Source organism: Streptomyces sp. ISL-66 (assembly GCF_018614135.1).
GTDB lineage: Bacteria > Actinomycetota > Actinomycetes > Streptomycetales > Streptomycetaceae > Streptomyces.
Genome location: NZ_JAGGOW010000041.1, coordinates 1 through 55,986 on the forward strand (window position 1 = coordinate 1; position 55,986 = coordinate 55,986).

General features: G+C 71.9%; 53 protein-coding genes and 2 pseudogenes (1 of these 55 only partly in view). 29 read left to right on the plus strand and 26 right to left on the minus strand.

The window, feature by feature from the left end:
• The first annotated feature begins 250 nt into the window (after positions 1-250).
• The 4 genes and pseudogenes from J7E97_RS09565 (at position 251) to J7E97_RS09580 (ending at position 3,543) form a co-directional block, all read left to right on the plus strand.
• Positions 251-766: a GNAT family N-acetyltransferase gene (locus J7E97_RS09565; RefSeq protein ID WP_215024456.1), complete on the plus strand. Its 516-nt coding sequence runs from the start codon at positions 251-253 to the stop codon at positions 764-766.
• 182 nt (positions 767-948) lie between these two features.
• Positions 949-1,755 (plus strand): hypothetical protein, encoded by an 807-nt coding sequence (locus J7E97_RS09570; RefSeq protein ID WP_215024457.1) that lies wholly within the window; start codon positions 949-951, stop codon positions 1,753-1,755.
• Positions 1,756-1,925: 170 nt separating this feature from the next.
• Positions 1,926-2,956: pseudogene (locus J7E97_RS09575) on the plus strand (IS701 family transposase); the annotation flags it as partial.
• A gap of 170 nt (positions 2,957-3,126) precedes the next feature.
• On the plus strand, positions 3,127-3,543 hold the full coding sequence (locus J7E97_RS09580; RefSeq protein WP_215024458.1) for a nuclear transport factor 2 family protein: 417 nt from the start codon (positions 3,127-3,129) through the stop codon (positions 3,541-3,543).
• A 77-nt stretch (positions 3,544-3,620) separates the two neighbouring features.
• On the opposite strand, the gene J7E97_RS09585 is transcribed toward J7E97_RS09580, so the two are convergent.
• From J7E97_RS09585 to rpmB, 4 genes are all read right to left on the minus strand, one after another.
• Positions 3,621-4,076, minus strand: coding sequence for a hypothetical protein (locus J7E97_RS09585; protein WP_215024459.1), 456 nt, complete (start codon positions 4,074-4,076; stop codon positions 3,621-3,623).
• 119 nt (positions 4,077-4,195) lie between these two features.
• Positions 4,196-4,567 carry a hypothetical protein gene (locus tag J7E97_RS09590; protein ID WP_215024460.1) on the minus strand — a complete coding sequence of 124 codons (372 nt, stop codon included), beginning with the start codon at positions 4,565-4,567 and terminating at the stop codon, positions 4,196-4,198.
• Positions 4,568-4,860: 293 nt separating this feature from the next.
• Entirely contained in the window at positions 4,861-5,166 is a 306-nt protein-coding gene (rpsN, locus tag J7E97_RS09595) for a 30S ribosomal protein S14 (RefSeq protein WP_215024461.1), read from the minus strand.
• Positions 5,166-5,402 carry a 50S ribosomal protein L28 gene (gene rpmB, locus J7E97_RS09600; protein ID WP_215024462.1) on the minus strand — a complete coding sequence of 79 codons (237 nt, stop codon included), beginning with the start codon at positions 5,400-5,402 and terminating at the stop codon, positions 5,166-5,168. The genes rpsN and rpmB overlap by 1 nt, the downstream gene beginning before the upstream one ends.
• A 69-nt stretch (positions 5,403-5,471) precedes the next feature.
• On the opposite strand from rpmB, the gene rpmG reads away from it, so the two are divergent.
• The 3 genes from rpmG to J7E97_RS09615 are packed head-to-tail and all read left to right on the plus strand — an operon-like array spanning position 5,472 to position 7,051.
• Entirely contained in the window at positions 5,472-5,636 is a 165-nt protein-coding gene (rpmG, locus tag J7E97_RS09605; protein WP_030162346.1) for a 50S ribosomal protein L33, read from the plus strand.
• 27 nt (positions 5,637-5,663) lie between these two features.
• Positions 5,664-5,912, plus strand: coding sequence for a type B 50S ribosomal protein L31 (locus J7E97_RS09610; protein WP_215024463.1), 249 nt, complete (start codon positions 5,664-5,666; stop codon positions 5,910-5,912).
• The gene (locus J7E97_RS09615) at positions 5,909-7,051 is read left to right on the plus strand and encodes a GTP-binding protein (protein ID WP_215024464.1); all 1,143 of its coding nucleotides are present in this window, start codon (positions 5,909-5,911) and stop codon (positions 7,049-7,051) included. Before J7E97_RS09610 ends, J7E97_RS09615 begins: the two co-directional genes overlap by 4 nt.
• Positions 7,052-7,199: 148 nt before the next feature.
• Here J7E97_RS09615 and J7E97_RS09620 read toward each other — a convergent pair.
• A pseudogene (locus J7E97_RS09620) lies at positions 7,200-7,619 on the minus strand (NAD(P)-dependent oxidoreductase); the annotation flags it as partial.
• Positions 7,620-7,658: 39 nt separating this feature from the next.
• On the opposite strand from J7E97_RS09620, the gene J7E97_RS09625 reads away from it, so the two are divergent.
• From J7E97_RS09625 to J7E97_RS09635, 3 genes are all read left to right on the plus strand, one after another.
• Entirely contained in the window at positions 7,659-8,408 is a 750-nt protein-coding gene (locus J7E97_RS09625) for a glycoside hydrolase family 5 protein (protein ID WP_308346441.1), read from the plus strand.
• 517 nt (positions 8,409-8,925) lie between these two features.
• Positions 8,926-10,434, plus strand: a complete 1,509-nt coding sequence (locus J7E97_RS09630) for a cellulase family glycosylhydrolase (RefSeq protein ID WP_215024465.1) — start codon at positions 8,926-8,928, stop codon at positions 10,432-10,434.
• Positions 10,435-10,449: 15 nt separating this feature from the next.
• Positions 10,450-12,249 (plus strand): glycoside hydrolase family 6 protein, encoded by a 1,800-nt coding sequence (locus tag J7E97_RS09635; RefSeq protein ID WP_215024471.1) that lies wholly within the window; start codon positions 10,450-10,452, stop codon positions 12,247-12,249.
• Between the two features lie 180 nt (positions 12,250-12,429).
• Here J7E97_RS09635 and J7E97_RS09640 read toward each other — a convergent pair whose 3' ends face one another.
• A complete protein-coding gene (locus tag J7E97_RS09640; RefSeq protein ID WP_215024473.1) occupies positions 12,430-12,978 on the minus strand; it encodes an XRE family transcriptional regulator in 549 nt (182 codons plus the stop codon).
• Positions 12,979-13,031: 53 nt separating this feature from the next.
• Positions 13,032-14,159, minus strand: coding sequence for a LacI family DNA-binding transcriptional regulator (locus J7E97_RS09645; protein WP_308346442.1), 1,128 nt, complete (start codon positions 14,157-14,159; stop codon positions 13,032-13,034).
• Positions 14,160-14,605: 446 nt separating this feature from the next.
• Here J7E97_RS09645 and J7E97_RS09650 point away from each other — a divergent pair, with 446 nt between their 5' ends.
• The 5 genes from J7E97_RS09650 (at position 14,606) to J7E97_RS09670 (ending at position 20,997) form a co-directional block, all read left to right on the plus strand.
• Positions 14,606-15,955, plus strand: a complete 1,350-nt coding sequence (locus J7E97_RS09650; RefSeq protein ID WP_215024475.1) for an ABC transporter substrate-binding protein — start codon at positions 14,606-14,608, stop codon at positions 15,953-15,955.
• Between the two features lie 95 nt (positions 15,956-16,050).
• Positions 16,051-17,124, plus strand: a complete 1,074-nt coding sequence (locus tag J7E97_RS09655; protein WP_215024477.1) for a carbohydrate ABC transporter permease — start codon at positions 16,051-16,053, stop codon at positions 17,122-17,124.
• Between the two features lie 4 nt (positions 17,125-17,128).
• A complete protein-coding gene (locus J7E97_RS09660) occupies positions 17,129-18,022 on the plus strand; it encodes a carbohydrate ABC transporter permease (protein WP_215024478.1) in 894 nt (297 codons plus the stop codon).
• Between the two features lie 86 nt (positions 18,023-18,108).
• Positions 18,109-19,551, plus strand: a complete 1,443-nt coding sequence (locus J7E97_RS09665) for a GH1 family beta-glucosidase (protein ID WP_215024480.1) — start codon at positions 18,109-18,111, stop codon at positions 19,549-19,551.
• Between the two features lie 582 nt (positions 19,552-20,133).
• Positions 20,134-20,997, plus strand: coding sequence for a hypothetical protein (locus J7E97_RS09670; RefSeq protein WP_215024482.1), 864 nt, complete (start codon positions 20,134-20,136; stop codon positions 20,995-20,997).
• A 54-nt stretch (positions 20,998-21,051) separates the two neighbouring features.
• Here the strand turns inward: J7E97_RS09670 and J7E97_RS09675 are convergent, their stop codons facing one another.
• From J7E97_RS09675 to J7E97_RS09710, 8 genes are all read right to left on the minus strand, one after another.
• A complete protein-coding gene (locus J7E97_RS09675; RefSeq protein ID WP_215024484.1) occupies positions 21,052-22,980 on the minus strand; it encodes a DUF2264 domain-containing protein in 1,929 nt (642 codons plus the stop codon).
• Positions 22,981-23,164: 184 nt separating this feature from the next.
• The gene (locus tag J7E97_RS09680) at positions 23,165-23,476 is read right to left on the minus strand and encodes an SCO5918 family protein (protein WP_215024486.1); all 312 of its coding nucleotides are present in this window, start codon (positions 23,474-23,476) and stop codon (positions 23,165-23,167) included.
• Between the two features lie 51 nt (positions 23,477-23,527).
• Positions 23,528-23,917 carry a CBS domain-containing protein gene (locus tag J7E97_RS09685; RefSeq protein ID WP_251054168.1) on the minus strand — a complete coding sequence of 130 codons (390 nt, stop codon included), beginning with the start codon at positions 23,915-23,917 and terminating at the stop codon, positions 23,528-23,530.
• A gap of 61 nt (positions 23,918-23,978) precedes the next feature.
• A complete protein-coding gene (locus tag J7E97_RS09690) occupies positions 23,979-25,538 on the minus strand; it encodes a DEAD/DEAH box helicase (RefSeq protein WP_215024488.1) in 1,560 nt (519 codons plus the stop codon).
• 325 nt (positions 25,539-25,863) lie between these two features.
• Positions 25,864-26,067, minus strand: coding sequence for a cold-shock protein (locus J7E97_RS09695; protein WP_215024490.1), 204 nt, complete (start codon positions 26,065-26,067; stop codon positions 25,864-25,866).
• A 302-nt stretch (positions 26,068-26,369) separates the two neighbouring features.
• Positions 26,370-26,741: a MerR family transcriptional regulator gene (locus J7E97_RS09700; protein WP_215024492.1), complete on the minus strand. Its 372-nt coding sequence runs from the start codon at positions 26,739-26,741 to the stop codon at positions 26,370-26,372.
• 154 nt (positions 26,742-26,895) lie between these two features.
• Positions 26,896-27,690: a maleate cis-trans isomerase gene (locus J7E97_RS09705; RefSeq protein ID WP_215024494.1), complete on the minus strand. Its 795-nt coding sequence runs from the start codon at positions 27,688-27,690 to the stop codon at positions 26,896-26,898.
• A gap of 246 nt (positions 27,691-27,936) precedes the next feature.
• Complete coding sequence (locus tag J7E97_RS09710) at positions 27,937-28,512, minus strand: DinB family protein (RefSeq protein ID WP_215024496.1); 576 nt, start codon at positions 28,510-28,512, stop codon at positions 27,937-27,939.
• Between the two features lie 170 nt (positions 28,513-28,682).
• On the opposite strand from J7E97_RS09710, the gene J7E97_RS09715 reads away from it, so the two are divergent.
• The 6 genes from J7E97_RS09715 (at position 28,683) to thpR (ending at position 34,549) form a co-directional block, all read left to right on the plus strand.
• Positions 28,683-29,270, plus strand: a complete 588-nt coding sequence (locus J7E97_RS09715) for a flavodoxin family protein (RefSeq protein ID WP_215024498.1) — start codon at positions 28,683-28,685, stop codon at positions 29,268-29,270.
• Between the two features lie 107 nt (positions 29,271-29,377).
• Positions 29,378-29,878, plus strand: coding sequence for a VOC family protein (locus tag J7E97_RS09720; protein ID WP_215024500.1), 501 nt, complete (start codon positions 29,378-29,380; stop codon positions 29,876-29,878).
• Between the two features lie 144 nt (positions 29,879-30,022).
• Positions 30,023-32,014 (plus strand): sigma factor-like helix-turn-helix DNA-binding protein, encoded by a 1,992-nt coding sequence (locus J7E97_RS09725; RefSeq protein WP_215024502.1) that lies wholly within the window; start codon positions 30,023-30,025, stop codon positions 32,012-32,014.
• Positions 32,011-32,592 carry a TetR/AcrR family transcriptional regulator gene (locus tag J7E97_RS09730; protein ID WP_215024504.1) on the plus strand — a complete coding sequence of 194 codons (582 nt, stop codon included), beginning with the start codon at positions 32,011-32,013 and terminating at the stop codon, positions 32,590-32,592. The genes J7E97_RS09725 and J7E97_RS09730 overlap by 4 nt, the downstream gene beginning before the upstream one ends.
• Positions 32,593-32,638: 46 nt before the next feature.
• A complete protein-coding gene (locus tag J7E97_RS09735) occupies positions 32,639-33,820 on the plus strand; it encodes a GDSL-type esterase/lipase family protein (protein ID WP_215024506.1) in 1,182 nt (393 codons plus the stop codon).
• A gap of 105 nt (positions 33,821-33,925) precedes the next feature.
• Positions 33,926-34,549, plus strand: a complete 624-nt coding sequence (gene thpR / locus J7E97_RS09740; RefSeq protein ID WP_215024555.1) for an RNA 2',3'-cyclic phosphodiesterase — start codon at positions 33,926-33,928, stop codon at positions 34,547-34,549.
• Between the two features lie 3 nt (positions 34,550-34,552).
• Here thpR and J7E97_RS09745 read toward each other — a convergent pair whose 3' ends face one another.
• From J7E97_RS09745 to J7E97_RS09765, 5 genes are all read right to left on the minus strand, one after another.
• On the minus strand, positions 34,553-36,169 hold the full coding sequence (locus J7E97_RS09745) for a nitroreductase family protein (protein WP_215024508.1): 1,617 nt from the start codon (positions 36,167-36,169) through the stop codon (positions 34,553-34,555).
• Positions 36,170-36,219: 50 nt separating this feature from the next.
• Positions 36,220-38,676 (minus strand): TOMM precursor leader peptide-binding protein, encoded by a 2,457-nt coding sequence (locus J7E97_RS09750; RefSeq protein WP_215024510.1) that lies wholly within the window; start codon positions 38,674-38,676, stop codon positions 36,220-36,222.
• A gap of 76 nt (positions 38,677-38,752) precedes the next feature.
• Entirely contained in the window at positions 38,753-38,902 is a 150-nt protein-coding gene (locus tag J7E97_RS09755; protein WP_215024512.1) for a hypothetical protein, read from the minus strand.
• Between the two features lie 325 nt (positions 38,903-39,227).
• Positions 39,228-39,542, minus strand: coding sequence for a VanZ family protein (locus J7E97_RS09760; RefSeq protein WP_215024514.1), 315 nt, complete (start codon positions 39,540-39,542; stop codon positions 39,228-39,230).
• Positions 39,542-39,796: a hypothetical protein gene (locus J7E97_RS09765; protein WP_215024516.1), complete on the minus strand. Its 255-nt coding sequence runs from the start codon at positions 39,794-39,796 to the stop codon at positions 39,542-39,544. The genes J7E97_RS09760 and J7E97_RS09765 overlap by 1 nt, the downstream gene beginning before the upstream one ends.
• 312 nt (positions 39,797-40,108) lie before the next feature.
• Between J7E97_RS09765 and J7E97_RS09770 the strand changes: the two genes are divergently transcribed.
• Positions 40,109-40,618, plus strand: a complete 510-nt coding sequence (locus J7E97_RS09770; RefSeq protein ID WP_215024518.1) for a hypothetical protein — start codon at positions 40,109-40,111, stop codon at positions 40,616-40,618.
• 110 nt (positions 40,619-40,728) lie between these two features.
• Positions 40,729-41,688: a helix-turn-helix domain-containing protein gene (locus tag J7E97_RS09775; protein WP_215024520.1), complete on the plus strand. Its 960-nt coding sequence runs from the start codon at positions 40,729-40,731 to the stop codon at positions 41,686-41,688.
• A 40-nt stretch (positions 41,689-41,728) separates the two neighbouring features.
• On the opposite strand, the gene J7E97_RS09780 is transcribed toward J7E97_RS09775, so the two are convergent.
• On the minus strand, positions 41,729-42,994 hold the full coding sequence (locus tag J7E97_RS09780; protein WP_215024522.1) for an MFS transporter: 1,266 nt from the start codon (positions 42,992-42,994) through the stop codon (positions 41,729-41,731).
• A gap of 191 nt (positions 42,995-43,185) precedes the next feature.
• On the opposite strand from J7E97_RS09780, the gene J7E97_RS09785 reads away from it, so the two are divergent.
• Positions 43,186-43,866: a hypothetical protein gene (locus tag J7E97_RS09785; protein ID WP_215024524.1), complete on the plus strand. Its 681-nt coding sequence runs from the start codon at positions 43,186-43,188 to the stop codon at positions 43,864-43,866.
• 91 nt (positions 43,867-43,957) lie between these two features.
• On the opposite strand, the gene J7E97_RS09790 is transcribed toward J7E97_RS09785, so the two are convergent.
• Both J7E97_RS09790 and J7E97_RS09795 read right to left on the minus strand, forming a co-directional pair.
• Positions 43,958-44,491, minus strand: a complete 534-nt coding sequence (locus J7E97_RS09790; protein ID WP_215024526.1) for a rhodanese-like domain-containing protein — start codon at positions 44,489-44,491, stop codon at positions 43,958-43,960.
• Positions 44,492-44,821: 330 nt separating this feature from the next.
• Positions 44,822-45,601, minus strand: coding sequence for a VOC family protein (locus J7E97_RS09795; protein WP_215024528.1), 780 nt, complete (start codon positions 45,599-45,601; stop codon positions 44,822-44,824).
• A 463-nt stretch (positions 45,602-46,064) separates the two neighbouring features.
• Here J7E97_RS09795 and J7E97_RS09800 point away from each other — a divergent pair, with 463 nt between their 5' ends.
• The 3 genes from J7E97_RS09800 to J7E97_RS09810 are packed head-to-tail and all read left to right on the plus strand — an operon-like array spanning position 46,065 to position 49,851.
• Positions 46,065-47,414, plus strand: a complete 1,350-nt coding sequence (locus J7E97_RS09800) for a discoidin domain-containing protein (RefSeq protein WP_215024530.1) — start codon at positions 46,065-46,067, stop codon at positions 47,412-47,414.
• Positions 47,414-48,742, plus strand: a complete 1,329-nt coding sequence (locus J7E97_RS09805; RefSeq protein WP_215024531.1) for an MFS transporter — start codon at positions 47,414-47,416, stop codon at positions 48,740-48,742. The genes J7E97_RS09800 and J7E97_RS09805 overlap by 1 nt, the downstream gene beginning before the upstream one ends.
• Complete coding sequence (locus J7E97_RS09810; protein WP_251054164.1) at positions 48,739-49,851, plus strand: hypothetical protein; 1,113 nt, start codon at positions 48,739-48,741, stop codon at positions 49,849-49,851. The genes J7E97_RS09805 and J7E97_RS09810 overlap by 4 nt, the downstream gene beginning before the upstream one ends.
• A 63-nt stretch (positions 49,852-49,914) precedes the next feature.
• Here the strand turns inward: J7E97_RS09810 and J7E97_RS09815 are convergent, their stop codons facing one another.
• On the minus strand, positions 49,915-50,892 hold the full coding sequence (locus J7E97_RS09815; protein ID WP_215024533.1) for a helix-turn-helix domain-containing protein: 978 nt from the start codon (positions 50,890-50,892) through the stop codon (positions 49,915-49,917).
• Positions 50,893-51,183: 291 nt separating this feature from the next.
• Here J7E97_RS09815 and J7E97_RS09820 point away from each other — a divergent pair, with 291 nt between their 5' ends.
• Positions 51,184-52,389, plus strand: a complete 1,206-nt coding sequence (locus J7E97_RS09820) for a DUF4185 domain-containing protein (RefSeq protein WP_215024535.1) — start codon at positions 51,184-51,186, stop codon at positions 52,387-52,389.
• A gap of 176 nt (positions 52,390-52,565) precedes the next feature.
• Positions 52,566-53,537, plus strand: coding sequence for a hypothetical protein (locus J7E97_RS09825; RefSeq protein WP_308346446.1), 972 nt, complete (start codon positions 52,566-52,568; stop codon positions 53,535-53,537).
• Positions 53,538-53,540: 3 nt separating this feature from the next.
• Here J7E97_RS09825 and J7E97_RS09830 read toward each other — a convergent pair whose 3' ends face one another.
• Both J7E97_RS09830 and J7E97_RS09835 read right to left on the minus strand, forming a co-directional pair.
• Positions 53,541-54,620, minus strand: a complete 1,080-nt coding sequence (locus J7E97_RS09830; protein ID WP_215024539.1) for a helix-turn-helix domain-containing protein — start codon at positions 54,618-54,620, stop codon at positions 53,541-53,543.
• Positions 54,621-54,684: 64 nt separating this feature from the next.
• On the minus strand, positions 54,685-55,986 hold the 3' portion of the coding sequence (locus J7E97_RS09835; protein WP_215024541.1) for a cellulose binding domain-containing protein. Its footprint extends 216 nt past the window's final position; the window shows 1,302 of its 1,518 coding nt (coding positions 217-1,518); the start codon falls outside the window, past its right edge; it ends in the stop codon at positions 54,685-54,687.

Below are 55,986 nucleotides of genomic sequence, written 5' to 3' on the forward strand. Positions count from 1 at the left end.
CAGCACCGGCACACGCCAGCACGATGCGGGCCCGCAAGGCCACTGCCTGCGCAGATGACGCCCTGCGGACCCAGCGCTCCAACACCACACGCTCATCAGGCGACAACAACAACGGTTCCAACTTCGGACCTCGACGAGGCACCGGAACATCCGCAGAAGCAGTCATACACAAACTAACGACGGATCTCCGGCGCAGGACACTAGTACTCCAGCCGTAGATCGTGATGATCTAGATCGGTATCGTCGCCGTATGCCTGAACTGATCGCGCCCACCACCCGCCTACACTCCGCCTGGCTTCTGGCGCGTGACGAGTGGGGTCCCGGCTTTCACGAGGACGGATTCGGGCTGGGGCCGTCCGACGAGGTCGACTCGCCGGACGGGTTCGCGACCTGGGTGGCGCGGTTGACTGAGGAGTCGGGCCCGAAAGCGGTGGAGTCTGGGCGGGGTTGTACGTACCGCTGGATCGTCGAGTGCGACCGGGTGCACGGCGGGATCGCGCTGCGGCACGGGCTCAACGACTACGTGCTGCAGTTCGGCCACATTGGGTACGGCATCCGGCCGTCTTCACGTCGGCGTGGGCTGGCCACCTGGGCACTGGGCCGGATACTCGACGAGGCGCGGGCGCTCGGCCTGGACCAGGTACTGATCGTCTGCGAAGTCGACAACCCGGCCTCGGTGAAGACGATCGAGCACCACGGTGGAGTCTTCGAAGGCGTACGGGAGACCGAACATGGCCCCGTACGGCGCTACTGGATCAAGATCTAGTCCGCTATCTCGCCGGCGGGGGCTGACCCGAAGATCAGGTACGGCCACCACTGATCATCAGTGCGTGAAGACAGAAAATCATGTGGTGGCCGCAGGTCACAGCGTAATGCCTGCACTCTGGCAGGTGGCGTTCGATGGCCTGATGCGCCGCATTGTCAGTGCGGTGCGCTTCACTGTCCGCCATGGAGCTCACGCAAGCGGCCGTCAACGACCTATTGGCCCGACTCGGCCCGGGGGACGGCTATATGTACCTGCCCGGCGATCTGGACCCGCAGGACCTGACCGACCTACTCGCAGGCAGGTATGGCGTCCCGCGCACCCTCGTCCTCGATGGCTTCACCGATCCGACGGTCGACGATTCTAGGGGCGCGGCTCTCCTCGTCCCCTTCGAGGACCGCGCCGTGACGCTACGGGCGTGGGCGTACGGGGATCAGTGGGTCGGCACGGGGACGGCGCGGGACGCCGAAGGGACCGAGCGGTCGGTGCTGGTAATCGCTGGCAGAGAGGTGCCCGAGCCCTTGGGTGTCGCTCCGGACGAGGACGAGGACGAGAGCGAGGACATCGACTGGATGGAGCGGCTCAGACTGATCACCGGCTGGACACAGTCCGACCAGCGGCCGGACATGGACTGGGCGGAGATGGAGTCCCGCCTGGGCACCGCGCTGCCGAGCGACTACAAGCGCATGGTCGAGACGTTCGGCAAGGGCGCCTTCGACGGATTCCTGGACCTGAACCAGGAGCCGTGGACGGACCTCAGGGAGGACGGCCTGCTCATCTGGGCAGGCACGGAGCACGAGAACCTGTATTGTTGGAGGGCCGACGGCGACGACCCCGACCGCTGGCCTGTCGTGGTCCGGTCCTTCGACGGTGAGGACGTCCCCTTCGACTGCCAAGCCGCTGAGTTCGTCTGCCGCATCCTCATCGACCCGCACCACCCGTTCACGATGGCCCGCTTTTTCGACACTCACTGGTTCATGAACTACGGGTAGAGCGGCTGACCGAACCCTGCCGCCGAAGGCATCCACAGCGCGGTTGGCGGTGCCTTGGGGGAAACAGGACAGAAGCACTCGCCCGCCACGGCGGACTCGCCAGATCGTGATCTTGCTGGTGGGGTCGATGTGGGAACGCGTACGGCCACCGTTGATCATCGAACGGGGGGCTGGTGCTCGGACTGCTGTCGGACCTGCCGCGCAAGAACTGATGGTCGATCGCCGACTGGGCCGGGGAAGCGACTCCGCACGGCATGCAGCATCTGCTGTGCCGGGCCTCCTGGGACGCCGACGCGGTACGTGACGACGTCCGCGATTACGTGGTGGATCAGCTGCACGATGACCAAGCACTCCTCGTAGTCGACGAGACCGGCGACCTGAAGAAGGGCACCCACACCGTCGGTGTCCAGCGCCAGTACACCGGCACGCCGGGAGGATCGAAAACGCCCAGGTCGCGGTCTACCTTGCCTACGCGGGACTGCGCGGGCACGCGGCGGTAGATCGGGAGTTGCACATCCCGCGCTCGTGGACGCGTGACCGGGACCGCTGCCGGACCGCGGGTCTGGGCGAGGACACCGTCTTCGCGACCAAGCCGGAACTGGCCGCCCGCATGATCGGCCGGTTCCTGGACGCTGGGCACGGCGTGGGCTGGGTCGCCGGCGACGAGGTCTATGGCGGCAACCCGAAGTTGCGGTCCGCGCTGGAAGAACGCACGGTCGGCTACGTGCTCGCCATCGCCTGCTCAGCCGAGGTTGCAACCGGTGCGGGGAAGTTCCCCGCGGATGCCCTAGCCGCGAAGGTGCCAAAGCGGGCCTGGCAGAAGCTGTCGGCAGGGGCCGGCGCCAAGGGTTACCGCTTCTACGACTGGGCTGTTATCGACCTGGTCGAGCCCCGGCCCGGCAGTCACCAGCTGCTGGTCCGCCGCAACCGCACCACCGGTGAACTCGCCTACTACCGCTGCTTCTCGCCCACCCTGATGCCCCTGGCCACGCTGGTCCGCGTTGCTGGATCGCGGTGGCGGGTGGAAGAGACCTTCCCATCCGGAAAGGGCCTGGCCGGACTGGACGAGCACCAGGTCCGTCGCTTCACCTCATGGTCTCGCTGGGCCACCCTGGCCATGCTCGCCCACGCCTTCCTCGCCGTGGTTCGCGCCGACGAACACGTCCGCAGTCCCGCTCCGGACGAGCTGATCCCACTCACTTGGTCTTCTCGGGCGCCCGTCGGCGATTGACGGATATCTGTCGGTGATCTGTCGGTGATCTGTCGGCAGGTTCCGCGACCTTGAGATGAAGACGTGGTCGCCGGCGTCCCTGAGTGCGCTGGCCCGCCCGCGAGACCTGTGCAGGGCACCCGAAGCAAGGGAGAGTCGTCGTGGATCAGTCGCTTGTGGAGCGTATGCGGGAGTACCTGAACGCCGGTCTGGCGATGGACGTGGAAGCCCTGGATGCCCTGTACGACCCGGACTTCGAGAACATCCGGTGCGACGAGGCCGGCCAGGTGGTGACCTTGACGAAGGGCGAGTTCATGGCGCGCTTCCGCGCCCTGCGGGACCAGGGCCAGAGGGTGGGTGAGACGGTCGATGACGTCCGGTTCCTGGCCACCACGGTGTACGGCGACCAGGGATCGATCGTCATGCACCGACTCGAGGACGGGGTCCCGGCGCGCTACAACTTCGTCTGGCACCGGGAGGGCAGCCGTTGGGCCACTCTCGTGCGCGAGTTCACCTTCGAAAGGGACATCACCCCCCTGATCCAAATGGTGCAAGCCGCCCGCGGCGCATCCGCCTGACCAACGCGCCCCTTCCGTGAACCCGCGTCACTGGGAAACACCACGCTCCCACTGCCGCAAGCCCGTGGCCCTGGGCGTCAGTTGCGGGCGCTGCGAGCGAGCCAGGGGGTCAGCGTGACGGACGCGATCAGTTCCTGGTACGTCTCGTCACCGGGCACCGGCACGACGAGCCACTGGCCCGGAGGGAAGAACCGGCCCTTCGTGAAGGCCAGGCCGCCGTAGACGGACCGGAGAAAGGCAGGAACGGAGTCCTTGGGCACATCCTGGAACTCGACGCCGTCCACCGTGATCTTCGCGTCGTCCTCGGGGAAGATCCTGACGCTCACCTCCGGGGCACCGGCCAGTTCGACGAACGCCTCGTGTGGCAGCGAGCCGTCGGGATCCACCGTCACGAAGGCGCCGGCCGAGGTGCGGCGCGACGTCTGGTCCGCGCCGATGTCCTCGGTGACGGTCATCGTCAGGCGGTACTCGTCGGCGAGGGCGCGTACCGCGCTCACCGCGGCCTCTGTGGTCAACAGACGGGGATGATCCATGATCGGCATTCTGCCTCACGGAGGCGGACGGGGACCGGATAAAGGGGGGTTGCCAGCCCCCAGTGCAGGCGAGGCCCGCCTGGCGTGGCGCTCGCCGTGCTCTCGCTCTCGCCCTCGCGTCAGACGGCCGGGCGCCGGCCGGTGCCGAGAAACCGCGTGACGGAGGAGTCGAGGAGGTTGCCGAACTCCTCCGGGGAGGCGATCCGAGGACATTCGGTGACGAGCTCCTCGTCGGTCAGTGCGTCGAGGTCCGCCCAGCCGCCTCTGTACAGGACGAGTTGCAGCTCGCGCCAACCGTCGGCGCCCCGGATGCGTACGCCGATCGAACACGGGTCGGCAATGAGGGCCCGGTGGGTCTCCAGCCTCTGAGGCCAGGGCGCGGCCTGGTCCAGCCACGTGACCGGCCCCGGCTCGAGTCCGGACTCCGTCCAGGCGGGAAGGCGTGCGGTGATCTCGGCGACCGCCTGATCGAGGTCGATGACGTGGTCCATGGAGCGATCTTCGCTCAGCGGAGCCCGACCGCGAAGCGCGGATCGAGAACCTCGTCCCGAGGCCGGTCGGCCGCCGTCGGCCGCCGTCGGCCGGATCGCCCTGCCTCCACCTGACGAAGGGTCGTCGTCTGCCGCCAACCGCTCGATCGCGTCGGCCGCCCGGGCCTTCCCGGCCGGGAACGGCAGCTTCTCCCGCCACACCATCCGCGAGACGTCGGCGTGCGGGCCCACGTCCCGCCGGGGACGTGGGCCCGCACTCTCGACGGATACCCCGGTTCGCCTGGTTTCAGCCGCTACCAGGACGACTTGGTGACTCCCGGGAGGAATCCGGCGTGTGCCTGCTCCCGCATCCGGACGCGTGAGAGTCCGAACTTGCGGAGGTGTCCGCGGGGTCGGCCGTCCACGGCGTCCCGGTTGCGGATCCGGGTCGCGCTGGCGTCGCGGGGCTGTGCTCGCAGCTCCGCGGATGCGGCGCGGCGCTCGGCCTCCGTCGAGGAGGGCCGTCGCGCGGTCTCCTTGAGTTCGGCGCGCCGGGCGGCGTACCGCTCGACGATCGCCTTGCGCTTCTCGTTCTGCGCGATCTTGCTCTTCTTCGCCATCAGACCTTCACTCCACGGGCGCGGATCCGGGCCACGGCCGCCTCGACGCCGATCAGGTCGACGGTCTTGATCGCCTTCGCGCTCAGGGTCAGGCGGACGTGGCGGCCCTCGCCGGCCAGCCAGTAGCGCTTGCGCTGGATGTTGGGGTCGAAGCGGCGGGCGGTGCGCCGGTGCGAGTGGGAGATGGCGTTGCCGAAGCCCGGCTTGGCGCCGGTCAGTTGGCAGTGGGCGGACAAGGTGTTACCTGCCTCTCTCTGAGCCGAAACTGTTATTGGAAATGATTTCCATTCCCGTATAGTAGCGGCATGGCACGCAACGAAGTACGCCCGATCGTCAAGCTCCGCTCCACCGCGGGCACCGGATACACCTACGTCACCCGCAAGAACCGCCGGAACGACCCGGACCGCATGGTGCTCCGCAAGTTCGACCCGGTGGTGCGTCGGCACGTCGACTTCCGTGAAGAACGCTGACCCGCTCCCCTGCCTGAAGGACACCCCATGAAGCACGGAATCCACCCCGCCTACGGCCCCGTCGTCTTCCGCGACAAGGCCGCCGACTTCGCCTTCCTCACCCGGTCCACGGCAACCAGCCAGAAGACCGTCGACTGGGAGGACGGCAACACCTACCCCGTCATCGACGTCGAGATCTCCTCCCAGAGCCACCCCTTCTACACGGGCACCGCCCGCGTCCTGGACACCGCCGGCCGCGTCGAGCGCTTCGAGCGCCGCTACGGGAGCAAGCCGTGACCCTGCCCGTCGTCATCGTCGGAGGGCTCCACTCCGACGCCCGCAAAGAGGTCGTGGACCGGCTGCTGCGCACCGTGCCCGGAAGCGTCGCCCTCCACCACGACCTGGCCACCGCGCCGACGGGCACGGTGCGGCGCCTGGTGCGCGACGCTTCCGGCGAGCTGTCCCGCGGCGAGACTCCCCTCTTGAACGACTGTGCCTGCTGCGCACTGCGCGAGGACCTGGTCCCCGAGCTGGAACGGCTGGCCGACGGCGGCCTGACCCGGCTCGCGGTGGTCGAGCTGTGGGACTCCGTCGAGCCCAAGGCGATGGCCGAGGTCGTGGTCGCTCACGGAGCCGGCGTACTCGATCTCACGGGCGTGATCACGGCGGTCGACCCGGCTCTGGTGCTCCCCTACCTGGTCAACGGCGACGACCTGGCGGAAACGGGCCTCGCCGCGGCCGCCGCCGACCGGCGGACGGTCGGGGACACCTGGGCGCGGCAGTTGGAGTACGCCTCCGTACTGGCCCTCGTCGACGGGGAGGGTGCGGACGCGCAGGACCGGGCCCTCCTGGCCCAGCTCCATCCGACCGCCCGTCAGGTGTCCGCCGCATCCGGCGCGCTCGCGCAGCTGACCTTCGCCGGTTTCGACGTGGAAGCGGCCGCCGCCGCCCAGCACCCGGCATGCGCCCTGCTGCCGCAGGAAGCCGACGAAGCGGGGGTCGCCACCTTCGTCTGGCGCCGCCACCGCCCCTTCCACCCCGAACGCCTCTACGCGGCCTTGGAGGACCTCTGCTGCGCCGCAGCCCGCAGCCGCGGCCGCTTCTGGCTCGCCGACCGCCCCGACACCCTGCTGGCCTGGGACGCGGCGGGCGGCGCCCTGTGCGTCGAGAACGCCGGCCCGTGGCTCGCCTCGCTGCCGGACGCCGCCTGGGAGATGGTGCCGCCGGTGCGCAGGGCGGCGGCCTCGCTGGACTGGCACCCCGAGCACGGCGACTGCTGCCAGCACCTCGTCTTCACCTCACCCGGCCTCGACCGGCACGGCCTGACCCGGCTCCTCGAGTCCTGCCTGCTCACCGATGACGAATACACGGCGGGGCGGGCGGCCTGGAAGGCACTTCCCGCCGCCTTCGACGTACTCCTCGACCCCGTCTCCTGACCACCGGGGCCGGCCCGGCACGGGTACGGCCCCGTCGATCGACACCACAACCACGAAGTAGGGGCTCGGGCCGGCCGTCCCGGTAGCCCGTGACGAGGAGCCGGTGGTACGCGGGGGCGGCCTACGGGTGTCCGGGACGGCTCCCGCGTCACACCGAGCGGTGCGGGTCCGCGCGGGTGAAGGAGCCTCCGACGTAGCGGGCGTCCGGGTGGTCCGGGTCGAGGGGGCCGTGGGTGGCGAGGAGGGCCTCGGCGTAGGCCTCGGCGTCGTCCTGCGGGTCGTAGCCGAGGGCCCGCGCGGAGGCGAGGTCCCACCAGGCACGGGTGTTGGCGCTGATGCCGTTGACGACGGTGTGGCCCACGTCGGGCGCGGTGAGGGCGGCGTGCACGAGGCGGGCGCAGTCGGCCGGGCTCAGCCAGGTGGCGAGCATGCGGACCGAGCGCGGCTCGGCGAAGCAGGAGCCGATGCGCAGGGAGACGGTCTCCACCCCGTACTTGTCGGCGTAGAGCGAGGCCAGGTTCTCGCCGAAGGCCTTGGAGAGCCCGTAGTACGTGTCCGGGCGGGCCGGGACCGTGCTGTCGATCCGGGCCCCACCGCGTCCACGTACGTGCAGGAGGACGGCTACGAGACCGACCCGCAGAAGTTCACCGACCTCGTCCACTCGCTCATCGAGCAGGCGACGGTCCGGGGCATGTACGTGATCGTCGACTGGCACATGCTCGACCCCGGCGACCCGAACTACAACCTGGCCAAGGCCAAGACGTTCTTCACCGCGATCGCCGGTCGCCACAAGGGCAAGAACAACCTCTTCTACGAGATCGCCAACGAGCCGAACGGCGTGAGCTGGGCCAAGGTCAAGACCTACGCCGAACAGATCATCCCGGTCATCCGGAACATCGACCCCAACACGCCCGTCCTCGTCGGCACCCGCGCCTGGTCCTCGTTCGGGGTGTCCGACGGCGCCGACGAGAGCGAGGTGGTGGACAACCAGGTCAACGCGTCCAACATCATGTACACGTTCCACTTCTACGCCTACTCGCACCGCGAGGAGTACCTGAACACCCTCTCGCGCGCCGCCGACCGGATCCCCGTGTTCGTCACCGAGTTCGGCACCCAGAACTACGCGGGCGAGGGCAGCAACGACTTCACCATGTCGCAGAAGTACCTCGACCTGATGGCGGCCAAGAAGATCAGCTGGACCAACTGGAACTTCTCCGACGACGACCGCACCGGAGCGGTCTTCAAGCCGGGCACCTGTGACGGCAACGGCCCGTGGACCGGCACGAGTTCCCTCAAGCCGGCCGGCGTCTGGATGCGCGACCGCGTCCGCTCCGCCGACGACTTCCCCACTGCCTGAGACGTGTGATCCGCCCGGGCAGCACCCCGGCACCCGACTCCCCCGGCCCCCCGCGTCCGCTCACCGGAACCACGAGCGGGCACGGGGGGCCGCTCCCGTTGCGCCCGCACACCGCCTGTACGGGGCCGTCCTGTCGATCGGCTCCGTCTGGGCCCGGTGCTGGGCGGCGTACTCACTGAGGCCGACCTGTTCGGGCTGGGCTGGGCGGGCCGGGACATCCGAGCGTCTGGTGTGGGGGGGGGCGTTCCGGCATGTCGATGGTTCTCCTCGCGACTCGGTGAAACGGGGCGTCGAAGGGCAATGAGCACAAGCTCTGAACCAGTGGGAGCGCTCCCACTGTGCAGACGGGACGCAACGGCGTCAAGATGCATGAAGAGTCGAAGACCTTCAGCGACCAAATTCGTCAACTGCTCTTTTGCTCGGAGTCAGTTGCCGCTACGGTCTGGCCCCAACCAGTGGGAGCGATTCCGTCAGTCGGCGCGCCGCCAGGGCGTGCCCTCGCTGCAAGGACTCGCTCATGCGACATCCCCCACGTCCGTTCGCGCTGCTCACAGGGGCAGCGCTGGCGATGGCGAGCTGCGCCTTCGCCGTTATGGGTACGGCCCCAGGAGCCGCGGCCGTACCTGTCTGCACCGTGACGTACTCGGTCGTCGGCCAGTGGGCCGGCGGATTCCAGGGTGCGGTCACCGTTACCAACAACGGTTCCGCGCTCGATGGTTGGAGCCTCGGCTTCTCCTTCCCGGCAGCCCAGACGGTGAGCCAGGGCTGGGGCGCCAAGTGGTCCCAGACCGGTCCGTCCGTCACGGCCGCGAACGAGAGCTGGAACGCCGCGCTCGGCACCGGTGCGAGCGTGACGACCGGTTTCATCGCCTCGTGGTCGGGTGCGAACACGGCGCCCAGCGCCTTCACGCTCAACGGCACCCGCTGCAACACCGACCCGGGGCCGGACCCGACACCCACACCCACCCCTACGCCGACACCCACCGGCCCGACCGATCCCCCCGATCCCGCCTCCGGGGCGCCCGAGTTGAGCGTCACCGGCAACCGCCTCACCGACCAGAAAGGCGCCACCCGCCGCCTCCTCGGCGTCAACCGCTCCGGGGGCGAGTTCATGTGCGTCCAGGGCAACGGCATCTTCGACGGCCCCGTCGACGACGCCTCGGTGCGCGCCATCGCCGACTGGAAGGCCAACACCGTCCGCATTCCGCTCAACGAGGAGTGCTGGCTCGGCCTCGACAACATCAAGCCCGAGTACCGGGGCGCTCCGTACGTCGACGCCGTCAAGGGGCTGGTCGCCCGGGTCCTCGCGCACGGCATGACCCCGGTCGTCGAACTGCATTGGTCCTACGGCCAGTACACCGGCAACTCCTCGGGGTGCGCCGACGTCCACGCCTCCTGCCAGAAGCCGATGCCGGACGCCCAGTACGCGCCGGCGTTCTGGACCTCGGTGGCGAACACCTTCAAGGGAGACCGCCGGATCGCCTTCGACCTGTTCAACGAGCCCTATCCGGACCGGGCGACATCCACCACCGCACAGGCGTGGACCTGCTGGCGCGACGGTGGCGCCTGCCCGGGCATCGGCTACGAGGTCGCCGGCATGCAGGACCTGGTGGACGCCGTCCGTACGACCGGGGCGCGCAATCTCCTCCTCGTCCCGGGCATCGCGTACTCCAACGACCTGAGCCAGTGGCTCACCCACTCCCCCACCGACCCGACGGGCAATCTGGCCGCGGCCTGGCACGTCTACAACTTCAACACGTGTGCCACTGAATCGTGTTGGGACTCCACACTCGCCCCGGTCGCGGCCCGGGTCCCCCTGGTCGCGGGCGAGATCGGCGAGAACACCTGCGGACACGCGTTCATCGACCGCGTCATGGCGTGGTCGGACGCCCGCTCCCTCTCGTATCTCGGCTGGACCTGGAACACCTGGAACTGCTCCTCGGGACCTGCCCTGATCACCTCGTACGACGGCACACCCACCGCATTCGGCATCGGGCTGCGCGACCACCTGCGCGCCCTGAACTGAAAGGTATCCCTCGAAATGAGCCGCACAACCAGCACCACCGCGGGCACGACCCCGCGTACGACCTCCCGCAGGACCGGCCGCACCGCCCTTCTGGCGGCCATCGGGCTGATCACTGCGAGCGGCGCCACCGCCACCGCGATGGCCTCCACCACGGGAGCTGCCGCCGCGGGCTGCAAGGTCGAGTACCACATCGCCAACCAGTGGAACACCGGGTTCGGCGCCAATGTGATCGTCACCAACACCGGTGACCCGGTGTCCGCTTGGACCGTCGAATGGTCCTACGCGGGCGACCAGCGGGTCACCCAGGGCTGGAACGCCGAGATCACCCAGTCCGGGGCCGCCGTGAGCGCCAAGAGCCTCTCCTACAACGGGAACCTGACCACGGGCGGTTCGACGTCCTTCGGGTTCAACGCCTCGTACAGCGGCACGAATTCGGTTCCCGCGACCTTCAAGCTCAACGGCGTCACGTGCAACGGCGCCGGGCCGACCCAGCCGCCGACCACTCCCCCGACGACACCTCCCACCACACCTCCCACCACACCGCCGACGACCCCGCCGTCCGGCAACAAGGCCGACAACCCGTACGCCGGCGCCAAGGTGTACGTGAACCCCGAGTGGTCCGCCAAGGCCGCCGCCGAGCCGGGCGGCGCCAAGGTGGCGAACCAGCCCACCGCCGTCTGGCTGGACCGGACCGCCGCCATCCAGGGCGTGAACGGCGGCATGGGCCTGCGCGACCACCTCAACGCGGCCCTGACACAGAAGGGTGCCGGCGAGCTCGTCGTCCAGCTGGTGATCTACAACCTGCCGGGCCGGGACTGCTCCGCCCTGGCCTCCAACGGCGAGCTGGGCCCCACGGAGATCGACAAGTACAAGACGCAGTACATCGACCCGATCGCAGCGATCCTGGCCGACCCCAAGTACGCGGGTCTGCGGATCGTCACCACGGTCGAGATCGACTCGCTGCCGAACCTGGTCACCAACGTCTCCGGGCGCCCGACGGCCACCGCCAACTGCGACGTGATGAAGACCAACGGCAACTACATCAAGGGCGTCGGCTACGCGCTCAACAAGCTCGGCTCGATCGCCAACGTCTACAACTACGTGGACGCGGGCCACCACGGCTGGCTGGGCTGGGACGACAACTTCGGCGCCTCCGCGGAGATGTTCAAGCAGGCTGCCACCGCCGAGGGGTCCACGCTCGCCAAGGTCCACGGGTTCATCGTGAACACGGCCAACTACAGCGCACTGAAGGAGGACCACTTCCGGATCGAGGACTCCGTCAACGGCACCTCCGTACGCCAGTCGAAGTGGGTGGACTGGAACCGGTACACGGACGAGGTCTCGTACGCCCAGGCCATGCGGTCCAAGCTGGTCTCCCTGGGCTTCGACACGAACATCGGCATGCTGGTCGACACCTCCCGCAACGGCTGGGGCGGCACGGCCCGGCCGACCGGACCCGGCGCGCTGACGAGCGTGGACACGTACGTCAACGGCGGCCGCTACGACCGGCGCATCCACCTCGGCAACTGGTGCAACCAGTCGGGCGCAGGCCTCGGCGAGCGGCCGACGGCGGCTCCGGCGGCGGGGATCGACGCGTACGTGTGGGTCAAGCCGCCGGGCGAGTCGGACGGGGCGAGCAAGGAGATCCCGAACGACGAGGGGAAGGGCTTCGACCGGATGTGCGACCCGACGTACACGGGTAACGCGCGCAACGGCAACAGCATGTCAGGGGCGCTTGCGAACGCACCGCTCGCCGGCCAGTGGTTCTCGGCGCAGTTCCAGGAGCTCATGAAGAACGCCCACCCGGCACTGTGACGCACGGCCGCTGAGCCGACGTCCCGCTCGTGGGCCGGAGCCGTACGGAACCTCCGGGTTCCGTACGGCTCCGCACGCTGCGGCCGGACCACAGCGCGAGCGGCCACCGGCTCAGACGTCGATCGGTGACCGACTCAGGCCCCGATCGGTGACCGGCTCAAGCCTCGATCGGTGACCGGCTCAGGCCTCGCCGCCGCGTTGGTGGCCGCGGCGGGCGTCGCGGTCGAAGATGCCCAGGATGTCGCAGGGTCCGCCCTCGGCGCCGATGGCGTGCGGCAGCATCGTGGGGAACTCCGCCGCCTGGTTCGTCTCCACGCGGATGCGCCGGTTGCCCAGCAGCAGGACCGCGGTGCCGGACAGGACGACGAGCCATTCGCGACCGGGATGGGCCCGCATGCTCGACGGGCTGTCGGGCGGGGGGTTCGTCAGGCGTTGACGCACGACGCTCATGCCGGGGTCCGACCTTATGGGCCAGCGCATGCGCCCGCGCGCCGCGTCGATCGTCGGGCTGGTGATGACGTCCTCGGTGGCGGTCTCGACGAGCTGGTCCAGGGAGGTGTCCAGGGCCCGCGCCAAAGTGACCAGCTGGTCCAGGGCCAGGCGGCGCTGGCCGTTCTCGATGCGGCTGAGCGTGGACTGGCTGACCTGGGCGCGGGAGGCCAGCTCCTCGAGGGACCACCCCTGCGCCAGGCGCAGGGCCCGGATCCGTTTGCGTACCAGGCTGTCCATCTCGCCACCGTCTTGCGTCACAAGCAACACCCTATGCCCTCAGGGCAAGGCGTTCAGGAGGAATCCCGCACGATCAGCTCCGTGGGCAGCACCCGGCGGGGCTCCTCGGGCCTCGCCGCCGCTCCCGCCGTCGCCTCCTCGGCCGCTCCCGCCGTCGCCCCCATCGCCGCTCCCCTCGTCGCTTCCGCCGACGCTGTCGCCGCGGCACCTGCCCCCGAGGCCTCCGCGATCTTCTGGAGCAGCAGCCGGGTCATCGTGCGGCCCATCTCCTCGATCGGCTGACGCACGCTCGTCAGGGGCGGATCCATCAGCCGGGCCACTGCGGAGTCGTCGACCCCGACGAGGGCGACGTCCTCGGGGACCCGGCGCCCCGTCTCGCGCAGCACGCCGCGCGCGCCGGCCGCCATCACGTCCGAAGCGGCGAAGACCGCGTCCAGGCCGGGATCGCGCTCCAGGAGTTCGCGCATCGCCAGCCGGCCGCCCTCCTCGGTGAAGTCCGCGGTGGCCACGAGGGATTCGTCGGGCGGGATTCCGGCCTCGGCGAGCCCCGCACGGTAGCCGCCCAGGCGCGCGCGGGCCACGTACATGTCGAGCGGCCCGCTGATGGTCGCGATCCGGCACCGGCCCCGGCCCACGAGGTGGGCGACGGCCGCCCGGCCCGCGCCGATGTTGTCGGAGTCCACGTAGGCGACGCGTTCGGCTTCCGAGCGCCGCCCGTTCATGACGACGGGCAACCCGAGGCGCGTGATCCGGTCGGGCAGCGGATCGTCGCCGTGTACGGATGCCAGCAGTACGCCGTCGACCCGCTGGGCGGCGAGGTACTGCTCCAGCCGCTCCCGCTCGGACCCGGTCCGCACCAAGGTGAGCAGCAACTGCTTGTCGGCGTCGGCGAGCTCGGCGCTCACCCCGCGGATCAGGTCGAGGAAGTACGGCTCCGCGAACAGCCGGGCCTCGGTCTCCGGAATGACGAGGGCCACCGCGTCGGTCCGGTTGCCGGCCAGCGCCCTGGCCGCCTGATTGGGTACGTACCCCAGCTCGGCGACGGCACGGACGACGGCCTCCCTGGCCTGCTCGCTCACCCGCGGCGAGCCGTTGATCACCCGCGAGACCGTGCCGCGGCCGACGCCGGCCAGGGCCGCGACCTCTTCCAGCGTGGGCCTGCCGTTCCGCCGTCCGCTCACGACCTCCAACTCCCTCCCGCCTCCTCACGTTCCACGCCGGACCACGCCGGACCGGGCCGGGCCCCACTCATCGCGCAGGGCAGAATCCACCCCCTCCCCCGGACCGCGCGGCAGACGGTACGCGGCGGGTCCCGAGCGCTTGGGAGCGCTCCCACACTAGCCGCGATCTCCGTCGGGTGCCACGGGTCTCACCCCTGGCGCGACGGAACTCCCGGCCGGTCGGAGCACGGTGGCCACCGAACGGCTCCTCGCGACCAATCCGCGCCCATCCCTTGACACCCGCACCCGCCAGGCAGCAATCTTCCGGCAACGACGTGGGAGCGCTCCCACTCAGGGATGCGACAACGCCCTTCACATCAGGTCCGGGCCGGACCCTCGCCGAGCCGCGAACAGCCCGCCGGACCGCCGGGCGCACAACGAGCACCACCTTGGACGAGGAGAGTGGAATGCGCACTTCCAGCAGCAGACACGGACGCCGCCCCGCGATCACCACGGTCGCCGCGGCCCTCGCCGTCATGACCGGTGCGGCCTTGCTCACCGGTTGCGGCGACACCGGCGACAGCGACGACGGCGCGGCCGGCGGCGAGAAGATCACGCTGCGGATCGGGACCTTCGGTTCCTTCGGCTACGACAACACCACCGGGGCCAAGCTCTACGCCGAGTACGAGAAGGACCACCCCAACATCAAGATCGAAGAGTCGAACGTCGCCGACGGCCAGAAGTACTGGGACACGCTCAAGCTGCGCCTCTCCCGCGACAGCGGTCTCGCGGACATCCAGGCCCTCGAAGTGGGCTACATCGCGGAAGCGACCGGGCCCGCCCTGGCGGACAAGTGGGCCGACCTCGGCAAGACGGGCGGCGCGGACCTCGGCGCGTTCCTCGACTGGAAGGTCAAGCAGGCCACGACGGGCGACGGCAAGGTCATCGGCCTCGGCACGGACATCGGCCCGATGGCCATCTGCTACAACAAGGACCTCTTCGCCAAGGCCGGGCTGCCGACCGACCGCGCCCAGGTCGCCGAACTCTGGGCCGGCGACTGGGCGAAGTTCATCCAGACCGGCGAGACGTACAAGAAGAGCGCCCCCGAGGGAACCTCCTTCCACGACTCCGCGAGCGGCCTGTTCAACGCCGTGGTCTCCAGCGAGCCGGTCCAGTACGCCAACACGAAGGGCGAGCTGGACTACGAGAACAGCCCCGGCGTGAAGAAGGCGTGGGACACCGCCATGGCGGCGGCGAAGGGCGAACTGACCGCGAAGTTGCGCCAGTTCGACGAGAAGGGCAGCTGGAACGCGGCCTTCAAGAACTCGAAGTTCGCCACCGTCGCCTGTCCGAGCTGGATGACGGGCATCATCAAGGAGCAGGCGGGCGCCGAGAACCAGGGGAAGTGGGACATCGCCGCGCCGCCGGTGGCCGGGAACTGGGGCGGCTCCTTCCTCGCCGTTCCGAAGTCGGGCCAGCACGCCAAGGAGGCGGCCGAGCTGGCCGCCTGGCTCACCGCTCCGGCGCAGCACTCCAAGGTCTTCGGCGTGAACGGCAACATCCCGTCCTCCAAGGACACGCTGTCCTCCCCGGCGGTGCAGGACGCCAAGCTGCCGTACTTCGGCGACACCCCGGTCGGCAAGATCTACTCGCAGGCCGCTGCCGGCATCTCACCCGCCCCGATCAGCCGGTGGGACGGCCAGGTGAAGACCTTCCTCACCGACAACGGCATCCTCGACATCGAGCAGCGCGGCACCGACCCGGTGAAGGCCTGGGAGAACGTCAAGAAGCTGGTCGACGACAAGATCGACCAGTAGCGGGGGCCGCGCGACGGCCCGCCGCCCGCGAGCGGCGGGCCGTCGCCGTCCGCACCACCGCACCACCGCACGGCATCCACCTGGAAGGACGCCCCGTGGCCACCTCCGTACGGGCGACCGGCGGCGGCTCCCCGCCGCCCGCGCCGCCGCCCGCCGCCGACCCCGGCTCCCGTAAGCACCCCTCCGGTCCGGGCAGATGGCGCAGCACGCTCTACCGCCTGGACCTGAAGGCGGTCCCCTACGTCTTCGTCGCCCCCTTCTTCCTCACCTTCGCCGCCTTCGGGCTCTTCCCCCTGATCTACACGGGCTGGCTCTCGCTCCACCGGGTCGAGCTCGGCGGCAGCGCGCAGTGGAAGGGGATGGAGAACTACAGCTCGCTGGCGACCAGCGAGTTCTTCTGGAACGCGCTCGCCAACACCTTCAGCATCGGTGTGATGTCGACGGTTCCGCAGCTGCTGATGGCCCTCGGCCTGGCGCACCTGCTCAACTACAAGCTCCGCGGCCGCGGGTTCTTCCGCGTCGCGGTCCTGGCCCCGTACGCCACCTCGATCGCGGCGGCGACGCTCGTCTTCGCCCAGCTGTTCAACACCGACTACGGCCTGATCAACACGGCCCTGGGCTGGGTCGGCTTCGAGCCGGTCGCCTGGGAGTCCTCCAAGTGGCCCGCGCAGATCGCCATTTCGACGATCGTCACCTGGCGCTGGACGGGGTACAACGCGCTCATCTACCTGGCGGCGATGCAGTCCGTCCCTCAGGACCTCTACGAGGCCGCGGCGCTGGACGGGGCTTCGCGCCTGCGCCAGTTCCTCAGCGTCACCATCCCCTCGATCCGGCCGACGATCCTCTTCACCGTCGTCGTCTCCACGATCGGTGCCACCCAGCTCTTCGGCGAGCCGATGCTCTTCGGCGGCAGCGTCGGCATCAGCGGTGGCAGCGGGAACCAGTTCCAGACGCTGAGCCTGCTCATGTACGAGAAGGGGTGGGTGACCGGTGCGCTGGGCCAGGCCTCCGCCATCGCCTGGGTCATGCTGCTGCTCCTGCTGCTCATCGGCGGCGTCCAGGCGCTGGTCTCCCGGTCGCAGCGCAAGCGCGGCGCCAACCGCGACCGCGACCGCCGCGGCAGCACCCGTAGCAGCCACAGCCGTACTCGCAAGCAGCCGGGGAGCTGACCTCATGGCCCGCACACTCGACCCGACCGCCGCCGCGGCTCCGCGTGCCCGGCGTCTTCGCCCGGCGCCCGGCCGCCAGCACCACGCGGGACCGCTGACGTACGTCCTGCTGGGTATCGCTGCCCTCTTCTCCCTCTTCCCGCTGTACTGGAACCTCGTCGCCGCCTCCCACTCGGGCGAGCGCGTGGTCGAGGCCCCGGCCCCGCTCCTGCCCGGTCCACGGCTCTTCGACAACCTCTCCTTCGCCTGGAACCAGGTCGACATGGGCGAGGCGCTGGTCAACACGACGGTCGTGGCCGGGCTCGTGGCCCTTTCCACCGTCCTGTTCTCCACCCTGGCCGGCTTCGCCTTCGCCAAACTGGCCTTCAAGGGCCGGGGCGCGCTGCTGGCCCTCGTGGTGGCGACCATGACGATCCCGCCCCAGCTGAGCGTGATCCCGCTCTACCAGATCATCACCGACCTCGGCTGGGTCGATCAGCTCCAGTCGGTCATCCTGCCCTCCCTGGTCGCCGCCTTCGGCGTGTTCTTCATGCGCCAGTACCTCATCGAGGCACTCCCCGTGGAGCTGGTCGAGGCGGCCCGGATGGACGGCGCCCACAGCCTGCGCATCATCTGGCACGTGGTGTTCCCGGTGGCCCGGCCCGCGATGGCGGTCCTGGGGATGCTCGTCTTCGTCCAGGCCTGGAACGATTTCTTCTGGCCGTTCATCGCGCTGACCCCCGACGGCAGTCCGACCCTCCAGGTGGCCCTGGCCGGCCTCGGCGCGGGCAACCACACCGTCGACCAGGCCGTCGTCCTGACCGGGGCGCTCATATCCACCCTGCCCCTGCTCCTGGTCTTCGCCGTGCTCGGCAAGCACATCGTGGGCGGCATCACCGCCGGCGCCGTCAAGAACTGACGGGACCGAAGGGCTCGTCGGGCGCACCGCCCGGCACCACACCATCCGGCACCACACCACCCCTCTCGCGTTGGGAGCGCTCTCTTATGACCGCGTCCGAGACCCGTCCACTCACCGCCGTCCGCTCTTTCCCGCCCGGCTTCCTGTGGGGCACGGCCACCGCCGCGTACCAGATCGAGGGCGCCGCCCGTGAGGACGGCCGGACGCCATCCATCTGGGACACCTTCTCGCACACCCCGGGCAAGGTCTTCGAAGGCCACACCGGCGACGTGGCGGTGGACCACTACCACCGGTTCCGCGAGGACGTCCGGCTGATGTCCGAACTCGGGCTGGGCGCCTACCGGTTCTCCGTCTCCTGGTCCCGGGTGCAGCCGACGGGCCGGGGCCCGGCCATCCAGCGGGGGCTGGACTTCTACCGCCGGCTCGTCGACGAGCTGCTCTCCAATGGCATCGAGCCCGCCCTCACCCTCTACCACTGGGACCTGCCCCAGGATCTGGAGGACGCGGGCGGCTGGCCGGAGCGCTCCACCGCCGAGCGCTTCGCCGAGTACGCGGGGCTCGTCGCGGAGGCGCTCGGAGACCGTGTGCAGCGTTGGACCACGCTCAACGAGCCCTGGTGCAGCGCGTTCCTCGGCTACGGCTCGGGGGTCCACGCACCGGGCCGCACCGATCCGGTCGCCGCCCTGCGCGCGGCCCACCACCTCAACCTCGGTCACGGCCTCGCCGTACAGGCCTTGCGGTCCGCGCTGCCCGGGGGCGCTCAGCTCGCGGTCTCCCTCAACCTCCACGAGGTCCGCCCGCTGACCGCCTCGCCGGAGGACCTGGAGGCGGCCCGCCGGATCGACGCCGTCGGCAACCGGATCTGGCTGGGGCCGATGCTCGAAGGCGCGTACCCGGCGGACCTGTTCACGGACACCGCGCACCTGACGGACTGGTCCTTCGTCCAGGACGGGGACACGGCCACGAGCCACCAGCCCCTGGACCTGCTCGCCGTCAACTACTACACCCCGACGGTCGTCTCGAGCGTGCCGCAGGGTGTGCAGGGCCCGCAGGATGACGGACACGGCAACAGCGAGCATTCGCCCTGGCCCGGCGCGGACGGCATCGCCTTCCACCAGGCGCCGGGCGAACGCACCGCGATGGGCTGGCCGGTGGACGCGAGCGGACTGTACGACCTGCTGACCCGGACGGCCGACCGGTATCCCGGCCTGCCGCTGGTCATCAGCGAGAACGGCGCGGCGTACGAGGACGAGGTCGGCCCTGACGGCACGGTCCACGACCCGGAGCGCGCCGCGTACATCCATGCCCACCTCGATGCCGTGCACCGGGCGATCGCCGCCGGGGTGGACGTGCGCGGCTACTTCCTCTGGTCGCTGCTCGACAACTTCGAGTGGTCGTACGGGTACGCCAAGCGCTTCGGTGCGATCCACGTCGACTACGGGACCCTGGAGCGCACGCCCAAGTCGAGCGCGCGCTGGTACGGGCACGTGGCGCGGACGGGTGAGCTGCGCGCACCCGGCGACGCGTAGCACTGCGCCTTGCGCGACGCCCCCGCCCCCGTCCGGTTCACGCGTCCGGTTCGTCGGCCGGCGCGCCGCCCACCTGCTCTTCGCCCGGACGTACGGATCACCGGGATCGAGACCCGGGTCGAGTCGCTCCGCGAGCCGTGGTCCGGCTCGCGGAGCGGCCGTCGTCGCGCCCAGAGGTGATCAGCGGCTGGGCCGTCCCCTTCGGATCTCGTCGGCCATGAGCCCCGCCGTCCGTCGCAGCCCCGCGACGATCTCGCACATGGCGTCCCACTCACACAGCACTCCGGGCGCCGGAGGTGACGAGCTCCTCGGCCATCACCTGAAGATCCATGGCGGACCCCTTCCCGTGGATCACCCACGGTAGCCAGCTCCCCGCCCGCTCGCTCGTAGCTCACCGGCGCGCCGCCAACCACCTCGCAGACGGCCGGATCTGCCTCATGGGCCGTCCCCCGCTGTCCGAACGCCGTGGCCGGAGCGGGAAGAACGAAGCGTACGGATCCCAACGGAGGGGAACTATCACCGCCTGATGGTGAGTACCATCCGGCAGCAACACACCGCAAGGTACGAAGAGAGCGAGCAACCATGGCCGACGAGTCGGACACCACACCCATCCACAGCCTGTACGCGCAGCGGTTCGCCGCTGATCTCGAGATCAACCGCAAGGAGCAGGAGAGCCTCTCCGTTCAGATCACGGAGCTCGAGGCGCGCCTGAAGCAGCTGAAGTCCGACGAGAGTTGGCTCAGCGGCATGCAGGGAACTCTGGCCCCGACGGACGGGACCGCGCCCCGGTCCCCCGCAGCGGCGCCCGCGGCCGACTCCGCAACCGTACCCGCGCCCAAGGCCGTTCGCGGAGCCGTGCCCAAGCCGCGTCAGGCGAAGAAGGCGGCCGCCGGGACCTCGCGCACCAAGAAGGCGGCGCCGGCCAAGAAGGCCGCCACCGCCAACGCGGCCGGCACCGAGGCGAAGGCGCAGGTGGCCGAGGTGCAGGTGGCGAGGGCCCAGGTGACGAAGGCCCAGGCCGCCAAGGCAGAGCCGGCCAAGGCACAGGTGGCGAAGGCCAAGCCCGCCCCGCGCAAGACTGCCTCCACGACGGCCGCGACGGCAACGGCGGCCGAGAAGGCCGAGAAGGGCGCCCCGGTGGCAGCCGGCAGGACCGAGCCGCCGCTGCGCGAGCTCATCCTGACCCTGCTGGTCGGCGCCGCCGAACCCCGCCTGGTCAACGAGATCACCACCGAGCTGGCCCAGGCACACCCCGGCCGCCCGGCCTCCACCCAGGTGGTGCGCAACACCCTCGAGGCCCTCACCAAGAAGGGCGCCATCGAGAAGGAGCACAAGCAGGGCTCGGTGATGTACACCGCACCCGCCCCCGGCGGCACCCCTGTGCCCGAGGCGCCGACGCCCGCGCCCGCGGAAGTCGCCGACGAGAAGGCTGCAGTGAAGGTCTAGGCAGTCTCCGGGAGTTGCTCCCCGAGCCACCGGGTCCGGCGAACGGTACGGAACTCACCCCTCGCGCAGATGATCTACGCTGAGGGTTCCGAAGGTGATGCGGGTGTGCGATCCGTCGTCCGCCCACCGCACTTCGACGGACCCGTCGTCCACCGTCACCTCGGTGACCGCGGTGGCCGGCGGGGCCGGATCCGGTGCACCGGTGAGCACGGCCAGGGCCGCGTACAGGCCCGTTCCCTCCACCCGCGTCGTGAGCCGTGGTAGGCACGCCCATGCGGTGAAGGCGGTACCCGCGGGCGCCCGGGTCTCGTCCTGGGCGCCCCAGCCGTGCAGCGGGTGCAGCACGGACACGAGCGGTTCCTCCGGGCCGGTGGCCCAGCCGGTCTGTTCCACCAGTGCTCCGTCCGGCGCGCCCTGGACCCGGTGTACGCGCAGTTCGTGGCGGCCCCTGACCACGGTGACGCTCTCCACGCGCAGTCCGGGGACCGTGGGGGTGCCGCTGGGGAAGACCGGTCGGTGCCAGGACGCCGCCCAGCCCCAGCCGTCCCCGTGTCCGGCCCCCAGGGGGTGGATGCGGCGCCGGACACTGCGGATGCCCGCCACCACCACGGCGAGGTGGTTGTCCGGTGTGTTGCCGCGCGCGGTGGGGCCGGTCCGGGTCGAGTAGGCCGCACGGCCGTAGAGGGGGTCGTCGTCCGCGGCCGCTTCCGCCTCGTCCGGCCCGACGTGGTCGCTTCCGTGGTTGTGCAGCCGTACGATCCCGTCGGCGCGGGTGCTCTGCACCAGCAGGCCCGGTACGGGCAGTGCGAGCACCCGGTCGGGGCCCTCGCTGGGCGCGGCCTCCTCCGTCGCGGTCCACAGGGGATGCGTCTGCGGAGCGAGCAGGCACACGAAGGCCTTGGACGCCCAGTACGGCGAGGCCGGTCCGGAGTACGCCTGGAGGGTCGGCGCGTGCGGACCGTGCCAGCCGAGGCTGAGCAGGCCGTCGGCGCCCACGGCGCCCCGGTCCAGGAAGTAGCGCAGCGATCCGCTCAGCAGCCGCCGTGACGTTCCGGGGGTGAGCGGGGTGTGACCGGTGACCGCGCCGAGGCCGACGGCTGACGCCGCGGCGAAGCGGTAGGTCAGGGAGCGTCCGAAGTGGACCGGCGCCCCGTCGGCGCCGAAGAGCAGGGAGAAACCGTCCAGGTGCGCGCGCAGCCGTTCGCCGTGCGGGGCGTGTGCGCCGACACAGTCCGCGAGGTGCGCGTCGAGTACGGGATACAGGTGCAGCGCCCAGCCGTTGTAGTGGTCGAAGGCCCGGCCGTCGCCGTCGGCGTACCAGCCCTGCCCGCGGTACCAGCCCTCCAGGAGGTCCGTCGCGCGGCGGCGGACCAGGGCCGTCCGCGCATCGCCCCGGCCCACGGATTCCAGGAACCCGGCCACGGTGAAGGGAAAGAGGTACCAGTTGTTGGGGGCGGGCACGTGGCGCAGCGCGCCCCGCAGCCACTCCTCGGCCCGGTCCTGTACGGCGCCGTCGAGACGGTCCCAGAGCCAGGGCCGGGTCAGCCGGAGCCCGAGGGCCACGGAGGCCGACTCGACCATCGGCTGGCCGTCTACGTGCACATCGCGGATGAGGGGCCAGGACTCCGCGTCGTCCCGGCCCGGCGTGCGGGTCCCCGCCGCCAGCCCGTCCGCGTACCGCTCCAGCCAGCCGTACGGGTCCTTGCCCCCGTCGCCCGCGACGCGGAACGCGGCGGCGAGGAAGGTACGCGCGTACCCTTCGAGCCCGTCCGAGCGCACTCCGGAGGCGGAGGGCCTTCCCGGCAGGTCGAGCAAGGCTCCGTGCGGGGTGGCCCACCGCCAGGCGGCGCGCAGGAGCCCGTCGGCGACCGCCTCCCAATGGGCACGGGTGTAGCCGGTGCACGGACTCAACTCCCGGTCCTCTACGGGCAGTTCGCGGAACCCAGGGGATCCGGGGAGCTCGGGGAATCCGGGAAGGATCATGGGAGGAATACTGGCCGAGCGGCCGGATCCGGTCAACAGGATCGCTCCCGGCCGCGGAAGGCGCCGGGCCTCGCGCGGTGGCCGGTGATCGCGCCGCGCGGGCGGGTACGCGACGAGGGCCCGGCCGGCGTGTGCCGGTCGGGCCCTCGGGGTGTTCGGGTGGCGGGTCGCGCCGGGCCTTCGGTCAGACGGTCACGGGGGTGCCGAGCATCGCGGAAGCCTGCTGCAACGGGCTGAGGGCGCGCGCGGGCGCGGCGACCTCGGGGATCCCGCGGCAGGTGAAGCCGAGCTGGGTCATGGCCCTGAGGACTTCGCCGACGCTGAAATCACGACGGTCCTGGCGGGTGACGACCTGGCCGACCTGCTTGACCGGGTACACGCGGCGGCCGATGATCACCGACTCGCCGATGACCTCCTCGGGCTTGATGCCCTTCATCGATTCCAGGACGCCGCTCTTGGTCAGATCGAACGGGAAACGGGCGATGACAACGCGCATGATGCCTCACAGGGAGAAAGAGGAGGGACGGATCCGCCGCGGTGAGGCGGCTCAGCGGGCAAGGGCGAGAACACCCATGGCGCTGCCTTGTTCATCGACGACGGGCAGGGCGTCGAGCCTGCGGTAGCGCATCGCGTGCTCGGCCTCGGCCATCGTGGTCGCCGAAGAGGCGACCGGGCCGTGGTCGCCCAGGACGTCGCGCAGCCGGACCCGGTCCGTGTACGCGGCGCCGTCGCCGACGGCCACGAGCTGGGCACGGGTGACCAGCCCGGTGCACAGGCCGTCCTCGTCACAGACGAGCAGATGTCCGGCGCGGGCGCTGGCCATGACGGCCAGGGCGACCTCGACGGTCATGTCGTCACAGACCTGGGGTCCGGCCGCGTCCATGGCGTCCGCAACCGTCCGGTCAGCAGGAGGAGCACTCGCCGAGCGGGGCTCCATGTGGATCAGCGTCACAACGTGCCTCCTGCACTGATGGGTCAGTTTCCTGAGCAAAGTGCTGTCAGGCCGCCGCGTTGAAGCCGGACTGCCGCACGCTGACGCGCCGGGCGGCCGAGGCGGGGCTGCGCCGGCCGCGAGAGGCCGCGCTGCGCTTGGGCCGCTCGCTCACCGGTGCGGTGATGACGACGGGGACGCCGGAGGGAGCCTGGGCTCCGGTGATCCGGTTGAGCGCCTCGTCGCCGGCCCGCACCTGGGTGGTCTCGGGCACGATGCCCGCGGCCGCCATGAGGCGGGTCATCTCGCGGCGCTGGTTGGGCGTGACCAGGGTGACGACCCTGCCGGACTCGCCGGCGCGGGCCGTACGGCCACCGCGGTGCAGGTAGTCCTTGTGGTCGGTCGGCGGGTCGACGTTGACGACGAGGTCGAGGTTGTCGACGTGGATGCCGCGTGCGGCGACGTTCGTGGCCACGAGCACGGTCACGTGCCCGGTCTTGAACTGGGCCAGCGTCCGGGTGCGCTGCGGCTGGGACTTCCCGCCGTGCAGCGCGGCGGCGCGGACTCCGCTGTTCAGCAGGTCCTGCGTCAGCCGGTCGACGGCGTGCTTGGTGTCCAGGAACATCATCACCCGGCCCTCGCGCGCCGCGATCTCCGTCGTCGTGCGGTGCTTGTCGGCGCCGTGGACGTGCAGGACGTGGTGCTCCATCGTGGTGACCGCGCCCGCGGACGGGTCGACCGAGTGCACGACCGGGTCGGTCAGGTAGCGACGCACCAGCAGGTCGACGTTGCGGTCCAGGGTGGCGGAGAACAGCATCCGCTGGCCCTCGGGGCGCACCTGGTCCAGGAGGGCGGTGACCTGGGGCATGAAGCCCATGTCGGCCATCTGGTCGGCCTCGTCCAGGACGGTGATGCCGACCTGGTTCAGCCGGCAGTCACCACGGTCGATGAGGTCCTTGAGGCGGCCCGGCGTGGCAACGACGACTTCGGCGCCGCCGCGCAGCGCGCCGGCCTGCTTGCCGATGGACATGCCGCCGACGACGGTGGTCAGGCGCAGCTTCACGGAGCGGGCGTACGGGGTGAGCGCGTCGGTCACCTGCTGTGCCAGCTCGCGCGTCGGTACGAGGATCAGGGCCAGCGGCTGGCGGGGCTCCGCGCGCTGTCCGGCGGTACGGGCCAGCAGGGCCAGGCCGAAGGCCAGGGTCTTGCCGGAACCGGTGCGCCCACGGCCGAGCGCGTCGCGGCCCGCCAGGGTGTTGGGCAGCGTGGCGCCCTGGATCGGGAAGGGGACGGTCACGCCCTGCGCGGTCAGCGCCGCGAGCAGCTGCTCGGGCATGTCGAGGTCGGCGAACGCCTCGACGGCCGGCAGCGCGGGAGTGATCGTCTTCGGCAGGGCGAACTCGCCCTGGATCGCTGCGGGCCGACGGCCGTAGCCGCCACCCGAACGGCTGGGACCACCCGAGCGGCTGGGACCACCCGAGCGGCTGGGACCGCCGGAACGGCTCTGGGCGGGCGCGCCGAAGCGGCCGCGGCCGGAACCGCCGCCGGAGCCGGAAGCGGAGCCGCCGAAGGCGGGGCCACCGGTGCGGCTTCGGGGAGAGCGGTCGTTCCTACGTGTGGGGTTCATTCAGAACCTTCCTTGATACGGCTCGTATCAAGGAATTCCCGCAGCAGAGAAGCCGCGCGGGTAATCACGAGAACGGGCCGAATAGAATGCGAAAGTGAATCCAGCCCGCGGAAACCCGGTCGGGGCGCAGGCGGCAAAATCAGTGACGTCCTTCGGATGTGGAATCCGGGACGTGGGCGGGGGAGGCTACGAAGAGCCCTGCGTCCCCGGGGTGAGCTTCGCGGGCGACGGTCGTCGCACAGGCGAAGCCAGTATGAAAAATGCCCGTAGCTGGGGCCCCCACCCCGAGGGATGCGGGCCCCAGCTACGAAGTCACGCGTCAGCGTCAGGCCGGAACGATGTTCTCGGCCGTCGGGCCCTTCTGGCCCTGCGCGATGTCGAAGGTGACCTTCTGGCCTTCCTGCAGCTCGCGGAAGCCCTGGGCGGCGATGTTCGAGAAGTGGGCGAACACGTCAGCGCCGCCACCATCCTGCTCGATGAAGCCGAAACCCTTGGCGGCGTTGAACCACTTCACGGTGCCAGATGCCATGTTTTATCTCCTTTGGGGCAGTACACCGACGTCCGCACTGTACGAATGCCGGGTCGCCGCGATGATGCCCCGCCCGGAAATGACCGGAAATACAAAAGTGCTTTCACCGGCCGCAAAGACTGGTGAAGGCACTTGAAGTTTTGGGAACCACAACTGCAACTGAGATCGACAGTAGCACGCCGAGGGGGGCCGCGTCCGATGGATAATTCCACTCTCTTTGACACGGTAAGAACCCTGACCGCGCGGCTCGCTAAACCCTCACTTCGCGGTCACAGATATTGATCCACCCGCAGCGCAGCTTTTCAGGCATCGGACGGACCGGACGCTTCGGCGTCTCCGGTCTCGCCGGTCTCTCCGGCGCCTTCCGCGGCCCGGCGGTATTCGGCGTTGAGGCGCTGGGCCTCTTCGAGCTGGTCCTCGAGGATGATGATGCGGCAGGCGGCCTCGACGGGCGTGCCCTGGTCCACGAGCTCCCGCGCCCGGGCGGCGATCCGCAGCTGGTAGCGCGAGTAGCGGCGGTGGCCGCCCTCGGAGCGCAGCGGGGTGATGAGGCGGGCTTCACCGATGGCGCGCAGGAAACCCTGCGTGGTGCCGAGCATCTCGGCGGCCCGGCCCATGGTGTAGGCGGGGTAGTCGTCGTCATCGAGACGGCCGAACGAGTCGTCTGCTGTCATTACGGAGACCGTACCACCACAGGCGAATGTCTCCTTTGGCCGCCATAGATTTACACGGGCCCCCAAGTGAGGCAATCATCGGGTGGGCCCCGTCTCGGACTCGTGTGTCCGTTTCCGCGTGCGTGACCGCCTCCGTGACCGCGTCCGTGACCATTCAGCGCGGAGACAGTGCGAAGAGCCGTCCGTAACCCGTGATGTCCCCCGTGTGCGCACCGGCCGCGTGCAGGGCCGACCACAGCAGCACCTGGTTCGCGGTGAACACGGGCCGGCCGAGCGTGGCCTCGAGGGCCTCGATCACGCCGACCGCGCGCAGGCCGTTGCCGCCGATGACGACGGCTTCGGCCTCGTCGGGTACGTGACCGGCAACCCAGTCGTGCAGGTCACCCGGGCGGATCAGGGTCTGGTCGCTGGACAGGGCGCAGGGCGCCGCGAACCGTACGTCGAAACCAGCGGCCTCGTAGTACGCCCGGCCGAGGTCGTTCAGAGCCGTGCCGAACCAGGGCGGATCGATCAGGCAGACGGCGGCGACGTCGGCCGCGCGCAGGGCGTCGACGGTCGCGGCGCCGGTGGCCACCACCGGGAGCCCGTTCGCGCGGGCGCTCAGGCGGGCGATCATCTCCGCCTCGCCCTGCGCGCCGATCACGTACGCGGAGCTCGTGAACGCGTACGCGAGGGCCGCCAGGGGTGCGTTGGCCAACCGTGCCGCCGCCTCGTCCACATGGGGCGGCGCGGCGAAGTCCCGTACCGGCGCGAGGGGGATCGTCCGATCCATCACGCCGCCCGGCCGCATGGCGCGGAACGGCACGCGCGCGGCGTGCAGGCCGACATCGGCCGGTGCCATCGCGCGCAGTTCGGACTCCGGTCCCACGTCCCCTTCCGGGACGAGCACGCCGAGCCGGACCCGTACGTCCCAGCCGTCGGGCCGCCACCCCACCGCGGGGTCGTTCATCTGTAGTGCCTTACGCGTCACACCGGAACTATGCGCGCACCCGTACGCCGTAGCGCCGCACACCACTCCGTGCGGCGCCCCGTCCGGGGGACGCCGCCTTCGCCCGTCTGCCGTTCCGGTGGGCCGGCCATGGGGTGGCGGGAGCGGGAGCGCGAAGTCCGCGACGGGGTCGGCGGCCGTCACACGCGCCTCTTCGGACCCCGGGCGAGCCGGGTCGGCCCGGCCGGCGTCAGCCTCGCCGAGGCCTCACTGGCCCACCCTGCCGTCGATGCACTCGCGCAGCAGGTCGGCGTGGCCGCTGTGGCGGGCGTACTCGTCGATCCTGTGCACCATCAGCTCCCGTACCGCGATCGCGTCCTTCCCCAGACGCTCGCTCAGATCCGGGTGCCGGGCCAGTGCGGCATCGGTCGCGGCCTGCTCGCGCTCCAGATCCTCGAATGCGGCGTCGACCACCGCCTGTTCGGCGACCGCTCCGTGGAAGTCCGCGTCCTTGGCTCCGTACAGCTTCAGCAGCGGGTCGCCGTCGCTGATCCAGTTGCTCCAGTCCCGCTCCACCTCCGCGAGGTGCCGGACCAGTCCGAGGAGCGACATCGTCGACGGCGGAACCGACCGCCGGGCCAGCTGCTCCGCGTCCAGACCCTCGCACTTCATCCGAAAGGTCAAGCGGTAGTCCCCCAAGAAGTCCTGCAGCGTCGCGAGCTCGCCCTCGACCGGATTGGCCCCGTCCCTGTTGCGGGGGTCGACGTCCGGGTCGGCCCACATGTCGGGGTAGACGGTTGCCTGGCTCCATCGCACGGGTTGCTCGTCAGTCATGCGTTCCATGCTCGCCCGTCAAGGCCCTGCTCGCCAGTGGATTCGGAGTCGGGCCGACCGGTACGGGGCGCGGTCCACCGCCGGAATAACGGGCCGGGGGGCGGCAGTTGGAGGCGGGGAAAGCCACCTCACACCGGGGCACAGTAGGTCCCGCCCCGAACCGATTCTGGAGCACGCCCATGGCCGCCCGTTCGTTCCTGTTCCTCCTCGGCAGCGCCCGTTCGCAGGGCAACACCGAACTCCTGGCACGTGCCGCGGCGGAACAGCTGCCAGGCGACACCGAACAGCGGTGGCTGGACCTGGCGCAGCTCCGTCTGCCCGACTATCACGACGGGCGCCACGCGGCGGGCCCGTGGCCGCAGGAGGAGGGTGACGAGGCACTGCTCCGGGACGCCACCCTCGCCGCCACCGACATCGTGATCGCCTCGCCGCTGTACTGGTACTCCGTGTCGTCCTACGCCAAGCGCTACCTCGACTACTGGTCGAAGTGGCTGGCCACCCCCGACCCCGGCTTCAAGGCGAAGATGGCCGGCCGCACGCTGTGGGGCGTGACGGCCATGGCACACCGCGAGGAGGTCGTCGCCGAGCCCCTGGTCCTCACCCTGCACCACACCGCGGCCTACATGGGCATGCGGTTCGGCGGCGTCCTGCTCGGCAACGGATCCCGGCCCGGCCAGATACTCGCCGACGAACAGGCGGCCACCCGGGCCAAGACGTTCTTCGCCCGGGAAGCACCCCTCGCCCGGTTCCCTTACGACGAGCAGTGACCGACGGTCCGGGGGCCCGGCGCCGGAGTCAGTAGTTCGAATTTGAACGGTATCGTGGGGTCACACACCCCGAGCAGGCCACCGTTCGACGCAAGGAGCCCCGCCGCATGTCCGTCCGCCGCCTGAACCACGCCGTGCTCTGGATCCGGGAGATCGACCGGTCCGTCGAGTTCTACACCGACGTCTTCGGGTTCCAGGTCGACCACCTGATCCCCGGCCGCGCCGCCTTCCTCAGCGCCCCGGGCAGCCTCAACGACCACGACCTCGGCCTGTTCGCAATCGGAGCCGACGCGCCGGGCCCCGAGCAGGGCCGGGTCGGCCTGTACCACCTGGCCTGGGAGGTCGGCACGCTCGGTGAGCTGGCGGAGCTGGGGCGGAAGATCACCGAACGCGGCGCGATGGTCGGCGCGACGGACCACCTGGTCTCGAAGTCCTTCTACGCCAAGGACCCCGACGGCAACGAATTCGAGCTGATGTGGCGGGTCCCCCGTGAGGACTGGCCCGCCGCGGATTCGGACCTGCGCTCCGGCCCGCTCGACCTGCCCGCGGCGATCGCCCACTGGGGCACGGAGCTGGCGACGGGTTCGGCGGCGGGGTCCGCCAGCTGAGCCCGGGCTCCGCGAACACCGCCGCCGGCCGCCCGCGGCCTCCTCCTCGGCCAGGGCCTCCCGGCAAGGGGAGCCGTCCCTCGGTTTGGGTATTTTGGTAGGGGGCTCTACGCCCTCACCGGCCGTTTCCTGGGGGGGGATCGCATGACGGACCAGCCGCCCGAATCGAGGCACGGGCATCCGTGGAACGCGGCGGAGGACGCCCAGCTCGTCGACCGCGTACGGGACGGACTCGCGCTGGAGGAGCTCGCCGGGCGCCACGGCCGGTCGGCGGGCGCCATCCGGGCCCGGCTGGCCCGGTTCGTCCCGCACCCCGTTCCCGAGCCGGACCAGGTGCTGGAGTGGCTGCGCGCCCGGCTGACGGCAGAGCCCGGCTACCCGTGGCAGGCCGTCTCGGAGGATCACCGGCACCGCGACCAGCACGAACGTGCGGCGGGCCGGCGGCGAGGACCGGAGCCGGAATCACGGCCCGGGCACGACACGCCAGCCGCGGGAACGCCGGCGGCCGACGGCGGGGACGCCGACGTGCTGGCCGACTGGGAGCACGCGACCGCTCACGTACTCGGCGCCGCGCGCCGTGAGGTCTTCCTCGCCCGCCGGGTGACCGCCGGCCTGGCCGCCGTACCGGCCGACGTGCGCCGGGCGGCGGCCGCGCGGCTGTGGCGCGAAAGCGGACGGCTCCTGCTGGACGACTGGCTGCTGGAGTGCCTCTGCCCCGGCGCCGTCGGACTGTCCTCGGACTGGGAGCCCATCGCCGAAGGCGACGCCCACACCGTGATGGTGCTGCGCGAGCTCGTCGCCACGGCCGTGGCGGAGCTTCCCGCCGGGCGCCACCGGGAGATCATGGACCGCCGGTTCGGCCTGCACGACCGGCCGACGCAGACGCTGGCGGAGGTCGGCGAGGCCCTCGGGTTGTCCCGTGAGCGCATCCGGCAGTTGCAGGTGGTGGCGATCCGCCGGATACGGGGCAGCCTCGCCCCCGCGTCGCGCAGGCTGCGCGGCCTGCTGGCCGATCTGAGCCGGGTGGAGGCCGCACCGCCGGACGCGGGGCCCTCGGCCGCGGAACGGCTCCTCGACCTGGCCGAGGCCCTGTTGCCCTCGGTGGCTCCCCAGCGGGCCGTGCCCCTGCTCGCCTCCCTGGCCGGAGCCGCCAAGGCACGCGCCGAACACCTGACGGCCGAGGCCGCGACCGTACGCGTGCTGCGCCACGAGGCCGTCCGCCGTGAGGCGACGCGCCGGGCCCGGATCGAGCGGGCGACGCGGAGGTGGGCGGCACTGGCGTCCGAGGTCAAGTGGTTCGGCCCGGCCGAACCGGCGCCGCCACGCGCCGAGTTGGAGGCCTTGCGCGCAGCGGGGAGCGCCGACGCGCGATCCGGCTCCTGGCTCTGTCCGAAACTGGGGCGCGGCGTGGCCTACGAGTCCGCCATCGAGCTGCGGGTGATCCAGCTCCTCGGCTTCGCCGAGCAGGTCGCGTACTACCAGGAGCAACCCCTCGCGCTCTCCTACTGGTTCGACGGCAGGCAGCGGACCTACTACCCCGATCTGCTGGCCGCCACCACGGACGGCCGGTGCGTCCTGATCGAGGTCAAACCCGTCTACGAGATGGCCATGGCCGTCAACATCGCCAAGTACCAGGCTCTCGAAGGGCTCTGCCGGGCCCGGGGGTGGGGCCTCCTCCTCACCGACGGCCGCCGCACCCGGGCCCTCCTGGAGGAGCGGTCGGTGGATCCGCGCCTCGAGGCCGCGCTCGAGGCAGCGTTGGCGGGGGGCGGGGAGCTGTCGTGGCCGCGGCTACGCGCCGCCGCCGGGCCGGCACCGCTGGACTGGGCCGCCGTTCCCGCCCTGACCCTCCGGCACGGCTGGGAGTGGCGCACTCGGCCCTACCGGCTCCGCGCCGGGCCGGGGCGGGCCCACCGCGCATCCGGGCGCGGCCCCGGCCCGTGGGATTCGACGGGTCCAGTGCGAGATCGCTCCGGTCCCCCGCCGGGAGATCCCGGATCCCGCGTTCGGCGATCCGTAGGCGGAGGAGGTCCGCGCACACGGCCATCGAGTCACGCCGATTTGCCTAATCGAATTAGCCAAATGCATAATCATCTACGTAAGAAGCGAGGGGTAATTCGGAAGAGGTCGGCATGACACGGGCTGAACGGGTAGGGCTCACCACGGAGCGCTTGGTCCGGGCGGGGGCGGAGCTGGCCGATGAGATCGGCTTCGAGCGGGCGACCCCCGCGGAGCTCGCCCGGCGGTTCGGCGTCAAGACCGCGAGCCTGTACTCGCACGTGAAGAACGCCCACGACCTCAAGACCCGGATCGCCCTGCTCGCCCTGGAAGAACTGGCCGACCTGGCCTCGACCGCGGTGGCCGGCCGGGCCGGCAAGGACGCCCTGACCTCCTTCGCGAACGCCTACCGCGACTACGCCCTCGAGCATCCGGGCCGCTTCGCCGCAGCCGCGTACCGGCTCGACCCGGAGGCGGCCGCGGCCGGCGCCGGGGTCCGGCACGCCCGGATGATGCGGGCGATCCTGCACGGGTACGACCTGCCCGAGCCGCAGCAGACGCATGCGGTACGACTGCTGGGCAGCGTCTTCAGCGGCTACGTCGGCCTGGAGGGCGCGGGCGGGTTCAGCCACAGCGCCCCGAGCCCGCAGGAGAGCTGGACCGAGATCCTCAACGCGCTCGACGCCCTGCTGCGCACCTGGCCGACCGCCCCCTGACGGGCCCCTCCCGGCCCGTCACCCCTCACGGAGAAGACCCGAGGACATGAGCACCCCGCACGACTGGACGACCACCCCCGTCACCGCCGACCTCCTGCGCGGCGCACTCGACCTGGAGCACACGGAACGCGGCGCGCTGCCCCACCGGCTGCCCGCGAGCGCCCGGCGGCAGATCCCCGACGGTCAGCTGGCCATGGCCGAGTCGCAGCCCTCCGGCGTGCGGCTGGCCTTCCGCACCCGGGCCACCGCCGTCGAACTGGACGTGGTGGCCACCAAGCGGGTCTACGTCGGAGCGCCGCCGCGCCCCGACGGGGTGTACGAGCTCCTCGTCGACGGGCGACTCGCTGGCCGGGACAGCGTGACCAGCGGCGACACGCTCACCATCGACATGGCGGCCGGGACCACGCGCGCCCGTACCGGTCCGGTGGAGACGCTGCGGTTCAGCGGCCTGTCCGGCGAGGAGAAGGACGTGGAGATCTGGCTGCCGCACGACGAGACCACCCGACTGGTCTCCCTGCGCACCGACGCCCCCGTCCACACCCCGCCGCCCCGTGGCCGCAAGGTCTGGATGCACCACGGGAGTTCGATCAGCCACGGCTCCAACGCGGCCACGCCGACGGGGATCTGGCCCGCCCTTGCCGCCGCATCGGGCAACGCGGAGCTGATCAACCTGGGCTTCGGCGGCGGCGCGCTGCTCGACCCGTTCACCGCCCGCGCCATGCGCGACACCCCCGCCGACCTGATCAGCCTCAAGATCGGCATCAACATCGTCAACACGGACGCGATGCGGCTGCGCGCGTTCGGTCCGGCCGTCCACGGCTTCCTCGACACCATCCGCGAGGGCCACCCGACCGCCCCGCTGCTGGTCGTCTCCCCGATCCACTGCCCCATCCACGAGAACACCCCGGGACCCTGCGCCCCGGATTTCAGCGCGATGAGCGAGGGCCGGCTGCGGTTCGTCGCCACCGGCGATCCCGCGGAGAGCGCCGCGGGGAAGCTGACCCTCACCGTGATCCGGGACGAGCTGGCCCGCATCGTCAGCCTGCGCGCCGCCACCGACCCGAACCTGCACTACCTCGACGGCCTCGACCTCTACGGCGAGGCCGACCACGCCGAACTGCCGCTGCCCGACGGCCTGCACCCGGACCCCGCCACCCACCGCCGCATCGCCGAACGCTTCGCCCGCCTCGCCTTCGGCCCCGCGGGCCCGTTCGCCACCCGGACGTGACCAGGGCATGACCAGGGCGTGATCAGTGGGGACCTGCCGTGAGGACCTCGATCGGACTCCAGGTCAAGATGGTGCAGCCCGATACGTACGCAGGGAACAGGAATGATGACCGAACCGCCCGAAGACGGCACGAAGGCCCTCGTGAACGAACGGATCGCGGCCGCGACCGTCCGCGTCTTCATAGCGCTCGCCCCGCCCGACGACGCGAAGCAGGAGCTCGAGCGGGAGCTGCGGCCCGCCTACGACGCGTACTCGAAGATGCGGTGGAACCGCATCGAGGACTGGCACATCACCCTGGCGTTCCTCGGTGAGCTCCCCGTGGCGGCCGTTCCGCTCCTGCGGCAGCCGCTCGCGGACCTCGCCGCGGCCCGCGAGCCCCTGCGGCTGGCGCTGCGCGGCGGCGGCCACTTCGACAACCGGGTGTTGTGGACCGGGATCGACGGCGACCTCGAAGGGCTGCACCTGCTCGCCACCGAGGTGCGCACGGTGGTCAAGGAGTGCGGCATCGCCTTCGAGGAACGGCCGCTGCGCCCCCATCTGACGCTGGCGCGCGCCCGCCGGAACGACCACTCCTCCGCGGTGGCGGCCGCCGCCTCCCTCGCCGCGTTCGCCGGCCGCCCGTGGCCCGCCGAACGCCTCCACCTGGTCGGCAGCAACTTCGGCCGCGGCCCGGAACCGATCCGCTACCGCGACATCGAGGCGTGGCGCTTCGCCGAACAGCTCACCTGAGCCTCACATGAGGCGTTCGTCGAGTGCGGCGGACCCGCGGATGCGGGCACCGAGGAACCCGCACAGGGAGGTCCGCAGTTCGGGTTCCCCGTCACCGCCGACCGCCCGGTCGACGGCGCGCAGGTCGACGCCCAGGACGAGCCCGAAGCCCAGACCGGCGGCTTGTGCCGCGAGGTGCAGGTGCTGGGCGGCCGCCCCCGCCTCCGCGTGTGCCACGCGGTAGGCCTGCGGGCCGTGTGCGGCGAGGTCGGGGGCCGGGCGCCAGGTGAAGGCGATGACCGCTCCGGCCTGGGCCACGGCGTAATTCCGCAGGACGTAGTCCTGTTGGGACAGCCGGGGTGCGGCTCCCGCGGCGATCAGCGTGTGCTCGTCGGGGTCGTAACGGTAGCCGCCCGGTGCGATGCCCTCGATCCGTTGCGCGATCACCCGTATCCGGGTGAGCCGGCGGTCCCCGGCCACCGGGGCGGCGGCCGCGGCGCAGCGCAGGACGACGGCCAGTTCGTCGGCGGTCAGGGGCGCGAGCGGGTCGAGGCGCCCTCCCGTGGAGCGGCGCCGTGACAGCAGCTCGGAGAGGGCGGTCGCGGGAAGCGCCGCATCCGGCAGTCGCACGGTCCGCGCCGCAGGCCCCGGCATCGGACGGTGTCCTGCCGAGGGAGCGTGCGGCTGCCCCGTCCCGCCGCCGGCCGTGGCGCGGCGCATCGCCGTCAGCACGGGGAACTCCTTGACGTGCCGGGACCTCTCCCAGGGCTGCGGGCGGGCCTGCCCGGCCGTGGGCACGGTCGTCCGCGCGGGACGGTGTTCTGCGGGGTCCCACTCCAAGGGCAGCACGGCGTAGGCGGATTCCCGGTCGGGGTCGAGGCCGAGGACCGCGTTCACGGCGGGCTCGTCGAAGCGCAGCACCGCGCGGCCGGGACGGCCGGAGGCCCGCTGCGTCAGCTGCCAGGACCCGAGGAAGGCGCCGATGTCGTGGGTGGCGAGGTGGTACGCGAAGTTGCCGTACTTGAAGGCGGTCTTCCAGGGGCGCAGCGCGCAGATCAGGTAGCCGCCGGTGGGCCGGGGCGCGCCTGCGTCGGCCGTGGGCAGGGCCGCGTGGACGGCGGCGCTCACATCGCCGGTGGCGAGGCGCTCCAAGGTGTGACGGCCGCTCGCGTAGTGCAACAGCCCTGGTGGGACCGGCAGTCCGGGGCCGGCCGCCCAGTAGAGCTCCCAGGGGTAGTTCGCCCCGCCCGAGGGTGTGCCCCGGCGCCACGTGCCGCTCGGCAGCCGGGTGTGCTGGGACGCGTCGCCGTTCCAGTCGATCTGCCAGGAGCGGGACAGGGGCCCGGTGGTCGCCTGGAACGCCGAGGCCAGGCTCCGGAGGGTGAGGCCCGGGGCGCTGCCGTGCCCGCCGCCGGCCGTCGGGTCCGCTACGGCGTCCGCGAGGCCGCCGCCGAGGTCTTCCGCCGACGTGGGCGCGAGGAGGATCTCCTGGGTGCCGGGGTGGACGGTGTGCGAAGAGGGCCGGTCGGACCAGTCGGGAGGAAGGTCGTCGTCGTCCATGCTCCGCCGGAAGCGCTCCCGTACCGCTTCTACGTAGTCCAGGACGGTCGCGATCTTCGCCGCCTCTTCGCCGGGTGTCATGGTCTCCCTCCGTCTTCATCCTGGGCCGGGGCCTGGGTTTGGGCCTGAGCCTAGGGTTGGGCCTGGCCTCGGTCCCGGTCCTGGTCCTGGTCCTGGTCCTGAGATGTGTCGACGAGGAGTACGCGGCCTGCGAGGACGACCGGGGCACCGGCCGGTGTGCGGGGCAGTCCTGCGGGCGCCAGCCGCACGAGCAGGGCGTCCCGGCCGGGAGGGAGGAGGCCGAGGAGATCGGAGAGGTCGGCGGGGACAGGCCGCGCCCCGGGGTCCGACGGGGCTCCGGGGTCCGACGGGGCTCCGGGGTCCGACGGGGCTCCGGGGCCGGCCGGGGCCTGCGGCCCCTGCGGGTCCGGGAGCTCGGCGAGCGCCATCGGCCGCCCCGGCGGTGCCGGCCAGTCCGGCGGGCACACCACGTGGTGGGATCCGCCCGGCCCCTGTGTCGCCACGGCCGGGTGCGCGGCGAGGCCGGAGAGTTCGCGCAGTGCGGTCGCGATCGCCGCCCGGCGGGTCGGCCCCGCGGCCGCGACCTGCGACGGCCGTGCGCCGTCCGAGGGTTCGTGGCGCGCGAGGACCACCTGGAAGCCGTACTCCGTCGTCGGCGGGAGCGTCCGCAGGGTCAGGGCGCCCGTGCCCAGCAGGGCCCGCGCCAGGAGTGCGTGCGGCCCGTCGGCTTCCGACGCGTCGACGAATCCCGGGACGCACAGTCCGTCGAGCCAGTCACGCAGCCGCTCGTGGAGCAGCGTGGAGGCGAGTGCCGCCTCCACGACCTCCCGTACGGTGGCGCCCACACCCACACCCACACCGGCGGCAGGACCACCGCCGCCGTCACCGCCGTCACCGCCGCCCCTGAGCGCCCGGTCCAGCGGCACCCACACCGGCGCGTCATCGCTCAGCCGGAGGGCCTCGGTCCATGCCGTGGCAAGCGCCGGTCCTCCCGGTACCGGCTCCGCCCCGGCGGCCCTCAGCTGCGCTTGAGTGGCGTGCCGTACGGGCAGGGGTGCGGGGGCCCGGTACGCGGCCTGGCGCAGGGCGTGTTCCACCGCGCGGGCCCGGGCCTCGTCCGCGGTGGCCGCGCTGAAGCCGTGGCTCGGGGATCCCACGACCGCCCCGGTGCGGATCCGGCCGGTCCGTACGGGTGCCTGCGGCAGGCCGTCATCGTCGTCGAACGCGCGCAGGATGCCCGTGGTCGGCCCGAGCGCGGAGCGGTAGCGCGTCAGGCGCTCCTCGGGGGATCCGGGAAGGTCGAGTCCGCCCTCCCGGAACTCCTTGAGGCGGCTTTCCTCCAGGCGTCCGCAGGCCGGGCAGTCCGGCCGCCGCGGCAGCGCTTCGCGCCACGTCTCCAGGGTGTCGGTGCGCTGCACGACGACCGCGCCGGCGAGGTCCGGCTCGATGACACCGGCCAGGTGCTTGAACAGGTCCATGGCGAGCTCGGAGGCAACTGCCGCCGCCAGCAAGGGAGTCAGTGCGGTTCCGTCACCGGCCGAGCGGTACCCCATGCGGTCCGCCGTCATCGCGCCGTCGCGCAGGACGTGAGCCGCGAGCGAGTCCTCCGCGTGGTCGGCGAGTTGGAGTCGCAGGCACTGCGGGCAGGCGGTGGTGACCTGCGGGCCGGGCGCGGCGGCCAGGGGCCCCTTGAGGACGAGGTCTCCGTGGACGCGCGCGGCCAGGAAGACGGCGCCCGTGCGGCGGGCGAGTTCGGCCAGCGGGCCGAGCAGGGCGCCGGGTACCCCGTCGGGGGTGGCGATGATCGCGGTCGGCCGCCAGGCGGCCAGCGCGTCCTGCCAGCCGTCCGTCCAGGTGGCCGCCAGACGCTCCACCTGGGCTGACTCGTCGGAGGACCCCGGGGTGTGACGGCCTTCGGCTTCGCCCGCGCCGGCCGTGGGCGCGCCGCTCAGGAGCGCGAGGTGTCCGACTCCATTGCGCGCGAGGGTCCGTAGGGCACTCCACGCGCCGGTGCCCGAGCCGGCACCCGTGCCAGTGTCCCCGCGGGCACCGGCGTCGGCGTCGGCGTCGGCGTCGGCGTCGGCGGCCGAGCAGAAATCCAGCCCGGCCGCGCCGAGGACCACGACCCGGGAGTCGCGTACCCGCCGCAGGGCCGCCCGGGGCGTGCGGGTGTGGTGTGCGAGGTAGGCGAGCTGTTCGGCGAAGCGCGACTGCTCGGCGTCGTCGAGCAAGCCGTCCGGTTCGTCGTCGAGGGTCCGGACGAAATCCCTGTCGACGAGGCTCCGTACCAGCGTCGAGACGACGCGTGCGCGCTCTTCCGGCAGGCCCTGGCACAGTTCCCGTAGCGTCGCCCCCTCCGCGAGGGCCCGGGCGAGGCGGCTCAGCAGGGCATGGACCCACGGGCCCTTGATGAAGAAGTCCCCCGCGCCGCTCCGCAGGAACACGCCGTCTTCGGATTCCAGGAAGACGGAATCCTGCCTCAGCAGGACGCGCGTGTCCGGACCCGGTCCCTCCCGGCTGCTCACCGGCTCCACGCAGCCCTCCCCCGTGCCCCGAACGACCGCCACGCGCAGGAGAGTAGCGCGCTCGGGGCAGCGGGCGGCGATGCCTTCGCCATACTCGTCACCCCTCACCCGTCACCCGTCACCCCTCACCCGGTGCGGCTGAGGAGGCCGCGTTCAGGCTCGCCCCGGCGAAGGGTGCGCCGGTCACGGCGTCGAGGGTGACACCGAGCATCCGGCCCTTGGCCGTTGCCGCGGCGGGTGCGGTGGCCGGTACGGCGAGGGAGACCATCCAGCACGGGCGCCAGGCGCCGTCCTCGTCCTGCTTCGCGAGCAGTTCGCTGCTGGTGACCGCGGTGTCCGGATGGGCGGCGCGAGCCTTGTCCTCGGCCTCCTGCCGAGTGACGCGCGCGTCGGGCAGCCGCGGGGGCGCGATGTGTACTGGACCTTCGTGGGCGTCGCGGAAGCACCGAAGAACTGGTGCACCGCGTCCGCCGCCGCCCGCCGCTGGGCCGGACCGGCCCGGTGGGCGTCGCTCACGTCGGGCAGGGTGAACAGCAGGGTGGGCATGGCCACCGCCGCCAGTACGCCGCAGCCCGCGACGCCGATGGCGGCCGTCAGACGGACCTCCCTGCGGCGGGGGCGGTGGGAGCGCGGCGCGGGGGTGAGGCCGGGGGCGGGGGCGAGGGCGGACGCCTTGCCGCGCCCTGGCGCGGACCGCATCCGCAGCCAGGCCGCCGCGGACCCGCTGCCGCGCCGACCCCGTTGGCCGCGAGGTCCGCCGAGTCGCAGGCGCGGCCCATGCCGGGGGTGAGCGCCTGGACGAGTTCGATGGTGCCGGAGAGGACGAAGGAGGCGGCCAGTACGGGAAGGGGCCGTCGCGTCGCCCAGCACGCGAAGAACGCCAGCGGCACGAAGAGGGCGGCGTTCATCAGCCCCTGTGGACCGGCGACCGCGCCCGCCACGTCGCGCTGGACGGCACGCACGAGCGCGGCGGGCGCTCCGGCGTGAGCCGGCAGAGCGTGGCGGACAGGACCAGCGCGCCGGAGATGGTGGAGCCGACGGTCGGGATGACCGCGGCGTGACGCTTTCTGCCCAGCCACCAGACCGGGACACCTGCGATCAGGGACAGGACGGCGAACACCGGAAGGAGCATCGGGTTCCCGCGGAGTGCGGCTTCGATCATGGGTGTGTGTTCCTGGGAAGTAGGGCGGGCCCGGCGAAGGGCTGCGGCCGGAGCAGAGCAGCCCTGAACAGGGCAGGTGTGTAGGGGGCGGGCCGGAGCCGGCAGGCTCGCGTTCAGGCGGGCAGGCTCGGCTGCCCGCCGGACCGAGGGCGGGCGCCGGGCCGAGGGCGGGCGGAACCCGGCCTCGAACCGCTCTTGTCGCGCCGCCACGACGCGTCACTAACATGGCTCCGACGGGCGCGCCTGTGGGACAGGCGGACGCCCGGGGCGGGTACAGGGGTTCGCCCCCGATCGAAGGGAAGGGGCCCGACGATGGGACGGCTTTGGGACAAGTACATGGGCACGCTGCGTCCGGACGGCGCCGCCACGGTGCTCTCCGAGCCGGAACTCCGCGCCGCGCTGCTCGCGCTGAACGGCACGGATGTGCCCTTCGGTGTGCGCGGGGCGGGCGGCGAGGGAGCCGACCTGGTGGCGGAGTGGAGGGTCATGGAACCCGCCACGGGCTCGGGCATGAGCCGCCGTCAGGTGGAGCGGACCTTCAAGATCTGGATGCGGCTGCTCCCCGGGGAGCGCGAGGTGCGGGCCGTGGACGAGCAGTGGGCGGTGACCCGGGCGGGGAGCCCGCCCGGCCGGACCGTGCGGCGCGAACACGGCCGCGGCCCCATCCGCCACGCGCGGAAGGAGTGGACCCGCGAGCGGGGGCCCGACGGGCGCCACCGCCTGGTCGAGACCTTCCGCCTGAACACCCGGGACATGAAGGACCCGTTGCGGAACACCGTCGTGGACGCCGGGTGGACTTGGCGGGGAGCGCACAAGCCGTAACGCGTGCACCGTGGTCCGCGGTGCGGTGTTCTGTGTTCATGCGTCCATGGTCACAGCCGGGCGTACCGGGTACGAGTGGCTGAAACGACGGGACAAGTACACTTTCGGACATGACGTCTGTGGTGCTGGCGCTCTATGACGGAGCCATGCTGTTCGAGGCCGTCGGAGCCTTCGAGGTGTTCGGTGTCGACCGCGAACTGGCCGACCCCTGGTACGACTTCAAGGTCTGCGGCCCGCAACACGGCCTGCTCGGCGGGTGGCTGCGCATCGACACTCCCCACGGGCTCGACGCCCTGGAGGAGGCGGACACCGTCATCGTCCCGTCCTGCGACGACGTCGAGGCGGATCCCCCGGCCGACTTGGTGGACGCCGTCCGCGCGGCCCACGAGCGCGGCGCCCGGATCATGTCGCTGTGCACCGGGGCGTTCGTGCTGGCCGCCGCGGGCGTGCTGGACGGGCGCCGTGCCACGACGCACTGGGCGCACGCCGCCGCCCTCGCGGACCGCTACCCGAAGGTCCGGGTCGACCCGGACGTCCTCTACGTCGACGAGGGCACCGTGCTGACCTCGGCCGGCAAGGCGGCCGGCATGGACCTGTGCCTGCACGTGGTCACCGTCGATCACGGCGCGGCGGTCGCCAACTCGCTCGCCCGCACCCTCGTCGTGCCTCCCCACCGCGCGGGCGGCCAGGCCCAGTTCGCCACCGTGCCCGTGGCGGCCGAGGCCGGCCACGCGTTCGCCGACCTGCTGCACTGGGTGAACGAACGGCTGCAGGAGCCGCTGACCGTGCCCGACCTGGCGCGCCGGGCGAACATGAGCCCCCGCAATCTGACCCGGCGCTTCACCTCCGCGACCGGCGTCACCCCGCTGCGCTGGCTGCACACCCAGCGCATCAACCGGGCTCGCGAGCTCCTGGAGACCACCGACCACGGCATCGAGTACATCGCCACCTGCACGGGCATGGGGACCGCGGCGACCCTGCGGCGCCACTTCCACCGCGCCCTCAGGGTGCCCCCGGACGCCTACCGGCGCACGTTCCGCAGCGCCCGGGGCGGTGCCGCGCGCATCTGACTAACCGCTCGGGGGACCGCATCCGTACCGGACCCGCGCGTCACCCCGCGTTCACCCGGTCCTGCCGGTCCTCCCGCGGCGGCCGGGCCCCGTGGTCGGCCGTCCTCGGACGGCGTCCCGCGAACACGAGGATCAGGACGAACGTCACCGCGAGCGAGGCCAGCCCGCCGCCCCACAACACGACCCGCACGCCCCAGTGGTCGGCGAGCCAGCCGCAGAGCAGGACGCCGACGGGGGTCGAGCCCGTGAAGATGAGGGAGTAGAGCGCCATCACCCGGCCGCGGTAGAGCGGATCGGTCCCCAGCTGGATCCGGTGGTTGGCGGCCTGGGCGAAGTACCCCGCCGCGAACCCGGTGGCGGCCAGGAGGAGCAGGGTCGTGAGGTAACCGGTCACCAGGCCGGCGGCGGTCTCCACGGCGGCGAAGGCGATGGCCGAGCCGAGAACGAGGCGCTGCGAGGGCCGTCCGCTGCGCACGGAGGTCGCGAAGGCGGCGGCCAGCGAACCGACCGCGAGCGCGGTGGTCAGCATCCCGAACGAGGCCGACCCGGCGTGGAACACGGTCTTGGCCAGCAGCGGCAGGACGAGCTGGAAGTTGAAGGCCAGCATGCCGACGCAGGCGACCAGGGTCAGCGGCAGCACGAGGTCCGGACGGCCGGCGAGGTAGCGGAGCCCGTCGGACACCTTGGCGTCCTGCGGCCGGGTCTCGGCGCGCAGCAGTTCCTCGGGACGCATGCGCAGCAGTGCGGCGACCGTGGCCAGGTAGCTGACCGCGTTGAGAAGCACCACGGACACCACGCCGAACTGGCCGATCGCCACGCCCGCGATCGCGGGGCCGACGATGCGGGCGAGGTTGAAGTACGCGGCGCTCATTGCGGAGGCGTTGGGAAGCAGCTCGGGGCCGACCATCTCGCTCACGAACGACATGCGGGTCGGGGTCTCGACGGCCGTGACGGTGCCGAGGGCGAAGGCGAAGACGTAGACGTGCCAGAGCCGCTCGGCGCCGGAGAGCAGCAGGATGCCCAGCAGCAGCGCCAGCAAGCCGGCCGCGACATTGGTCAGGACGAGGAGGCGCCGTTTGTCGAGGCGGTCGGCGAGCCGCCCCGCGTAGAGGGTCAGCAGCAGGACGGGCGTGAACTGCAGCGCGGTGACGACGCCGAGGGTCTGCGCCGAGTCCCCGGACATCGACAGGACCAGCCAGTCCTGGGCGATGAACATCATCCAGCCGCAGGTGACGGAGAGCACCTGGCCGACGGTGAAGTAGCGGAAGTTACGGACGGACAGGGACCGCAGGGAATGTCTCACCATGAGACCTTCTCGCCTACCGCGGTCGAGCCCGGGTCAAGCGGGCAACGGCACGCGGCGCGGACCCGTCGGGAAGGAGCCGCCAAGGTGAACGGGCCCGCGGCGCCCGCCCGCGACACCCACCCGCGGCGTCGTGGCCGGGTCCGCACCCTCGCCTCCAGCCGGTGTCCGCGCGCTGTCGTAGGGTCCGTTTCATGACCACGACGCTGATGACCTACGCAGGACCGGGTGAACCCGAGGCGCTGGCCACGCGCACGGGTGGATCCCCGCTGGCCCCTCCGGGGACGGCCTGGCCCCGCTGCGCGACGTGCGGAGGAGCGATGCGGTTCCTGGCCCAGATCGTGCCGGACGAACCCGACCGTCCGATCGGCCGGGACCACGCGGGGGCCGGTCTGGTCCTGGCGGTCTTCATGTGCCAGAACGATCCCGGCATGTGTGAGGAATGGAGTCCCACGGCCGGCGGCAACCGGGCCCTGCTCTTCCCCTCCGACGCGCTGCGGCCGATGCCCGTACCCGAGCCGGAGGGTGAGGGCGGTCAGGGCGGTGACGGAGGAGCCGCTCTCCGCCTCGGCGCCGTCAACGCCGTGACCCTGGTGTCCCTGCCCACAGACGACTACGCCGGGGCGCGCGAGGAATGGGCCGGCCGCAGCGGGAACGACCCGGCGAACGTCCTGGGCCAGCTCGGCGGCCGGCCCGACTGGATCCAGGGCGACGAGACGCCCACCTGTCCCGACTGCGCCCGGCCCATGGACCTGGTGGCGCAGCTCGAGGAGGGACCGGACCACGCCACGGCCATGAACTTCGGCGGCGGCGGTTCGGCCTACGCCTTCGCCTGCGGGCCCTGCGCCCGGGCCGTGTTCCTCTGGCAGTGCTGAGACCGGGATCCGGGTCCGGGTCTGATGCGCGGCCGGGCCCAGCAGGGAGGTTCGGGTTCGGCAGTGGGGGTCAGCAGGCGCAGCAAGGGGCTCAGCAGGCGCAGGAGATGCCCAAGCGCGGCGCGGTCAGGTCGTCGATCTGCCGCTGGTCCGTGCCCTGCGCGGTCTCGAAGGCGAAGCCCTCGCGCACCCAGTACTCGAAGCCGCCGATCATTTCCTTGACCTGGTAGCCGAGCCGGGCGAAGGCGAGCGCCGCACGCGTGGCGCCGTTGCAGCCGGGGCCCCAGCAGTACGTCACCACCGCCATCGACGGGTCGATCAGCTGCGGGGCGAGCTCGGCGATGCGCGCCGTGGGGATGTGCACCGCGTTCGGGATGTGCCCCTGGGCCCACGCCGCGTCGCTCCGGGAGTCCACGACCACCACGCCCGGAACACCCGCCAGCAGGTCCGCCCGGACGTCCGAGACGTCCGCCTCGAAGGCCAGCCGGGCCGCGTAATGGGCGGCCGCGTCCACCGGAGCGGCGGCCGGAACCGACAGGACGGCGGACGTGACGGCGGCCGGGAGGGCGGCCGAGGCGGGGGCGGGGACGAGGGTGGAGGCGAGGGCCGAGAGGGTGGCAGACATCGGTAGGGCTCCTTGTGCGTCGTGCGTACGGGGTGGGACTGAACCGGCCGCCGGCCTGGGCGGTTTCCCCTGCGGCGATGACTCAATCCTCGACTCCCCGGCCCGTGACGACGAGTGGCGTGAACGCCGCCCTTCGTCAAGATCCCGCCAGCTCCGCCGACGCTCGGGCGGAGCGGCGAACACGGGCCGGGCGGTGCCGGACCCGATGCGCCCGTATCCCTACCTGTACCTGTACCCGTGCCCGTACCAGGAGCACCTGGATACGGGCACGTTCACACCCGACCGCGCGCGACCCCCGGCGGTGTCCGGGGGCGGGCGGGTGCGGGCGGGTCAGTTCGCTCGCGGCAGGGGCTTGAGCAGGGCGAAGACCGCGCCGCTCGGGTCCGCGAGCCATCCGATCCGCCCGACGTCAGGCACGTCCGCGCCCGGCATCAGGACCGTTCCGCCGCTGGTCCGCGCGGTGTCCACCACGGCGTCGACGTCCGCGACGGCGAAGTACGGCACCCAGCGCGCGTCGGTCTCCCCCTCCATCAGCGGCGCCACCCCGCCGAAGGAACCCGCGTCCTGGTCCCCCTCGCCGATGCTGAGCACCCGGTACGTCATCCCGGGTACGTCCATCTCCTTCGAGCGCAGCCCGAACAGCCCGCCGTAGAAGGCGACGGCAGCCGTCGGGTCCGGTACGTGGAGCTCCACCCAGCGCAGGGTGTTGTCGGCGGACGTCAGCGCGAGGCCCGGGGTCTTGCCCGGCTTCCAGATGGCGAAGTCGGCGCCCTGCGGGTCGGTGTACTGCGCGAGCCAGCCCTCCCCCATGACGTCCATCGGCTCGACCCGGACGGTTCCGCCGCCGTCGCGCACGGCCCGCGTGGTCGCGTCCACGTCCTCGGACTGGAAGTACACCGTCCACGCGGAGGAGGCCCCGGGGTCCAGTTCGCCGACGGCCGCGACGGTCTTCCCGTCCACCTGGAAGAACCCGTACCCGCCCGTCTCGGGCCCGAGGAGCTGGAACTCCCAGCCGAACACGGCCCGGTAGAAGGCCGCGGCCCGGGGGATGTCGGGGCTGCCCAGGTCGATCCAGTTGGGCGAGCCGGTGCGGTAGTCGGTGCCGAGCATGCGGTCCTCCTGCGATGGGTTCCGGATGCGGGGTGCCCGCGTAGGGGGCCCCTCACCTGGACGAATGGCGGTACACGTACGAGGATCCCCGCCGCGCCGCATTCACCCGGCCTGCCGCCGCCCGGTTCACCCGTCCGGTCCTGACGGACGGTCTCCCGGCAGAGGCTGGGTCGCGTTTCGCCTACCGGAGCGCCGCCACCCGGGCCTTCACCGAGCTCGTCCGGCAGTGGGGCGGACGGGGCTCAGAGGGGGTTGCCGAATGACTAGTAGGAAACTTTCCTGTTTGCTAGCATCCCGATTCGGCGGCCCGGCGCGGTGCCCGATCCCTCGTGCATGACGCGCTCAGCGAGAGCTCTGACCCGGCCGCCGTGACAGCGCCTTCCCCTGTCCTCCCAGCGGCCGGGGCGGCCGGCTCACGCACTGGTGCCAGCTCTCGTCATCCCCCAAGCCAGGGAGTACAGGAATGCACCTGAACACCCAAGCTCCACGCCCCGTCCGCGCGTCGAACCGAACGATGGGAGTGGTCGTCGCCGCCGTACTGCTCCTCGTCGGCGGTCTGATCCTCGCCAATCCCGAGCGGGCCGGCGCCGCCGCCGACCCGGTCATCTCCCGCGGCAAGGCCGCCACCGCCTCCTCGAGCGAAACCTCCGCGCTCGGCCCGCAGAACGCCTTCGACGGCGACCAGGCGACCCGCTGGGCGAGCGCCGAGGGCAAGGACCCGCAGTGGATCCGCGTCGACCTCGGCGCGGACGCCACCGTCTCCCGTGTGAAGCTCAGCTGGGAGGCCGCGTACGCCAAGGTGTACCGCGTCGAGATATCGCCCGACGGCTCCACGTGGACCCGTCTCGCCAACGAGACCGCGGGCAACGGCGGCACCGACGACTGGACCGCCCTGTCCGGCAAGGGCCGTTACCTGCGCGTGTACGGCACCGCCCGCGGCACCGCCTACGGCTACTCGCTGCACGAGGTCGAGGTGTACGGCACCCCCGGCGGCGGCACGCCCCCGGGAACCGGCGCCTTCACCGTGGTCGCCGCCGGCGACATCGCGGCCCAGTGCACCGCTTCCGACAGCGGCTGCGCGCACCCCAAGACCGCCGCACTGGCCCAGAGGATCAACCCGAAGTTCTATCTGACGATGGGCGACAACCAGTACGACGACGCCCGGATCGCCGACTACCGCGCCTACTACGACAAGAGCTGGGGCGTCTTCAAGGACAAGACCCACCCGGTGCCGGGCAACCACGAGACGTACGACCCCGCCGGGCCCCTGTCCGGTTACAAGTCGTACTTCGGGGCGGTGGCCTACCCCCAGGGCAAGAGCTACTACAGCTTCAACGAAGGCAATTGGCACTTCATCGCCCTCGACTCCAACTCCTTCGACCAGAAGGCCCAGATCGACTGGCTCAAGGCCGACCTCGCCGCGAACGGCAAGCAGTGCATCGCCGCCTACTGGCACCACCCCCTGTACTCCTCGGGCGGCCACGGCAACGACCCGGTCGGCAGGCCGGTCTGGAACATCCTCTACGGCGCCAAGGCCGACCTCGTGCTGAACGGGCACGACCACCACTACGAGCGCTTCGCCCCGCAGGACCCGAACGGCAAGGCCACCTCCGACGGGATCACCGAGATCGTCGGCGGCATGGGCGGCGCCGAGCCCTACGAGATCGAGAACGTCCAGCCCAACAGCCAGAAGCGGATCAGCGGCCCCTACGGCGTGCTGAAGCTCGACTTCACCGACTCGGGCTACAGCTGGACTTACGTCGACACCGACGGCAAGACCCAGGACACCAGCCCGAAGTACACCTGCCACTGATGTACTTGGCGACCACAGGCCGCCGGGACACGTCGGCTGCGCCCCTTGCCGAAGGGGCGGGCCGGCGCGTCCCCGGCACCGTCCTGGCACTCGGCGCGGTCAGCCTCGTCACCGACGTCTCCTCCGAGATGGTCACCGCGGTCCTGCCGCTCTACCTCGTCCTCGGGCTCGGCCTCTCCCCCCTCCAATTCGGCTTCCTGGACGGCCTGCTGAACGGCGCGGCCTCGATCGTGCGCCTGCTCGGCGGCCACTTCGCCGACCGCGGCCAGCGGCACAAGAGGATCGCGGGCATCGGCTACGCCCTCTCCGCCTGCTCCCGCCTCGGCCTGCTGCTCGCGGGCGGCGCCACCGGCGGGATCGCGGCGGCCCTCGCCGCCGACCGGATCGGCAAGGGCATCCGTACGGCGCCGCGCGACGCGCTGATCACCCTCAGCAGCCACCCCGACGCGCTCGGCCGGTCCTTCGGCGTCCACCGGGCCATGGACACCACCGGCGCCCTGCTCGGCCCGCTGGCCGCCTTCGCCCTGCTCTGGGCGACCGCGGGCGCGTACGACGCGGTGTTCTTCGTCAGCTTCTGCGCCGGCCTGCTCGGCGTCCTGCTCCTCGTGCTCTACGTTCCCGGCCGGCAACACACCGAACTGCCGGCGCTGCCCGCCCCCCGCGCGCCGAGTCCGTCCCGCCGCACGGGCAAGACCTTCGAGGCGCTGCGCGATCCCTACTTCCGGCGGGTGCTCGGGGCCGCCGCCCTGCTCGGCGCCGCCACCATCGGCGACGCCTTCGTCTACCTCCTGCTCCAGCGCCGACTCGGCCTCGGCGCCGGGTGGTTCCCGCTGCTGCCCCTCGGCGCGGCGGCCACCTACCTCCTGCTCGCCGTCCCCGCGGGCCGGATCGCGGACCGCGTCGGCCGCAGGCTGCCGTTCCTCTGCGGACACCTCGCGCTGCTCGGGACCTACGTCGCCCTGCTCGCCCCGTCCGGCGGCCCGGCCGGCCCGCTCCTGCTCGTACCCGTCCTCGCACTGCTGGGCATCTTCTACGCGACCACCGACGGGGTGCTGATGGCCCTCGCCGGGCCCGTCCTGCCCGCCGAGGGGCGGGCCCGCGGACTCGCCGTGCTCCAGACCGGCCAGGCGGTGGCCCGGATGGTCGCCGCCGCGGGCTTCGGCGCCGCGTGGACGGCATGGGGACCGGGCACCGCGCTCGGGGCCGCCACCGCCGCCCTGCTCGTCGCGCTGGTGGGCGGCTGGGTCCTGCTCCCCCGCGTCCCCGCCCGCGTCCCGGATCCCGCGGGGCCGCCCGGCACCCACACCCCCGAGAGGCGGACCGAATGACTGCCGAAACCCTCAGCCCCGGCCCTGGCCACAGCCCCGGCCCTGGCCACAGCCCCGGCCCTGGCCACAGCCCCGGGCCGGGCCCCGGGCCCGGGGCCCGGCCGCCCCTCGGCCCGTGGGCCCGTACCGCCGCCGTGGTCACCGCGGTCGTGGTCCTCGCCGGCGGATCCATTGCCTACGCGGTGCACGCGGGCCACCGGCCGGAGCGCCGACAGGGCTCCGCCGACAGCTCGTTCGCCCTCGCCGGACCCGCCCTGTACTTCCGGGATTCCGCCACGGGACGCGTCGCGCACCAACCGCCGCCCACGGCCCCCGGTGACGGCCCGGCCGCCGGTGCACGGGCCTTCGGCGGCCCGGTCTGCGACCGGTTCCACGCCGGCGGGGACACCGCCCTGTGCCTGCGCGCCGAGCCGGGGGTGCTGCCGAAGACGTACGCGATCGTCCTCGACCGGCGGCTGCGCGAGGTGCGCCGGATCACCGTGCCCGGCATCCCGACCCGGGCCCGCGTATCGGCCTCCGGCCGGATGGCGGCCTGGACGGTCTTCGCCACGGGCGACTCCTACGCCACCACCGCCTTCTCCACCAGGACCGCCGTCCTCGACCTGCGCAGCGGCTACCTCGTCAAGTCCCTGGAGGAGATACCCCTCACCATCGACGGCGCCCGGTACCACGCCCCCGACGTGAACTACTGGGGGGTGAGCTTCGCGCGCGACGACAACCGCTTCTACGCGACCGTCTCCAGCAAGGGGCGCACGTACCTCGTCGAGGGGAACGTGAAGGACTGGTCGGCGAAGGCGTTGCGGGAGAACGTCGAATGCCCCTCCCTGTCACCCGACAACACCCGGCTCGCCTTCAAGAAGAAGGTCTCCGAAGACCCTGCCGCACCCTGGCGGCTGTACGTCCTCGACCTGGCGACCATGCGGGAGACACCGCTCGCCGAGACGCGCAACGTAGACGACCAGGCCTCCTGGACGAACGACGGCACGGTCTCCTACGCGCTGCCGGGCGCGGACGGCCGCGCGAGCGACGTCTGGACCGTCCCAGCGGACGGCACCGGCGCCCCCGCACTGACCGTCCCGGGCGGCTCGTCCCCGGTGGTGGTGCGCTGAGCCCGGTGCGGCGCGGGCGCGGCCGGTGACGCGTCCGGTGCGGCGGGGACGTCCGGGCCCAGCCTACGAGGAGCCCGAAGTGGGCCGGTAGCGCCGCAGGTTGGAGCGGACCCGGTCCAGGTAGGGCTGGATGTCCCTGAGCCCGGCGTCCTGGCGTTGCACGATCCAAGTGGCGGTGCGGTAGGCGGCGGCGAGGTTGAGGGCCGGATCCCCGGGGACCCCTTCGAGTTCGGGGGCGATGGCGCAGAGCATCCTGCCCATGGCCGGGATGGAGTCCTCGGGGGTGAAGGGCGGTACGGGGACCGTCGTCTGCCGCTCGGGCGGCAGGTAGTAGCGCAGGACCCGGGGGGTCCAGCGGGCGATGCCGTACTCGTCCTTCTCCGGGTCGCTGAGGGCGGGGTCGAACCCGCTCTCCGCTTCGAGCATGGCCGCGATCAAGGCGGGGGTGACCTGCGGGACATGACACGTGGTTCCGGCCTCGACGATCAGGTTCCGGTACTCCCCCGGGATGTCGCTGTCGGTGCGTAACCACCCCGCGTCGTCCGGGAGCCGGACCCTCGTCATGGACATGGCCGCGTCGCGGGACCGGTCCGTACGCGCGTCGGACTCCAGCGCGGCGGAGTCGCCCGGCACCAGCGCGGCGAACGCGACGACGGTGAAGGTGCAGACGGCGGCCATGACCGCGCTGAGGCCGGTGGACCACCGCCGGGCCGGCCGGGCGGGCGGACGCGGCGACGGCGACGGCGCGGACGAGGCTGACGGCGACGGCGGGCCCGTCATGAGGATGTGGGTGTGGATGCGGCGCCGCTCCCAGTCCTCCGGGTCGCCGCCGCACGCGCCGACGAAGGCGGCCAGCACCGCGGCTCCCGGCAGGCGATGACCGGCGGTGGCCGCGGCGAGCGTCGAGGCCGAGTAGTGCGTACGGGTGGCGAGTTCGCGGTAGGGCGGGCTGCCGGCCCGGCGCCGCAGGTCCCTCAGGTCACAGGCGAACCGGGCCAGGGGCCCGTGTCCGGGATCAAGCGGCTGTTCCTGCCGTCCCATTCTCCCGTTCCTCTCTGTCCGTGGATTGTCCGGTTCACCCCGGCCGGCTCTCCGGCCGCCCGGGGGAGGCCGCGTTGTCCGTTGGTTGTCCGAGGACTGTTCGGCGAGGTAGCGGCCGCGAAAGCCCCGGCAGCAACATCAACACGAGCATCCAGCCCGGATGACGAGCGGGACAACGCCGCTTTCGGCCCCGTCCCCGCTTGTGGGGCACTTCACAGGGCCGCTCGGCCACCCCCCACTGCCCGCCCCCTCTCACCGCCTGACCCCTCACCGCCTCTGGAGGACCGATCGATGTCCACCCCTTCTCAGCCCGAACGCCCCGCAGTCACCCGCAGGACGGTGCTCATGGCGGGTGCGGGCGCCGCCGCCCTGGCGGCGGGCGTGGCCGGGGCCGTGCCCGCCGCCGCGGCGCCCCGTATCGGTGCGGGGGCCGCCGCCCAGCAAGGAACACCGTTGTGCGAGGTGCCCGGTGACTCGGCCAACGCGCAGGGGCTGGGCTCGGGGGACCTCGCCATCCCCTACTACCGGGAGCACGACAACTCCTGGGGTTACGTCTTCGGCGACTCCTGGGCGGGACCGGGACTGAGCGGGGACTACCTCGGCTCCCCGGTCATGCTGAACCAGGCCGGCTTCGACGCCTCCGGCGGGACGCCGATCTCGTTCACCTGGGCGCAGCCCACCGGCGGCGCCGCGAATCAGCTGTTCGACTACCGGCACGAGCAGGACAATGGTCACGGCTGGGAGGTCAGCCGCATTCCGAACGACTGCATCGAGTTCGGTGGCCGCACCTACATCCAGTACACGTCCGTCGCGGTCTGGGGCCCGCCCGCCGGATACGACGGCTCGCTCATGTCCGGCGTCGCCTATTCGGACGACCACGGCGTGAGCTGGCACGACTACCCGTACCACTGGCCCGGTGACACCCAGGGCGTGAACCAGTCCATGTACGGGATGTGGTCGTTCGCCGGCATCGACCCCGACGGCTGGCTGTACATCTTCTCAAAGCGCTGGAACGGCACCCACCGCAACACGGCCGACGGTGGAGCGATCCAGCTGTTCCGCATCCAGCCGCACGAGTTCCGCGCCGGCAACTTCGGCGCCCAGCAGAACTGGGCCTTCCTGGACAACCGCTGGCAGTGGACCACTTCCGCCGCGCCGTCGCCCATCCTGACGGGCAACAACATCGGCGAGTTCTCGGTGAAGCGCATCGGCGGCACGTACTGCATGAGCTACTTCGACGTGACCGACTACTCGATCTGCACGCGCACCGCGCCCCGGCCCGACGCCGCCTGGACCGCGCCCAAGCCGCAGATCGCCGGCAACAACACCTGGCCGCCCAGCCACTGGGGCAAGCCGCAACTCCCCTTCCTCTACGGCGGATACATCCACCCGGGCAGCTCGAGCGCGAACTCCCTGACCCTGATCGTGTCCCAGTGGAACGGGCAGGTCGGCCAGTCGCCCTACCGGGTCCTCCAGTACGACGGCATCAACCCGTAGCTCCAGCCGAAGCCATAGCCCCACCCGCATCCATGGTCGCGCCCCACGGGTGACCCCGAACCAAGAGGAGCAAGCGAATGAACAGCGTTGCCGCGCTACGGGCGCGACAGGTGCGAGGGTTGCCGCGGGCACCACGGACACGATTACGGATCACGGTCCTGCTGGCCGCCGTGGCCGTGACCACCGCCCTCACCGGGCCGGCGGCACGGGCCGTCCCGAGCCCCGAGGACGTGCCCGGCCCTCTGAACCATGCCGCGCCGGCTGCCGCGTACTGCGCCATCCCCGCCGACCGGGACATCGCGGTGACCCGCAAGGTCTACGAGGTGGGCCAGCGGATGAACGTGTCCGACAAGGTCATGCTCGCCGGCTTCGAGACGGGCTGGGTCGAGTCCCGGATGAACAACCTGAACTGCGGGGACCGCGACTCGCTCGGCGTGTTCCAGCAGCGGCCCTCGCAGGGGTGGGGCTCGCCCGAGCAGATCCTCGACGTCGACTACTCGGCCGGCAAGTTCTTCGAGGTGGCCCTGCAGATGGAACCCGGCATGGAGGGCAGCAGTGCCGGGGAGCTCGCCCAGGCCGTTCAGCGCTCCGCCTACCCCGAGCGGTACGACCAGGTGGAGGGTCCCGCCCGGTCGATGCGGGACGAGGCGTTCTGGCCCTACGGGGCGATCGGTGCGAAGTACGACGCCATGGGCGGGCCGGGCGGCGCCCTCGGCGAGCCGGTCCGCGCCGAGGAGGCCGCGTCGCTGGGCGGCCGGTTCCAATTGTTCCGGAACGGGATCGTCATCTGGCACCCGAACGCGGCGTACGCCGTGTACGGGGACATCCTCGGCAAGTTCTGGGCCACGGACGCGGAGCGCGCCTGGGGCTTCCCGACCATGGACGAAGCCGACGCCTCACCGGCTCCCGACGGAACCCGCGGCCGCTACCAATTCTTCGAACGCGGACTGTTCCTCTGGTCCCCCCAGACCGGAACCCACATCGTCCACGGCGCGATCTACGACGCGTTCCACGACGCCGGACACGAAAGCGCCCTCGGCTACCCCGCCACCGACGAGTTCGACGAAGCCGGCGGCAAGGCCCAGCGCTTCCAGAAGGCCACGATCCACTGGAGCCCGTCCAAGGGCACCTGGATCACCACCAACTGAGGTTCACAGCCGCGCCGCGACCCTGACGAACGCCTTGCGGTAGGCCGTCGGGGTCGTGCGCATCTGCCGCGTGAAGTGGTGGCGGTACGTCGCGGTCGAATCGAAGCCGACCGCGGCGGCCACCTCGTCCACCGTGCCCTCGCCCGACTCCAGCAGCGGCAGGCTCGCGGAAACGCGCTGGGAGATGACCCACCGGATCGGGCTCACCCCGTTGCGGCGGGTGAAATGGCGCAGGTAGGAACGCTCCGACATGTTGGCCGCGCGGGCCAGGACCGCGACGGACAGCGGGGTGTACAGGCGCCGCATGGCCCAGGTCATGCTCTGGGTGATGCCGTCGTCCGCCGCGTCGGGGCCGATCTCGCCGACCGCCGCCTCGATGAACTGGGCCTGGCCGCCCTCGCGGTGGGGAGGCACGACGAAGCGGCGGGCCACCGTGTTGGCTACGGCGGCGCCGTGGTCGGCGCGGATCAGGTAGAGGCAGAGGTCGATGCCCGCGGCGCTGCCCGCGCTGGTGAGTACGTCGCCGTTGTCGACGTACAGCACGTCCGGGTCGACTTCGATCCCGGGATGGCGTTCGGCGAGGGTGCGGGCGTAGCGCCAGTGGGTGGTGGCCCGGCGGCCGTCGAGGAGGCCCGTCGCCGCGAGCGCGAAGGCGCCCGAGCAGATCGAGACCAGGCGCGCCCCCCGGGCGTGGGCCGTGAGCAGGGCGTCGACCAGCGGCTTCGCGATCGGGCCGCCCGCCTTGGAGACTCCGGGGATGATCACGGTGTCCGCGGCCGCGAGCGCGTCGAGGCCGTGTTCGGCGCGGAGGGTGAATCCGCCGACCACCCGCAGGTCCCGGCCGGGGTCCGCCGAGCAGACGCGGAGCTCGTACCACGGTATGTCGCCCAGCTCCGGCCGGGAGAGCCCGAAGACCTCGACCACCACGCCCAGCTCGAAGGGCGCCATGCCGTCGAAGGCGAGGACCGCCACCACGTGGGAGGGGGCCGGCTTCTTGATCTCGACGTCCACGGCGGTCGTCGCGGGCGGGGTGGTCGTCGCGGGCGGGGCGAGCGGGGCGGGCGGGGCGGGCACGGAGGTCATGTCGACACTTTAGACAGCCACCGTCCGTACCCGTCCGCCTCCTCGTCCGCCCCCCCTGCGGCGGTTACGGCTGGTCCAGCGCCCCGAACGCCCTGGTGAAGGCGAGCGGCTGCTGGAGGATCGAGCTGCAGGTGGCGTCGGCGTAGCCGACGGCGCCGGCCGGGCACTGCTTGTCCCGGGTGGCGGACCACATGGCCAGTCGGCCGATCCCCTTCGACCTCGCGAAGTCCACGAGCTCGGTGGCGTCGGCGACGGTGAAGACCTCGGTCGCCACGTCGTTGACCCCGATCATGGGGGTGACGGCGACTGCCTTCCAGGCGGCCGCGTCGGAGATCCCGAGGACTCCCTTGAGCTGTGCCTGGGTGGCCGTCGCGGCCTGGATCGCGTACCGGCCCATGTCGCCGGCGTAGGCGGGTCCGTAGTCCATGGCCATGATGTTGACCCCGTCGATCCGCACCCCGGCCCGCTTCGCGTCGGCCAGCAGGGCCACACCGGGCTGGGTGAGGCCTTCGGGCATCACGGGCAGGGTGAACGCCATGTCCAGGCCGGGGTGGGACTTCTGCAGCTGGGCGATGGCCTGGGCGCGGCGGGTGTTCGCCGCGGTGTCGGGCAGGGCCGCGCCCTCGATGTCGAAGTCCAGCTTGGTCAGCCGGTACTGGTCGACGACCTTCCCGTACGCGGCCGCCAGCTCGTTCGCGGATCCGCAGTTCAGCGCCAGCTCGTGGCCGGCGGCGCCGCCGAAGGAGACCCGTACGTCCCCGCCCTTGGCCCGCAGGGCTCCGATCTGCGCGGCGACCTTGTCGTTCGCCAGGTCCGTCACTCCTCCCCACAGCGGCGCGCAGGCTCCGCCGGAGGTGATGAAGGCGAGGTGGAACTCCTTCACGCCGGTCTTGGCGGCGGTGTCGATCAGGTCGTAGGCCGGGTAGAGGGAGGTGTCGACGTACGGGGCGAAGCGCGCTCCCGCGGCCGGGGCTCCGCCGGCCGGCGGGGGCGTGGCGGTCGCGGGCGGGGCCGGGGTCCGCGTGGGGGACGGCCCGGGGGGCGTGGCGGTCGCGGGGGCGCTCGTACCGGGGGTGGCCGTCCGGGTGGCCGTCGCCGTCGGGGTCGCCGTGGGGCGGCCTCCCGGCGGGGGCGTGGCGCCCTGGTCCACGGAGCACTTGGTCCCGTTGATGCGGCAGGCCGTCGGGTTCCCGGGGGTGCCGGTCCCGCTCGTCACGAAGCCGATCGTGGCGGAGGCTCCGGCCGCCAGCTCCTTGTTCCAGTCGGCGGGCTTCACGGTGACGTGGCGGCCGTCGATGGTGTGGGTGCCGTTCCACAGGGAGTCGATCTTCGTGCCGACGGGCAGGTCGAACTCCAGGGTCCACCC

What these genes read in the sequence shown, in the direction of transcription:
- J7E97_RS09670 (WP_215024482.1), top strand. Translation starts at nt 20,134, where the DNA reads ATGGCCGACGAGTCGGACACCACACCCATCCACAGCCTGTACGCGCAG.
- J7E97_RS09565 (WP_215024456.1), top strand. Translation starts at nt 251, where the DNA reads ATGCCTGAACTGATCGCGCCCACCACCCGCCTACACTCCGCCTGGCTT.
- J7E97_RS09675 (WP_215024484.1), bottom strand. Translation starts at nt 22,980, where the DNA reads ATGATCCTTCCCGGATTCCCCGAGCTCCCCGGATCCCCTGGGTTCCGC.
- J7E97_RS09780 (WP_215024522.1), bottom strand. Translation starts at nt 42,994, where the DNA reads ATGGTGAGACATTCCCTGCGGTCCCTGTCCGTCCGTAACTTCCGCTAC.
- J7E97_RS09755 (WP_215024512.1), bottom strand. Translation starts at nt 38,902, where the DNA reads ATGGTCTCCCTCGCCGTACCGGCCACCGCACCCGCCGCGGCAACGGCC.
- J7E97_RS09800 (WP_215024530.1), top strand. Translation starts at nt 46,065, where the DNA reads ATGCACCTGAACACCCAAGCTCCACGCCCCGTCCGCGCGTCGAACCGA.
- J7E97_RS09695 (WP_215024490.1), bottom strand. Translation starts at nt 26,067, where the DNA reads ATGGCATCTGGCACCGTGAAGTGGTTCAACGCCGCCAAGGGTTTCGGC.
- J7E97_RS09770 (WP_215024518.1), top strand. Translation starts at nt 40,109, where the DNA reads ATGGGACGGCTTTGGGACAAGTACATGGGCACGCTGCGTCCGGACGGC.
- J7E97_RS09795 (WP_215024528.1), bottom strand. Translation starts at nt 45,601, where the DNA reads ATGCTCGGCACCGACTACCGCACCGGCTCGCCCAACTGGATCGACCTG.
- J7E97_RS09790 (WP_215024526.1), bottom strand. Translation starts at nt 44,491, where the DNA reads ATGTCTGCCACCCTCTCGGCCCTCGCCTCCACCCTCGTCCCCGCCCCC.
- J7E97_RS09830 (WP_215024539.1), bottom strand. Translation starts at nt 54,620, where the DNA reads ATGACCTCCGTGCCCGCCCCGCCCGCCCCGCTCGCCCCGCCCGCGACG.
- J7E97_RS09570 (WP_215024457.1), top strand. Translation starts at nt 949, where the DNA reads ATGGAGCTCACGCAAGCGGCCGTCAACGACCTATTGGCCCGACTCGGC.
- J7E97_RS09820 (WP_215024535.1), top strand. Translation starts at nt 51,184, where the DNA reads ATGTCCACCCCTTCTCAGCCCGAACGCCCCGCAGTCACCCGCAGGACG.
- J7E97_RS09700 (WP_215024492.1), bottom strand. Translation starts at nt 26,741, where the DNA reads ATGACAGCAGACGACTCGTTCGGCCGTCTCGATGACGACGACTACCCC.
- J7E97_RS09690 (WP_215024488.1), bottom strand. Translation starts at nt 25,538, where the DNA reads ATGAACCCCACACGTAGGAACGACCGCTCTCCCCGAAGCCGCACCGGT.
- J7E97_RS09730 (WP_215024504.1), top strand. Translation starts at nt 32,011, where the DNA reads ATGACACGGGCTGAACGGGTAGGGCTCACCACGGAGCGCTTGGTCCGG.
- rpmG (WP_030162346.1), top strand. Translation starts at nt 5,472, where the DNA reads ATGGCACGCAACGAAGTACGCCCGATCGTCAAGCTCCGCTCCACCGCG.
- J7E97_RS09685 (WP_251054168.1), bottom strand. Translation starts at nt 23,917, where the DNA reads ATGGAGCCCCGCTCGGCGAGTGCTCCTCCTGCTGACCGGACGGTTGCG.
- J7E97_RS09745 (WP_215024508.1), bottom strand. Translation starts at nt 36,169, where the DNA reads ATGACACCCGGCGAAGAGGCGGCGAAGATCGCGACCGTCCTGGACTAC.
- J7E97_RS09640 (WP_215024473.1), bottom strand. Translation starts at nt 12,978, where the DNA reads ATGGACAGCCTGGTACGCAAACGGATCCGGGCCCTGCGCCTGGCGCAG.
- J7E97_RS09785 (WP_215024524.1), top strand. Translation starts at nt 43,186, where the DNA reads ATGACCACGACGCTGATGACCTACGCAGGACCGGGTGAACCCGAGGCG.
- J7E97_RS09585 (WP_215024459.1), bottom strand. Translation starts at nt 4,076, where the DNA reads ATGGATCATCCCCGTCTGTTGACCACAGAGGCCGCGGTGAGCGCGGTA.
- J7E97_RS09705 (WP_215024494.1), bottom strand. Translation starts at nt 27,690, where the DNA reads ATGAACGACCCCGCGGTGGGGTGGCGGCCCGACGGCTGGGACGTACGG.
- J7E97_RS09610 (WP_215024463.1), top strand. Translation starts at nt 5,664, where the DNA reads ATGAAGCACGGAATCCACCCCGCCTACGGCCCCGTCGTCTTCCGCGAC.
- J7E97_RS09775 (WP_215024520.1), top strand. Translation starts at nt 40,729, where the DNA reads ATGACGTCTGTGGTGCTGGCGCTCTATGACGGAGCCATGCTGTTCGAG.
- J7E97_RS09765 (WP_215024516.1), bottom strand. Translation starts at nt 39,796, where the DNA reads ATGATCGAAGCCGCACTCCGCGGGAACCCGATGCTCCTTCCGGTGTTC.
- thpR (WP_215024555.1), top strand. Translation starts at nt 33,926, where the DNA reads ATGACCGAACCGCCCGAAGACGGCACGAAGGCCCTCGTGAACGAACGG.
- J7E97_RS09635 (WP_215024471.1), top strand. Translation starts at nt 10,450, where the DNA reads ATGAGCCGCACAACCAGCACCACCGCGGGCACGACCCCGCGTACGACC.
- J7E97_RS09650 (WP_215024475.1), top strand. Translation starts at nt 14,606, where the DNA reads ATGCGCACTTCCAGCAGCAGACACGGACGCCGCCCCGCGATCACCACG.
- J7E97_RS09815 (WP_215024533.1), bottom strand. Translation starts at nt 50,892, where the DNA reads ATGGGACGGCAGGAACAGCCGCTTGATCCCGGACACGGGCCCCTGGCC.
- J7E97_RS09720 (WP_215024500.1), top strand. Translation starts at nt 29,378, where the DNA reads ATGTCCGTCCGCCGCCTGAACCACGCCGTGCTCTGGATCCGGGAGATC.
- J7E97_RS09710 (WP_215024496.1), bottom strand. Translation starts at nt 28,512, where the DNA reads ATGGAACGCATGACTGACGAGCAACCCGTGCGATGGAGCCAGGCAACC.
- J7E97_RS09660 (WP_215024478.1), top strand. Translation starts at nt 17,129, where the DNA reads ATGGCCCGCACACTCGACCCGACCGCCGCCGCGGCTCCGCGTGCCCGG.
- J7E97_RS09665 (WP_215024480.1), top strand. Translation starts at nt 18,109, where the DNA reads ATGACCGCGTCCGAGACCCGTCCACTCACCGCCGTCCGCTCTTTCCCG.
- J7E97_RS09715 (WP_215024498.1), top strand. Translation starts at nt 28,683, where the DNA reads ATGGCCGCCCGTTCGTTCCTGTTCCTCCTCGGCAGCGCCCGTTCGCAG.
- J7E97_RS09725 (WP_215024502.1), top strand. Translation starts at nt 30,023, where the DNA reads ATGACGGACCAGCCGCCCGAATCGAGGCACGGGCATCCGTGGAACGCG.
- J7E97_RS09805 (WP_215024531.1), top strand. Translation starts at nt 47,414, where the DNA reads ATGTACTTGGCGACCACAGGCCGCCGGGACACGTCGGCTGCGCCCCTT.
- J7E97_RS09630 (WP_215024465.1), top strand. Translation starts at nt 8,926, where the DNA reads ATGCGACATCCCCCACGTCCGTTCGCGCTGCTCACAGGGGCAGCGCTG.
- rpsN (WP_215024461.1), bottom strand. Translation starts at nt 5,166, where the DNA reads ATGGCGAAGAAGAGCAAGATCGCGCAGAACGAGAAGCGCAAGGCGATC.
- J7E97_RS09680 (WP_215024486.1), bottom strand. Translation starts at nt 23,476, where the DNA reads ATGCGCGTTGTCATCGCCCGTTTCCCGTTCGATCTGACCAAGAGCGGC.
- J7E97_RS09810 (WP_251054164.1), top strand. Translation starts at nt 48,739, where the DNA reads ATGACTGCCGAAACCCTCAGCCCCGGCCCTGGCCACAGCCCCGGCCCT.
- J7E97_RS09760 (WP_215024514.1), bottom strand. Translation starts at nt 39,542, where the DNA reads ATGAACGCCGCCCTCTTCGTGCCGCTGGCGTTCTTCGCGTGCTGGGCG.
- J7E97_RS09590 (WP_215024460.1), bottom strand. Translation starts at nt 4,567, where the DNA reads ATGGACCACGTCATCGACCTCGATCAGGCGGTCGCCGAGATCACCGCA.
- J7E97_RS09735 (WP_215024506.1), top strand. Translation starts at nt 32,639, where the DNA reads ATGAGCACCCCGCACGACTGGACGACCACCCCCGTCACCGCCGACCTC.